At 43.0% G+C, this 57,671-nt stretch carries 45 protein-coding genes and 2 tRNA genes (1 of these 47 running past the window's edge); 28 read left to right on the top strand and 19 right to left on the bottom strand.

The window, feature by feature from the left end:
- From BGP15_RS09765 to BGP15_RS09725, 9 genes are all read left to right on the top strand, one after another.
- On the top strand, positions 1-1,322 hold the final stretch of the coding sequence (locus BGP15_RS09765) for a SusC/RagA family TonB-linked outer membrane protein (protein WP_286769378.1). The gene continues 1,732 nt to the left of window position 1, outside the view; the window shows 1,322 of its 3,054 coding nt (coding positions 1,733-3,054); its start codon lies beyond the left edge, outside the window; its stop codon occupies positions 1,320-1,322.
- A 25-nt stretch (positions 1,323-1,347) separates the two neighbouring features.
- Positions 1,348-2,715: a RagB/SusD family nutrient uptake outer membrane protein gene (locus BGP15_RS09760; RefSeq protein WP_286769377.1), complete on the top strand. Its 1,368-nt coding sequence runs from the start codon at positions 1,348-1,350 to the stop codon at positions 2,713-2,715.
- A 42-nt stretch (positions 2,716-2,757) separates the two neighbouring features.
- A complete protein-coding gene (locus BGP15_RS09755; protein ID WP_286769376.1) occupies positions 2,758-4,107 on the top strand; it encodes a beta-carotene 15,15'-monooxygenase in 1,350 nt (449 codons plus the stop codon).
- 23 nt (positions 4,108-4,130) lie between these two features.
- On the top strand, positions 4,131-5,600 hold the full coding sequence (locus BGP15_RS09750) for a hypothetical protein (protein ID WP_112374640.1): 1,470 nt from the start codon (positions 4,131-4,133) through the stop codon (positions 5,598-5,600).
- A gap of 22 nt (positions 5,601-5,622) precedes the next feature.
- On the top strand, positions 5,623-7,074 hold the full coding sequence (locus BGP15_RS09745; RefSeq protein ID WP_286769375.1) for an MBL fold metallo-hydrolase: 1,452 nt from the start codon (positions 5,623-5,625) through the stop codon (positions 7,072-7,074).
- Between the two features lie 32 nt (positions 7,075-7,106).
- Positions 7,107-7,778 (top strand): hypothetical protein, encoded by a 672-nt coding sequence (locus tag BGP15_RS09740; RefSeq protein WP_286754666.1) that lies wholly within the window; start codon positions 7,107-7,109, stop codon positions 7,776-7,778.
- A 43-nt stretch (positions 7,779-7,821) separates the two neighbouring features.
- A complete protein-coding gene (locus tag BGP15_RS09735) occupies positions 7,822-7,983 on the top strand; it encodes a hypothetical protein (protein ID WP_172462378.1) in 162 nt (53 codons plus the stop codon).
- Between the two features lie 21 nt (positions 7,984-8,004).
- Positions 8,005-9,432, top strand: coding sequence for a phytoene desaturase family protein (locus BGP15_RS09730; protein WP_286769374.1), 1,428 nt, complete (start codon positions 8,005-8,007; stop codon positions 9,430-9,432).
- Between the two features lie 1,103 nt (positions 9,433-10,535).
- Entirely contained in the window at positions 10,536-11,129 is a 594-nt protein-coding gene (locus BGP15_RS09725) for a TlpA family protein disulfide reductase (RefSeq protein WP_286769373.1), read from the top strand.
- Between the two features lie 140 nt (positions 11,130-11,269).
- Here the strand turns inward: BGP15_RS09725 and BGP15_RS09720 are convergent, their stop codons facing one another.
- The 3 genes from BGP15_RS09720 to BGP15_RS09710 all read right to left on the bottom strand — a co-directional run bounded on the left by BGP15_RS09720 (position 11,270) and on the right by BGP15_RS09710 (position 14,161).
- Entirely contained in the window at positions 11,270-11,461 is a 192-nt protein-coding gene (locus BGP15_RS09720; protein ID WP_070566486.1) for a cold-shock protein, read from the bottom strand.
- 354 nt (positions 11,462-11,815) lie between these two features.
- Entirely contained in the window at positions 11,816-12,874 is a 1,059-nt protein-coding gene (locus BGP15_RS09715; RefSeq protein ID WP_286769372.1) for a 3-oxoacyl-ACP synthase III family protein, read from the bottom strand.
- A gap of 144 nt (positions 12,875-13,018) precedes the next feature.
- Positions 13,019-14,161: a DUF4932 domain-containing protein gene (locus BGP15_RS09710; protein WP_286769371.1), complete on the bottom strand. Its 1,143-nt coding sequence runs from the start codon at positions 14,159-14,161 to the stop codon at positions 13,019-13,021.
- 272 nt (positions 14,162-14,433) lie between these two features.
- On the opposite strand from BGP15_RS09710, the gene BGP15_RS09705 reads away from it, so the two are divergent.
- From BGP15_RS09705 to BGP15_RS09685, 5 genes are all read left to right on the top strand, one after another.
- Positions 14,434-14,958: an RNA polymerase sigma factor gene (locus tag BGP15_RS09705; RefSeq protein ID WP_286769370.1), complete on the top strand. Its 525-nt coding sequence runs from the start codon at positions 14,434-14,436 to the stop codon at positions 14,956-14,958.
- Positions 14,959-15,041: 83 nt separating this feature from the next.
- Complete coding sequence (locus tag BGP15_RS09700; RefSeq protein WP_286769369.1) at positions 15,042-16,100, top strand: FecR family protein; 1,059 nt, start codon at positions 15,042-15,044, stop codon at positions 16,098-16,100.
- Between the two features lie 5 nt (positions 16,101-16,105).
- Positions 16,106-19,144, top strand: a complete 3,039-nt coding sequence (locus BGP15_RS09695; protein WP_286769368.1) for a SusC/RagA family TonB-linked outer membrane protein — start codon at positions 16,106-16,108, stop codon at positions 19,142-19,144.
- Between the two features lie 94 nt (positions 19,145-19,238).
- On the top strand, positions 19,239-20,888 hold the full coding sequence (locus tag BGP15_RS09690) for a RagB/SusD family nutrient uptake outer membrane protein (RefSeq protein ID WP_286769367.1): 1,650 nt from the start codon (positions 19,239-19,241) through the stop codon (positions 20,886-20,888).
- A 9-nt stretch (positions 20,889-20,897) separates the two neighbouring features.
- Positions 20,898-21,902 (top strand): metallophosphoesterase, encoded by a 1,005-nt coding sequence (locus BGP15_RS09685; RefSeq protein ID WP_286769366.1) that lies wholly within the window; start codon positions 20,898-20,900, stop codon positions 21,900-21,902.
- A gap of 466 nt (positions 21,903-22,368) precedes the next feature.
- Here BGP15_RS09685 and BGP15_RS09680 read toward each other — a convergent pair whose 3' ends face one another.
- From BGP15_RS09680 to BGP15_RS09635, 10 genes are all read right to left on the bottom strand, one after another.
- Positions 22,369-22,932, bottom strand: coding sequence for a biliverdin-producing heme oxygenase (locus tag BGP15_RS09680; RefSeq protein ID WP_286769365.1), 564 nt, complete (start codon positions 22,930-22,932; stop codon positions 22,369-22,371).
- Between the two features lie 141 nt (positions 22,933-23,073).
- Positions 23,074-24,321: a S41 family peptidase gene (locus BGP15_RS09675; protein WP_286769364.1), complete on the bottom strand. Its 1,248-nt coding sequence runs from the start codon at positions 24,319-24,321 to the stop codon at positions 23,074-23,076.
- A 197-nt stretch (positions 24,322-24,518) separates the two neighbouring features.
- The gene (locus BGP15_RS09670) at positions 24,519-25,661 is read right to left on the bottom strand and encodes a cytochrome-c peroxidase (RefSeq protein WP_286769363.1); all 1,143 of its coding nucleotides are present in this window, start codon (positions 25,659-25,661) and stop codon (positions 24,519-24,521) included.
- An 8-nt stretch (positions 25,662-25,669) separates the two neighbouring features.
- Positions 25,670-26,641, bottom strand: a complete 972-nt coding sequence (locus tag BGP15_RS09665; protein ID WP_286769362.1) for an SGBP N-terminal domain-containing protein — start codon at positions 26,639-26,641, stop codon at positions 25,670-25,672.
- Positions 26,642-26,746: 105 nt separating this feature from the next.
- Entirely contained in the window at positions 26,747-27,316 is a 570-nt protein-coding gene (locus BGP15_RS09660; protein WP_286769361.1) for a hypothetical protein, read from the bottom strand.
- A gap of 54 nt (positions 27,317-27,370) precedes the next feature.
- Positions 27,371-28,357: a hypothetical protein gene (locus BGP15_RS09655; RefSeq protein WP_286769360.1), complete on the bottom strand. Its 987-nt coding sequence runs from the start codon at positions 28,355-28,357 to the stop codon at positions 27,371-27,373.
- A 41-nt stretch (positions 28,358-28,398) separates the two neighbouring features.
- Positions 28,399-29,139, bottom strand: a complete 741-nt coding sequence (locus BGP15_RS09650) for an HmuY family protein (RefSeq protein WP_286769359.1) — start codon at positions 29,137-29,139, stop codon at positions 28,399-28,401.
- Between the two features lie 222 nt (positions 29,140-29,361).
- Positions 29,362-30,045 (bottom strand): hypothetical protein, encoded by a 684-nt coding sequence (locus tag BGP15_RS09645; protein WP_286769358.1) that lies wholly within the window; start codon positions 30,043-30,045, stop codon positions 29,362-29,364.
- A 28-nt stretch (positions 30,046-30,073) separates the two neighbouring features.
- On the bottom strand, positions 30,074-30,829 hold the full coding sequence (locus BGP15_RS09640; protein ID WP_286769357.1) for an HmuY family protein: 756 nt from the start codon (positions 30,827-30,829) through the stop codon (positions 30,074-30,076).
- A gap of 47 nt (positions 30,830-30,876) precedes the next feature.
- Positions 30,877-33,255, bottom strand: a complete 2,379-nt coding sequence (locus BGP15_RS09635; RefSeq protein ID WP_286769356.1) for a TonB-dependent receptor — start codon at positions 33,253-33,255, stop codon at positions 30,877-30,879.
- 311 nt (positions 33,256-33,566) lie between these two features.
- Here BGP15_RS09635 and BGP15_RS09630 point away from each other — a divergent pair, with 311 nt between their 5' ends.
- The 4 genes from BGP15_RS09630 (at position 33,567) to BGP15_RS09615 (ending at position 37,340) form a co-directional block, all read left to right on the top strand.
- Positions 33,567-34,424, top strand: coding sequence for a heme/hemin ABC transporter substrate-binding protein (locus BGP15_RS09630; protein WP_286769355.1), 858 nt, complete (start codon positions 33,567-33,569; stop codon positions 34,422-34,424).
- A gap of 5 nt (positions 34,425-34,429) precedes the next feature.
- Complete coding sequence (locus BGP15_RS09625; RefSeq protein ID WP_286769354.1) at positions 34,430-35,461, top strand: FecCD family ABC transporter permease; 1,032 nt, start codon at positions 34,430-34,432, stop codon at positions 35,459-35,461.
- A gap of 33 nt (positions 35,462-35,494) precedes the next feature.
- A complete protein-coding gene (locus BGP15_RS09620) occupies positions 35,495-36,286 on the top strand; it encodes a heme ABC transporter ATP-binding protein (protein ID WP_115048475.1) in 792 nt (263 codons plus the stop codon).
- 91 nt (positions 36,287-36,377) lie between these two features.
- A complete protein-coding gene (locus BGP15_RS09615; RefSeq protein WP_115048478.1) occupies positions 36,378-37,340 on the top strand; it encodes a helix-turn-helix transcriptional regulator in 963 nt (320 codons plus the stop codon).
- An 18-nt stretch (positions 37,341-37,358) separates the two neighbouring features.
- Here BGP15_RS09615 and pdeM read toward each other — a convergent pair whose 3' ends face one another.
- From pdeM to BGP15_RS09595, 4 genes are read right to left on the bottom strand one after another with little or no spacing between them, the layout of a single operon-like run.
- On the bottom strand, positions 37,359-38,021 hold the full coding sequence (gene pdeM, locus BGP15_RS09610) for a ligase-associated DNA damage response endonuclease PdeM (RefSeq protein ID WP_286769353.1): 663 nt from the start codon (positions 38,019-38,021) through the stop codon (positions 37,359-37,361).
- Positions 38,018-40,480, bottom strand: a complete 2,463-nt coding sequence (locus BGP15_RS09605) for a ligase-associated DNA damage response DEXH box helicase (protein WP_286769352.1) — start codon at positions 40,478-40,480, stop codon at positions 38,018-38,020. The genes pdeM and BGP15_RS09605 overlap by 4 nt, the downstream gene beginning before the upstream one ends.
- 18 nt (positions 40,481-40,498) lie before the next feature.
- Positions 40,499-42,079 carry an ATP-dependent DNA ligase gene (locus BGP15_RS09600; protein WP_286769351.1) on the bottom strand — a complete coding sequence of 527 codons (1,581 nt, stop codon included), beginning with the start codon at positions 42,077-42,079 and terminating at the stop codon, positions 40,499-40,501.
- Between the two features lie 3 nt (positions 42,080-42,082).
- Entirely contained in the window at positions 42,083-43,084 is a 1,002-nt protein-coding gene (locus BGP15_RS09595; RefSeq protein ID WP_286769350.1) for a ligase-associated DNA damage response exonuclease, read from the bottom strand.
- Between the two features lie 144 nt (positions 43,085-43,228).
- Here BGP15_RS09595 and BGP15_RS09590 point away from each other — a divergent pair, with 144 nt between their 5' ends.
- The 5 genes from BGP15_RS09590 (at position 43,229) to BGP15_RS09570 (ending at position 49,966) form a co-directional block, all read left to right on the top strand.
- A complete protein-coding gene (locus BGP15_RS09590) occupies positions 43,229-44,695 on the top strand; it encodes a hybrid sensor histidine kinase/response regulator (RefSeq protein WP_115048486.1) in 1,467 nt (488 codons plus the stop codon).
- Between the two features lie 7 nt (positions 44,696-44,702).
- The gene (locus BGP15_RS09585) at positions 44,703-48,305 is read left to right on the top strand and encodes a response regulator (RefSeq protein ID WP_286769349.1); all 3,603 of its coding nucleotides are present in this window, start codon (positions 44,703-44,705) and stop codon (positions 48,303-48,305) included.
- Positions 48,306-48,318: 13 nt separating this feature from the next.
- On the top strand, positions 48,319-48,699 hold the full coding sequence (locus BGP15_RS09580) for a response regulator (protein WP_286769348.1): 381 nt from the start codon (positions 48,319-48,321) through the stop codon (positions 48,697-48,699).
- Complete coding sequence (locus BGP15_RS09575; protein WP_286769347.1) at positions 48,700-49,530, top strand: CheR family methyltransferase; 831 nt, start codon at positions 48,700-48,702, stop codon at positions 49,528-49,530.
- Between the two features lie 70 nt (positions 49,531-49,600).
- On the top strand, positions 49,601-49,966 hold the full coding sequence (locus tag BGP15_RS09570) for a response regulator (protein ID WP_070566459.1): 366 nt from the start codon (positions 49,601-49,603) through the stop codon (positions 49,964-49,966).
- 141 nt (positions 49,967-50,107) lie between these two features.
- Here the strand turns inward: BGP15_RS09570 and BGP15_RS09565 are convergent, their stop codons facing one another.
- Positions 50,108-50,857 (bottom strand): NUDIX hydrolase, encoded by a 750-nt coding sequence (locus BGP15_RS09565; RefSeq protein WP_112374665.1) that lies wholly within the window; start codon positions 50,855-50,857, stop codon positions 50,108-50,110.
- Between the two features lie 309 nt (positions 50,858-51,166).
- On the opposite strand from BGP15_RS09565, the gene BGP15_RS09560 reads away from it, so the two are divergent.
- The gene (locus BGP15_RS09560) at positions 51,167-53,479 is read left to right on the top strand and encodes a glycoside hydrolase family 3 protein (RefSeq protein WP_286769346.1); all 2,313 of its coding nucleotides are present in this window, start codon (positions 51,167-51,169) and stop codon (positions 53,477-53,479) included.
- 117 nt (positions 53,480-53,596) lie between these two features.
- Here the strand turns inward: BGP15_RS09560 and BGP15_RS09555 are convergent.
- A tRNA-Arg gene (locus tag BGP15_RS09555) sits at positions 53,597-53,670 on the bottom strand.
- A gap of 185 nt (positions 53,671-53,855) precedes the next feature.
- Here BGP15_RS09555 and BGP15_RS09550 point away from each other — a divergent pair.
- The 4 genes from BGP15_RS09550 to BGP15_RS09535 all read left to right on the top strand — a co-directional run bounded on the left by BGP15_RS09550 (position 53,856) and on the right by BGP15_RS09535 (position 57,553).
- A complete protein-coding gene (locus tag BGP15_RS09550; protein ID WP_046676084.1) occupies positions 53,856-54,374 on the top strand; it encodes a YceI family protein in 519 nt (172 codons plus the stop codon).
- 55 nt (positions 54,375-54,429) lie between these two features.
- Positions 54,430-54,517: transfer RNA gene (locus BGP15_RS09545), tRNA-Ser, on the top strand.
- A gap of 231 nt (positions 54,518-54,748) precedes the next feature.
- Positions 54,749-56,059 (top strand): site-specific integrase, encoded by a 1,311-nt coding sequence (locus BGP15_RS09540; RefSeq protein WP_286769345.1) that lies wholly within the window; start codon positions 54,749-54,751, stop codon positions 56,057-56,059.
- 201 nt (positions 56,060-56,260) lie between these two features.
- Entirely contained in the window at positions 56,261-57,553 is a 1,293-nt protein-coding gene (locus tag BGP15_RS09535; protein ID WP_286769344.1) for a GTP pyrophosphokinase, read from the top strand.
- The last annotated feature ends 118 nt before the right edge of the window (positions 57,554-57,671 follow it).

Below are 57,671 nucleotides of genomic sequence, written 5' to 3'. Positions count from 1 at the left end.
ACTGGACTAAATATACCATTGCTTCCTATTTTGGAAGGGTAGGCTATAGCTATGCCGACCGTTATTTTGCAGAGGCAACCCTGCGGGCAGATGGCTCGTCCAAGTTTGGTGCCAACAACCGATGGGGGTATTTTCCCGCTTTTTCGGCGGGCTGGCGGATTAGTCAAGAAGCCTTTCTGACAGATCAAACCTGGTTAAACGACCTGAAAATAAGGGCTTCCTATGGATTGACGGGCAACCAGGCCGGAATCAGCAATTTCGCCGCCAGAGGTCTTTGGTCGGGCAATGAAAAATATGCGGACAGCTATGGCAAGGTGTTGCCAAGTACAGGTCCTTTCCAGTTGGGTAACGAAAATCTGCGCTGGGAGAAAACAGCACAGGCCGATCTTGGACTGGATGTGGCGCTCTTTAAAAATCGCCTGTCCATTACCGTAGATCTTTACCATAAATATACCTCCGATCTCCTGCTCGAGCGGCCTATTGTCGGCAGTTCCGGTTTTTCAAAGTATTGGGCCAATGTGGGCGAAATCAGCAACAAAGGCTATGAAGTGTTGATCAACTCGCTCAACGTGAAAACAAAAGACTTTGCCTGGAATACAAGCTTCAACATCTCGGGCAATAAAAATAAAATTGAGAAACTGCCCACGCAAATCACTCAGTATACCCGCGATTGGGTGATTCTGAAAGAAGGTTATTCGCTCAACTCATTCTGGCTGTATGAACAGTTGTATGTCGATCCGCAGACCGGAAAGGTGGTATTTGACGGGCAGCTGAGCGATGGTTCTTTACCCACTTCGGCGCGGAAGGTGTTTCGCAATGCCTATCCCAAGTTTTACGGAGGTATAGGTAATACCTTTACCTATAAAAACTTCGATCTGGGCGTAGACTTTAGTTTCCAATATGGCAACTACGCGGTGAACCTCAACCGCTATTTCAGGGAGCGTAATCCCAGCAGTGGTGGGGTGTCTCAAAATGTGCTGAACAGGTGGCAGCAGCCCGGGGACATCACCGATGTGCCCCGACTGACATCGGAAGGGCTCAACTATACCATTGATGCCAATAGCCGTTATCTCGAAGATGCCTCGTTTTTGAAACTCAGACAGCTTTCTTTTGGATATAAACTGCCGAAAGAGCTGGTAGAGCGGGCGAAGCTGTCTGCAGCGCGGATCTATTTTGTAGGATCAAACCTCTTTATCTGGAGCAAATATACAGGCGATCCCGAATCGAATGTCACCAGCAACCCAAATGCGCAGGGGATAGGCACATTTGGAACTCCACCGCAGCCCCGTACGTTTCAGCTTGGGCTCAATGTAACCCTTTAAACGTTAACCTTAATCCGTAAAGCTCATGAAAAAAATTATATATTTCCTTTATCCGCTTCTTGTCCTTCAGCTCAGTGGCTGCAGTTCTTTTTTGGATGTGGAGCCCAGGAGTTCAGTATCTGATGAAGTGACTATCGTCGATGCGAGTTCTGCCGCAACAGCAGTACGAGGCATTTACTCTGCACTTCGGTCCAACGATTATTATGGCTATAGCTTTCAGCTGCTGGGATTCTTTTCGGCAGACAACATCGTGTATCGTGGTAGCCAAACTGTTCATCAGACGCTGACCAATCATTCGGTCAAATCCGACCTCGCTGTGTTGGCTACGGCTTGGAACCAGATCTATGCCACCATCAACAGGACCAACCATGTGATCAGCAAAGTACCCAACCTCGCGCTGACGACGACTTTCACCGAAGCCTACCGCAACCAGCTTGTGGGGGAAGCCTATTTTGTGCGCGCACTGGCGTATTTTGATCTGGCCAGAACTTGGGGTGGTGTACAGATCGTGTTGCAGCCGACAACTTCGGCCAGCAGTCTGCCGCAGGTCAAAAGAAGCTCCCTGGCCGACACCTATGCGCAGGTGCTGCAGGACCTGCAAAAAGCAGAACAGCTCTTGCCTAATGACACCAATCGCATCCGCGCTACCAAGAAAACAGCCCGCGCGCTCCTGGCAAGATTTTACCTCTACCAGAAAAACTGGAGCGAAGCCATAAAATATGCATCCTATATTATTGACGACAACGCCAATTATAGCTTGGTCAATCCATACCGCTCGTTTTATGCCAACAATACCTCCAACACCAAAGAGTCTGTCTTCGAATTGGTCTATGATATCAACAATACCAGTGGTCAGACCAGTCAATGGTTGTCGGGCAATAATGGCGGGACTGCCTGGATCAGACCTTCGCAGGGTATCTACGACCTACTAGTGGATCCTACGATCGGAGGGGATCGTGCTGCGCTCGTGTCCAAAACCACCTCATCCACAGACCCAAATATCCTGATCGGCAATCTCTATTACCGAACAGACCGCACTGACCCCGCCTTTTTGATCCGTACGGCCGAGCTCTATCTGATCCGCGCCGAGGCGTTGGCGCAGCGGAATGGCCCGGGCGATCTGACAGCGGCATTGGCCGACTTAAATGCCATACGCTCGCGCGCAAATATTAAGCCCTTGCAAGGGCTCGGAGCTGCGGCACTGCTGCAGGCTGTGGAAGATGAGAACCGCGTGGAATTTGCCTTGGAGAACCATCGCTGGTATGATCTTTTGCGGACGGGACGTGCACAGCAGGTGCTAAATATTTCTTCTGCGAATAGGCTTTTGCTGCCGATACCGTACGCTCAGGTTTCGATAGATCCGGATCTACAGCAAAATCCTGGTTTGGATTGATCCGCATGAATCAGGTGTTTTTTTTCATTTAATCGTATTGAAATGACCATATTAACAGACTCTCATTTTTTTAAGCGCCATCGCTCAGCGATCGTATACATTGGCCTGATTTTCTTTTTGATACTCAGTATCCCTTACGATCCCAATCTTTTTAGGGACCGTTCATTTGGGGATCTGTTTTCCTTGGAGAACTGGTTTGCGTTGGCGACTTACCGCACTTCTTTTATTGCCGAGAGCCCTTACGTCGGTACGGACGTGCGTGGATATTACAACTGGGCTATTGCGCTGCTGCTTGCGTTGTTGTTATTTTGGGCCTTTGGCCGTAAAATCAGGCAATCTTTTCAGGCCAATGATGATAGCGTATTTTATTGGCTGCGCGTGCTGCTACGCTATCGTTTAGCCTTAGCAATGATCTTTATCGGTCTCGTCAAAATCATCCCTATACAACTTCCCGAACCAACCATTAGCGAGCTGCATACCGAATATGGTGATTTTCTGCTCTGGAAGCTCTATTACCTGACCAACGGCATTGCAACCGCGGGTTATCTACCGGTAATTGGTGCGCTAGAAATTGTGAGTGGACTCTTTTTATTGAACCGGCGCACAGCAATCATCGGGTCGGGGCTGCTTATCGCTGTATTGCTCAATGTTGTTATCGTCAACTATGTGTACGAAATCGGTGAACAGGTGTATAGTTCTTTTTTACTCCTGCTTGCGGTCGTGATCTTTTCGTACGACTGGCCCCGTTTTTATCAGCTCCTGATTAAAAAGGGAGCAACTGTCCCCGATGGGTTTTGGCCTGAGTATGGACGCCGCATTGCGCGCATTCGCCCTTATCTGCAGGTCTTATTCCTGCTGCTGATCACTGTCTTTAGCGTGCAGGCTTACCTGAGCTGGAAGAATTCGGATTATCCCTTCCCCGATGAAAAAGGGTTGGAAGGAGCAGCAGGGGTGTACAATGTGAAAGATTTCGTGTGGAAGGGCGATACCATCCCGTATTCGCTGAGCGATACATTGCGGTGGAAGGACGTGGTTTTTGAAAAATGGAACACGCTCAGCATACGTGGAAACCGTTCCGTACGGGTTGATAGCCTTAAACCACATATCGCCTTCAACCGGGAGCGTAACTACGAATATCTGGGCAATGGTGGCCGCGAATTTTTTGCTTATGCGATCAAAAAAGGAGCAAACAAGGCGGAGACAGCGATCAAACTGACGGGAAAGGTCAGTAAAGGCCACACCTTTGCCTTTGTGGTCAATCGCCCGGATAAGCGCACGCTTGTGCTTGATGGTGTAAACCAACTCGGCGATTCCCTGCATGTGCGCCTGGAGAAAATAAACAAGAAATACCTGTTGCAGGAGGGGCGTAGAAAGCCGATCCGTATTTATTAACGATTCAAATTTAGACTAAGCTTATGGCAACGATTCAATATTTGGAAAGCACTCCAACCATCCAGCAGGAGCAGGGCTGGAAGTACTGGGAGAAAGTGGGATTTAGATTTACGTTTATTTTCTTTATCCTGATGGTGGTACCCCTGGATGGGGACTGGTACGAAAAAGTATTTAAACCCGATTCGCTATACGATTGGATGGCAACGATCGCCGGTGGCTCGCGCACAGGTTGGATCGAAATAGACAGCGAAAGTGGCAAATGGGGGTTCGCATCGTATACGTCCTGGTGGCTCAATGGCCTGATAGCCGTGCTGGGTGCTTCCATCTGGACGATATTGGCCCGGAATAGCAAGGTGCAGCGCTACGATGCGCTTTATTATTGGTTGCGCGTATTGGTGCGTTACCGCATTGCTTTGGGACTTATTGCCTTCGGATTTATCAAGTTCTTTCCGATGCAGATGCCCTTTCCATCACTTGCCAATCTGAATACCGACATCGGCGAATATGCTCCCTTTAAGTTGTACTGGCAAATCGTCGGTGTATCCTATAAGTATGAGATCTTCTTAGGCTTTTTGGAGATCGCAGCAGGAAGTTTACTCTTCTTCCGGCCTACTGTTGTGATAGGGGCCATTATCAATGCGGGCGTGCTCTTTAACATTGCTCATGCCAATATCGCCTATGATGGCGCGGTACATGTTTACAGTTCGTATTTTGTTTTGCTTTCCCTTTTTCTATTGCTGCAGTACCTGCCAGCGATCTGGAAGCTTTTTATCCTGCGCGAACCGGTGAGCACCTATTACTATGTGCCCAAATTTCTCAAGCAGTGGAATAAACCCCTGTATTTCGGTCTTAAGTCAGTCATTGTGGTGCTGTTTATATTCGTTTACGGCTTTTATCGCTATGAGCGATTCTATGATGAAGGGCGTTTAAAGGAGCCAGTGCTTCCAGGGCTGGCAAAAGCAGCAGGACATTATGAAGTTTCGGGTTTTCTGCTCAATGGAAAGCCGCAGCCTTATTCACCGGCAGATTCGGTACGTTGGCATGAAGCCTTTTTTGAACGCTATTCGACCTTGGTCTACAAGGTCAACAAAGCCAATTCCATTGATCTTGGTAATGGTACGCCAGCCTTGAATGATGTGCTCAAAACGTATGAATTTACGGGCCGGGCCGGAGGAAAGAATTACCTGTATTATGAAATAGACTCGGCAGAACATGCGCTGTACCTGATCGACAAAAATCAGAAATTTAGTAAGGAGCAACGAAAAAAACTCGATGAAAAACTGGATGTGGGGCTGAAGGCCCTTTACGGAAAAGCACAGGGCGATAGCTTAGGTATCCTGAAATGGGCTTACGAACGACCAACGCCAGAGCAGATTAGACTCAAGGGGCTAGATGCCAGCGGTAATAACCTTGAAATTACGCTCGACCGGGTTAAAGAATCCTATCTTACCGGTAAAGAATGGTATATGAAAAACACCCTCTTTACCTATTAATCACCTTAAAAAATAGCATGTTATGAATAGAAGATCATTTATCCACCGTTCAGCTGTCTTTTTCACGCTTGCTTCGGCAGGCCAGGGCATATCCTGTTTTGGAAATACCGATCACACCGGGGCGGGCTACAGTATCAAACAGTTCGAAGATGAGGGCCTCGCACAGTTTTCCTATGCGATTTTGGCCGATAAGAAAATTGTACTTGTGGACCCTGCCCGTGATCCGCGGCCTTATTACGCTTATGCAAAGGAACAGGGGGCCAAAATTATCGCCGTTGTAGAGACCCATCCGCATGCTGATTTTGTGAGTTCACATCTGGAGATCCATCAAGAGCAGAAAATTCCGATTTATGTGAGCAAGCTTGTCCGTGCAACGTATCCGCATCATACGTTTGACAATGGCGATAGGTTGAAGATTTCGGACCATATCGTGTTGCATGCCATCAATACAGCGGGGCATTCGCCCGACAGCATCTCCGTCTTGCTAAAAGAAAACGGTCGTGATGTGTCCATCTTTTCGGGGGATGCGGTGCTGATTGGCGGGGTTGGAAGGCCCGATTTGCGCGAGTATTCGGGTGAGCAGGCGACACTACGCGAAAAATTGGCTCGGCAGCTCTATCATACCGTTCATGATGTCTATGCCAACTTAGGCGATCAGGTGCTTCTGTATCCGGCCCATGGTGCCGGATCGCTCTGTGGCAATGCCATCAAAGGTGCGAAGCAAAGTACCATCGCTGCGGAAAAGGCTCATAATTTTGCCTTTCAGCAACAATCCGAAGAAGCGTTTGTCAAGCAGATCTTAGCAGACCGTTCGCCGATACCGATCTATTTTCCTTATAATGTGGAGTTGAACCGTCGGGGCGCAAAGCCATTATTGGCTTCTTTGTCGGATATTTCATCGGTTTCAGCAGCTGCGGTGCCTTATGAATCGAGCACTGTCCTTGACACACGCGCTGCTTCAAAATTTAGAGCGTCGCATTTTCCAGACGCCATCAATATCCCCGAACGGAGCAAGTCGGAATCTTGGGTCGGGACTTTTATTGAACCGAAAGACGGTTTTTATCTCGTTGTGGATACCAAAGAGCAGGGGCAGGTGCAGCTTGAAAAACTGGCCAAAATTGGCTATGAGCAGTTTGTAAAAGGGATCGTGCTGTATGGGGATTTCGCAGGGCAGCCTTCGACAGCTTTTGACCAGACTGCTTTCGACCGGGCGCAAGATCACTATTTCATAGTCGACGTACGCACGGCCGAGGAGGCTAAGGCCGGGCCAGTATTCAAGGGGGCGCATAACATTCCGCTGGCGGAACTGAAGCAGCATATTGCTGAACTACCGGTCGATAAACCTATTGTCGTGCACTGCGCTTCGGGTTATCGTTCGGCCATTGCAAGTAGCCTGATCAATGAATCGGTACCAAAAGCGCAGGTATGGGATATCGGAGAACATATTAAAACCTACAAGCAATCGGTGAATTAACACGAGGGATTACACTTAAATGCATACATGATATGAAAGATTTAAAACTATTGGTTAGTATGTTGTTAGCGGTAGCGGTATTGCTCAATATGACGAACTGCCAATCCAGACAGGACACCCAGGAAGCCGTAAAAAATAGTCAGGTTTCGTTTAAAAAGGAAGAAGGAGTGCGCTTTAAGCAGGAGCTCGAAAGCCTGAATAAAACGAATAAAGTGCCGGTACAGATCCCCGACAATCCGCGGATCGTTTATGCGACCGAACAGGATGTGCTGGAGCTGGAAAACGGCATTGTGCTGTTTGGATGGCCCAGTTGTCCATGGTTTCGCAATGCCATAACGCCATTGCTGGAATTTGCCCAGGAGGAAAAGGCGGCCATCTATTACCTCAATATCCACGATATCCGGGATCTCAAAGAGAAGGATAAAGAAGGTAAGGTGATCACAACCAAGGCTGGTAGCCCGGGTTATGAAGCTATCTTGGCCAAATTTCATGATATCCTCAATCCTTATACAGCTGTGGGCGTTGATTCCATCAAACGGATTTCTTCACCAACGGTATTATTTATTGAAAAAGGCAAAGGTGTGCATAAGGTTGTTTCCACGGTCGTATCGCAGACCGATCCGAAGATCAAGCTCGATAGTACACAGCGACAGGAGTTAAAGCAACGGTATCGGGAATATTTTTTGGATGAACATACGATTTAAGACCAGCGTATTTCAACAGCATCGTAAATTAAATGGATAACATATGAAAAAAATAATCAATCTTGGACTTTTAGCATTTGTTTTAACGACATTTACAGTCTCCTGCGGATCTGCGGGCAAGAAAAAGGAAAATGGCAAATCACAGTCGGATTCCACATCATCAAAAGGTTCAAAAAAGGATCAGCCCAATACGGGCTGCGACTAATAGACTGTAACACGATAACACATGCGAAGATTTGACGCAATTATTATTGGCTCGGGACCGAACGGACTGGCGGCAGCCATTACCTTTCAGCAACAGGGGCTCAGCACCCTGCTGATTGAAGGTGCCGATACGGTCGGTGGGGGGATGCGGACCAAGGAACTTACACTTCCGGGCTTCCGACATGATGTTTGTTCGGCGATCCATCCCATGGCCATGGCTTCGCCATTTTTCAGGAAGTTGCCTTTGGAAGCTTTTGGGCTATCGTTTGTGAAGCCGACATATGCGGCGGCACACCCACTGGACAATGGGGAAACGGGAATTCTTTACCATAGTCTTGCCGAAACCATAAAAGGCTTGGGGCCAGATGGCGAAAGCTATCGCAAGCTGGTGGAAAAGGTCGCGACACATTGGGAAGACCTTGCTGCCGATATTATGGGGCCACTATCCTTGCCGAAGCATCCGTTACGGTTGGCTTCCTTTGGTCTGGATGCGCTTCAGCCGGCAAGTTGGACGGCAAAGCGTTTTGCCAGTGCACAGGCTAAGGCATTATGGGCCGGCATGGCGGCCCATGGAATTCAGCCGCTAAGCAACTGGACAACTTCCGCTATTGCTATTGTGCTCGCTGCGGTAGGTAACACATATGGCTGGCAGATCCCAATAGGAGGCTCGCAATCCATTGCCGATGCTTTATTAAGCTATTATAAATCCTTGGGCGGGGAGATCCAAACGGGCTTTTGGGTAGAGGACGTTCGCGATCTGCCCTCCCATAAAGTCCTGCTCTGCGATATCACGCCGCGGCAGTTGCTAGCCTTTAAAGGAATAGAACTGGGTAGCGCTTACCGCAGGCGCCTTGAAGGCTTTCGGCAGGGAATGGGGGTATTTAAAGTTGACTGGGCATTGTCAGAAAAGACGCCCTTTAAAGACCGGCGCTGTCAGCAGGCGGCTACCGTGCACTTGGGCAATACCTATGCAGAAATTGCCGAGAACGAGCGGCTAAGCCATCTTGGAAAGCAAGTGGACAAGCCTTTTGTGTTGTTTGCACAGCAGAGTGCATTTGATTCCAGCCGTGCTCCCGATGGAAAACATACGGGATGGGCATACTGTCATGTCCCCAATGGAAGTAGGGTCGATTATACCGAAGCGATTGAAAATCAGATCGAGCGCTTTGCACCGGGCTTTAAAGAAACTATTCTGGCCAAGCATACCTTTTCTCCTGCAGCACTCGAGTCGTACAATCCCAATTACATCGGTGGTGATATCAATGGTGGGATTATGGATATTTCACAGCTGTACAGTAGACCTATATTGGCCCTAAACCCGTACCGTACCTCGGTCGACTCGATTTATCTCTGTTCATCGTCGACCCCTCCTGGAGGTGGGGTGCATGGCATGTGTGGTTATCATGCCGCACGTACGGCGCTCAAAGAACATTTTGGTTTAGTACTGTAAACGGCGCCGATTTAATCTTTTGCTGTCATTAGATTGAAGCAAAATTGCTATTTTATAGATCACCGTACCATATCATGTCTAGTCTAAAAATAAAATAAGGGGCCGGTTTAAATTTCGGCAGTATTTTTGCTGTATAGGGCTAGAAAACACCCCAAATAATATGTTGCATCAGGCCAAGATACTTTCTTGGCCTTTTGTATGTCCCCTCTTAAATAATAAGCATTCAATGTCCTACTTCAATACTTATGATGGCAATACCCGCTTCGATGTTGCTTTTTTATAGCTAATAAGAAATGGAGAAATAATGTAGTACGTACGGCAGGCATAAATGTAGGAAAAGCATTTTGCCCAGGATAAGTTGGGCTACTGAGTCAATGAAATGCCTAGCGCGCATGATGCAAAAAAGGGAAACTTTAAAACAGGCCAGGGAAGAGTTCATCGTGCATCGCAGGGCGAACCGCTGACGGATGGTACTCAATGGGCGAAGTTGATGTGCTATAAAGAGATTAATTTGTAACTATCTGTTTATATTGAACTATTTAAGTAGCTTATTGATATAGGATTATGTTTATATTATTTTGGCGTTATGTCAGTTTGGCAGATGCCTATTTCAACTCGCTGTTGGCTTTACAGGACTGCTTCGATTTCAGAAAGATGTGTTTCTTTAATAGGGTTGCCCTACATTTTCCAAGGAAAGAATGCAGTGAACTCGTACTTTATCTTGGCAGATAGGCAAAAGGACGGGGCCTGTTGGTTTTTTGTATACTGAACACCTTAATTTAGCTTTTGATAAAGTGGATTAGGGTATTGTTTTCGTGGTTGGATGTCCAGGTCACGTTATTATTTGATAGGGGATATACATATAGTTCCATTACAAAAAATATGAGCCGTACAGCAAATAATTTGCAGTGGTGTTATTTTATGCATATATTCTAATTGCTTATATACAGCGTATTGTGGTTTTTATATTGATTAAAGGTATAGGTGGTGTTTTGGTTAATAAGGACGACTAATGTATCTTTTGGAAATTGTTGCGTAGGATGAAACGATCAAATGATTGTGGAAAAAAATGCATAAATTAGGGGAACTAAATAAGCTGTTTTATGAACATGAACTTTATTCCAAAAGCTTTCTTTCTATTTGCGCTCTGTCTGATCCATGTAATCGGTCATGCGCAAGAAAGCAACAACAATAAGAAATTGTGGGCAAAATCAATTTTGAATCAACAAGCGCCAAAACTGGAGGTGGAACAATGGCTGACTGATGTGCCGGATACAAAGGGTAAATTTATCCTCATTGATTTTTGGGCCACCTGGTGTGGACCCTGCAGGAAAGTTATTCCCGAACTCAACGAGTGGCATAAGAAGTATGGTGATAAACTTGTGATCATTGGCCTTTCGGATGAAAAAGCAGCGGTCATTAAAAAGGCGAAGGAGATTAAAATTGATTATTTTTCAGCGATTGATACGAAAGCGAAGTTGAAGAAACAGCTCGAAGTTCAGGGAATACCACATTGCATTCTAGTGGATCCTGAGGGAATTGTGCGTTGGGAGGGTTTTCCTACGTTGGAGGGGCATGAGCTAACCGATGATGTCGTTTCTGGTCTCATCAAAAAGTATTCGCGGAAGCGTGGGAGATTCAAAGATAGCAGTCCCTATTTTCTGCGGCAGGAAGAAGTGATGTTGGCTGGATTGTAAAAGTCTTCAGCAACCCAGATCGATAAATTCTCCGATTTTTAGTCGGTACTTGGGTAAAAAATGAATAAAAAAAAGTGTAACGGTTGCCCGTTACACTTCGCAAGAAGATAAATAAATTATCTTCTTGTGTGTTTACTTAATTATGCGATACGTACGTTAACTGCATTAACGCCTTTTTTACCATTTTCTACATCAAATGTTACGCTGTCATTTTCGCGTACTTCGTTGATTAAACCAGATACGTGTACGAAAATGTCGTCTCCACCACCCGCAGGCGTGATAAAACCAAAACCTTTTGTTTGGTTGAAGAATTTAATAGTTCCTTCTTGCATTGTTTTATAAATTATATTAAAGTAATCTGTACTACACTATTGTGATAAATGAATATGAACAATAGTTAATCGATTTTTTGCAAGAAATGGGATCTGATTTTAATGATCTTGGATTGACTCAAGTCCAAAAAGGTCTTTACCTCCGTTTTGCTAACAAAAAAGCTTCTGAAAATGCGAAAACTGAGCAGTAAGTAAAACTTGACGATTTCAGATAAGCAAAGGCGGAGCCGATTATAATCCAAATTTAAGTATAAATTATTGATATATACAGTGTTTTATTTTTTTTATATAAAATAAATTCTTATCACGCTTAAAACTTGCGATATACGAGCGGGGTCTATCGCCCCGGCAAAGCTATACGCGATAGACAAAAGCATTGATATTCATGCCCGCACCAACAGATGCAAATAGAATAATATCGCCTTCGTGCAAGGATTGGTTGTCTATCTGACCACGCGAAATAAGATCATAGAGCGTAGGAATGGTAGCCACACTACTATTTCCTAGGGTATGGATGGTCATCGGCATAATGTCGGGGGGCGGAACTGTATCGTATAGGGCATAGAATCTCATGAGAATGGCTTCGTCCATCTTCTCGTTGGCTTGGTGGATCAGTATTTTTTTGATTGCTGTGATATCGAGATCTGCTTTTTGGAGGCAGGCTTGCATGGCTAAGGGAACTTTGCTGAGGGCAAATTCATAGATTTTACGTCCTTTCATTTTGATATACCGGATATCAGGATCCTGCTCTTGATGATACGAGCGTCCGAAATTGAGATATTCAGCTTCCTCAAGCGCATAAGTTGCGCTTTCATAGGATAGGAGCCCTTGTTCTGTGGTGCTGCCTTCGACGACGACAGCGCCGGCGCCATCCGCATAAATCATCGAATCCCGGTCAAAAGGATCTATCACACGGGAAAGCGTTTCTGCGCCAATGACCATACAGCGCTTTGCCATACCCGATTTAATGAAAGCGTTGGCATGCAATACGCCTTCGTTCCAGCCGGGACAGCCAAATAGTAAATCATAAGCCACACATTTGGGATTGCTGATCCCTAACTTTTTCTTCACTCTGCTCGCTAAACTTGGTACAGTATCCGATTGGATTTTGCCGGATGGCACATCGCCATAATTATGCGCAACAATAATATAGTCCAAGGTTTCGGCAGCTATGCCTGCGTTTTCAATGGCAAGTTGACCAGCTCGAAAAGCAAGGTCTGAAGCCACCTGGTCAGCGTCGGCGTAGCGACGTTCCTCAATGCCGGTGATTGCTTTAAATTTTTCTATGACAGAAGCCGGTTGTTTAAATGGCTGGCCATTTTCATCCAAAAAAAGATGATCGGCAAAATCTGCATTGGTTATTTTATGGGGTGGAATATAACTGCCAGAACCGATAATTCTAATATTCATCATTGTTTCTCCGTGCGTATTGTGTTTAAATATATTTCGACGATCATCCCCTTATGCTATGCTGAATCCTTATGGTCGTATACATTCACATTTTTGGCGGCCTATTTCCTTCTCAGCTTTAATTTACTAAATATTATTGGGATAGCGTTAATTTTCTTTCTCGCACCAGTCCAGCAGTGGTTTGTATAAGCCCTGAATATCTTTCGGGTTGTTGTCCTTATAAAGGCGAAACAATTCGGCGTTAAATTCATCTGCTTTGGGAAAACCTTTCTTATTGACCATCATATCGTTGACGTTTTCAACTATCTGTCCAAAAAGATCGTGATCTTCTCCAAACTTGTCGTAACAATATAAAATGAAAAGTCCCCAGGTTAAATATTCATCGAATACTTTTACCGGAGTCGGATAATGAACCGTACTTTTGTTCGCTGAATCTACCCATACTTCCCTGTTATTGAAAATTGCATCAATCTGTTTTTTGTTTTTTTCGCTCAATGGACCTACGTAGTTGTGGTCTATCTCTGTGAAAATGATGCGTGTATTGAAGGCTTTTTTGAATTTGGGGCTCCAGGATTCATCTTCGCGAAGGGTTGGTAAAAAAAGCAAAATTTCTTTGAAACCTTTGTACTTGAAGGTGTGGGTCGCATTCATTCCGGCAATCAGGGGGGAGGTCAATACACGGTAGCTATTGATTGTATAATCGAATTTATGTTCTAACCATTCTTTCTGCTCGGCAATGGAAGCATACTCCTGATATGCTGTACGAAGGCTGTCGTAATAGGCTTGATGCGCTTTGTAGAATGCCCGGTATCCACTCTGTCTGGCAAATTCTTCCAGGTCGTTTTTGTAGCCGGGGATAGGATTTGATTTGACCTGATAATTTCCCACTCCTCTCGCTGGAAAAATATAGATGTTGGTAGGTACTAATTGATCGTTTTTAAATTTAAAGCCATATACATTGGCCGCTAAGAGGAAATAGTTGGTTAGATTCTCTCGCAGCTTCTGATCAAATTTCTTTACGATAGGCAAATTGGAAAATGGGGTAAAATGCGTTTTGACCTCCTCAAAATACGCTGTATTCTGCTTGGTCATGTTTGGGTTTTCCTTACCAAAGTCGGTTATCGCAAAGATAATATAGATGAGTTCCTGCGCCTCATTGATTTCAACAGTTGTCTTGCCATCGTTTTGGGCAATATAGGCTTTGCTAAAATCGACGTCTTTTTCTTGACACATGGCTCGGCTGGCCATTAAGCCAAAGCATATTAGAATAAAAAGGAGTTTTCTTTTCATCGTATCGTTAGTTCATATAATTATTGATAGGACATGTTGGTGATAACGTAACGTTTTTACTGTTAATTGTCATGTCTGAATGGGGATTTCACTACGAAATGAAATATTCCCGACTGCAATTATAGGGAGATTTCTGCTTGTTTTATAATAAAATTTGTACAATAAGGAATGAATTCTGCTATTTGAAGAGGTTATATATTCAATTTGTTTAATTTAATATTGATCTTAACTTAATACTGAGGAAACCTTGTGCTTTTATTTTTGACAGCGCAATGAAACACATTCAGCCTATCAAATCTTCCAGTCAGAAAAGCTTCAATCTCGTATACGAAAAGTACCATCGACAGATTTACGGTTTCGTACTCAAGCGTACGCAATCGGATTATATTGCTGAGGAGGTAACGCAGCTGACCTTTATCAAACTCTGGAACCAAAGAGAGAAGCTCGACGAGCAGCTCAGTATTCTGTTGCAGCTTTTTGGTATGGCGCGGCAAGTCATGATCGATCTGCTGCGCAAGGAGGCGACACGTTTCAAATATGAGGGGCAGACAGCGGCGACACCTTTTACCGATAGTCTGATCAAGGCAATTGAAAATAAAGACCTCTTGCGTATGATGGAAAAAGATATCCAAAATATGCCGACGATGCGTCGGAAGGTCTTTGAACTGAGCCGTAAAGAAGGTCTTTCCCATAAAGAGATTGCTGCTCATTTTTCCATTTCGACAAAAACCGTAGAACAGCATATCAGTAAAGCACTTCTACAGCTCAAACAACATCTTTATTCAATCATGCTATAAGTCCTTTATGTTAAGGATTGACGCCCCTTATTAAATAATTGTTAAGAACTAAGGGATGTCGTGCTGGCCTGCGTAATAGGAGTATGAAGCATGATAAAAAGCAGCATCAGATCAAAAAGAAGATCTGGAAAATGCCCTTCCTCGTGGACGAACTTTTCAAGGACGAAGACTGGGGAAAATTTGATGGTACGGCAATGGAGGAGCCTGTGCCTACGGAAACGATGAAAACGTTTATCCATACTGCCATTCAAAATCAGGAAAAAGCGCAGGATCGCAAGGAATTACGTCGGTATCGGTTGGTAAAATTACTGCGTTACAGTGCCGCAGCTGCAGTTCTCCTTTTCTTTTCCTTTCATTTTATTACCTGGTGGACGAAAGATTCGGTTGTACAGCCGAATGCTCTGCGGTCCGCAGCTAAGCCTGTTATCGAACATAAAGATACCGTCTGGACCTCAATAGAAAATAAAAATCCCCGCAGTATAATCCTGGATCTACCCGATGGATCACATGTACGCTTGTTCGCTCAAAGTCATATTCGCTATGTGAAAAATTTTGTTGACAATGCCCGTGATATAGAACTTACGGGGAAAGCTTACTTTGATGTCGCTTCGGACCCGAAGCGTCCATTTTCAGTGCTTGCCAGCGGAACCAAAACAACAGCGCTTGGTACATCCTTTACGATTAATACCAAATTGAAGCATAAAGCCGTGTCTGTGGCATTACATACCGGTAAGGTGCTTGTATCCTCGCTAACAAACGGTTTCAAACAGGTCTTTTTAGCTGACCCAGGTCAAAAACTGACAGTTGATGCACGAGGGGCAACAACAATTGATGTTGTCAATAAAGAAAAGACCTTGAGCATGCCAGGTCTATCGGCCCCAGCACTGTTAAAGCTGAAAAATACACCAATGCCAGCTGTGCTACAGGCGTTGGAAACAGCATTTAAAAAACAGATCCATTTGGGTGACAAGGGAATTGCTGCTATTCATTATACAGGTGAGATCGATGTGCATCACGATTCATTGAAAGATATCTTGACTACAATCTGCCTGATCAATGAATTGCGCTTTGTCGCCAATGCCGATGGCAGCTATACGCTTTACAAACAGGAAAATACAATTACCGAACATCTAAACAACTAACAGATATGCTCAACAAGAAAAATCCACAAAAAAAGAACCTGCTTATTTTTGCGTTGCTTTCCGCTGGACTTACCAACGTACATGCGCAGCAGCAACAAGTGAAGGGAGCTGTACAAAATGAAAAGGGCGAGTTTCTCCCTGGTGTCAGCGTTAAGGCAATTCAGGTCAATGGAGGTCCAACTGTGACGACCAGTACGAATAGCCAGGGACTATTCCATTTTCAGAGTTTAGTAGAACATGCAGGCTATCAATTTGTGTTTTCGGCTGTAGGATTTCAGTCCGATACCTTATCGGGTTATGTCGTCGAAGCAAGAAAGCCTTTGTCGTTGAGTGTGAAGCTTCAGCAGAGTGCAGTTAAACTGGATGAGGTCGTTATTGGTTATGGCCGTGTATCCAGAAAGGATCTGACGAGTTCCATCAGCACTATTAAAGCCGAAGATGCTAACGTTGGCGTATTTACTTCGCCAGCACAGATGCTGCAGGGGAAAGTTGCCGGCCTGACAATTTCGAGCAATAACAGCAATCCCAATGCTACACCTTCCGTTAGTCTTCGGGGAGCTTCAACTTTGCGTAGTGGTGAAGCGATGGAGCCCTACTATGTGATCGACGGCGTCCCGGGCGCATCCCTGGCCTTGGTGGCGCCAGATGATATTGCCTCGATTGACGTACTGCGTGATGCCTCAGCGACCGCAATTTACGGCTCAAAAGCGGCCAATGGGGTGATTATTGTCACAACTAAGCGTGGGAAATCAGGGCAGACCAACATCAATTACAACGGTTATCTGGCGATCGATAAGGTGGCTAAGCATTATGAGATGATGAATGCAGCGCAATATAGGTCCTATGTTAGTGACAATGGATTTTCGATGGAACCAACTGACGACCTGGGGGCAGATACCGATTGGCAAAGAACGGTGGAGCGGACAGGGGTATCGAACAACCATAATATATCCATTCTTGGCGGTGCAGAAAAAACACAGTATAGCATTAGTCTCAATACCATCAAAAACAATGGGGTTATCAAAGGTACAGATATGGGGCGTCAGATTGCTCGCGCATTTTTGCAGACCAAGGCACTTAATGACCGGTTGACAGCATCTTTCAATATCAACGCAAGTATCACCAAGCAGAATGATGTGCTCGCTTTGGATCAAGGACTCAGCGTATATGATGCAATGTACTATTATCTGCCTGTATCGCCGATCCGAAATGCCGATGGCTCATGGTTTGAAAAACCCGACCGTTCGCAATATGCCAATCCACTTTCCTTAATTGAGGAGAATACAAATTTTTCTAAAACGAAGGTTCTTCAGGCACATGCCAAACTGGGCTATGAGATCTTGCCGGGGCTGACCTATAATATTGACCTTTCGTTGCAAAATAGGCAGTTCAATAACGCGCAATACTACGCGATGTCTTCGATGGCTGCACGTGGCCAAAATGGCAAATCTATCCGTGCCGCAGTAGAAGATGAACGCAAAGTGATGGAAATGAACCTGAGCTATGAAAAGACATTTGCCGGAAAGCACAAAGTAGCTGCACTGGCCGGTTATTCATGGGAGGAGAACAACAATAACGATGGCTTTCAATTGACGACTTCCGATTATTATAACGATGATTTAAGTTACTATAACCCTGGGATGGCGAATGTCGTTGATTTGTTGGGCTTTGGGAACTATTATCTTTCCACCTTGCGTATGATATCTGTTTATGGCCGTGTGAATTATGCCTATAATAGCAAGTATCTCCTACAGGCGACGGTAAGACGTGATGGATCTTCGGCTTTTGGGTCGAACAATCGTTGGGCGACCTTTCCATCGGTTTCTGCAGCTTGGCGCCTGTCGGAGGAATCGTTCATCCGTGAAAGCGGAATTTTTGATGATTTGAAGTTACGTGCAGGTTATGGTGTGAGCGGCAACTCGCTGGGTTTTGATGCTTTTACTGCGCAGTCTGTTCGCGGTGCCTCATCCAAGTTTTTCGATTATGTCAGTGCCGATGGTCAGGTAAGCCCATTGCGCACTTTGATGGTGCTTCGCAATAGTAACCCGAACCTCAAATGGGAAACCACCAGCATGATTAATCTAGGCTTGGATTTCGGATTTTTGAAAAATCGCCTGACAGGATCGTTGGAGGTCTATAAAAAGAAAACAAGCGACCTGATTTATGATTATCAGGTAAGCAAATCGAAATATATTTACCCAACGCTGACGGCCAATGTCGGTGAAATTGAGAACAAGGGGATCGAACTGAGTCTAAATGCAAAGGCCATTGATAAAGAAGATTTCAAATGGAATACCGGACTGGTGCTATCGCACAATACCAATAAGGTGGTGAGCATTGCTAACGAGCAGTTTACGCAGGATTATATCGAATTGTCGGATCTTGGGGGAGCTGGCCAGACCAATATTTTTCAACAACGACTAACACCTGGCGCGCCTATCGGTCAGTTCTATACCTGGGAATGGGCAGGCTACAACGATGAAGGTGTGTCGGTATTCTATACCCGAGATGAGAAAACGGGTGAGCGTACAGGCGAAACAACCACAACGCCACAGAAGAAAGATCAGGCTGTGACGGGAAGTCCACAGCCCAAGTTGACACTGGGTTGGAACAATAGTTTTTCGTATAAGAATTTTTCGTTAAACGGAATGTTTCAAGGTGCTTTTGGACAGAAAATTATGAACGCTACCCGGGCGCGTCATTCCAACGTTGTCGGTAATGCAGGGCAGAAAAACGTGCTTGCCAGCGTCGTGGAAACCGAACGCATGACGGATATCAATGCACATTACCTATCGGATCGTTACCTGGAAAATGGAAGCTACCTGCGCCTGGCTTATGTTACGTTGGCCTATACGATACCGATGAAAAATATACCGATTAAAAACCTAAGGGTATATGCAACGATGAATAACGTGTTTATGCTGACGAAGTATAAAGGCATTGATCCCGAGGTGGGCTTGGGAGGCTTGACACCGGGGATCGATAACCGCCAGACCTACCCACGTACACGTACGTTTATGTTTGGCCTTAATTTTAATTTATAAGACGGCGCTGTGGGATGGAAAACTTCTTATCGAAACAATCCTGTTGACATAAATGGAGTATGCCACATGGCCTATAGAACAAGAAATAATTTATATGAAACCAACACTATTTATTCGCTTATTTACTTTATCGGCATTGAGTTTTTCGCTGGGATCTTGTACCGATCTGGATGTTGATATAAAATCACAACTTACGGAATTTCCGGATTCGGAACGTGCAGCCGAGGCAATTCTTGCTGATGTGTATGCCGCCTATCGTGGCGCAATGGGGCGCGATCATTGGATGGTACAAACACTCTCGGCAGATGAGGCAGTGAGTGTTTCCATGGGGACAGACTGGTTTGATGGCGGTCGATACCGCGAATTTCATCTGCACAATTGGAATGCAGACAATGGCCTCTTACCAAGTATCTGGAACGATGCTTCCACTGGAATCACCTTAGCCAATAATGCCATTGCATTATTTGGGGAAGATAAAGAAAAGCTGACTGCACCTGCCCGCGCAATCCGTGCTTATTACTATTTTATACTGATGGATAATTTTGGCGGTGCCCCGTTGATCACAGGACCTGTTGATGCTGTACCTGCACGTTCAAGCCGTGCTGAAATTTGCCGTTTTATTGAGTCCGAATTGCTTGCGGTGAAGGATTTGCTACCTACTACAGTTTCTATAGCAACCTATGGAAAAGCAACGAAATATATGGCCGAAGCATTGCTGGCTAAGTTGTATCTCAACTGGGCTGTTTATACGGCTACGGACGTAGCCAATTACAATCCAAGTATACAAAATGAAAAATTAAATGATGTGGTTGCGATGTGCGACCAGATTATTTCCTCAGGACAGTTTAATCTTACAAGCCACAAGTTTATGGCCAAGTTTCGCCCCGATAATGGTTATCAGGTAAAGGATTTTATATTTGCCATACCCTATGATCGTGAAAAACAGCAGGGTATGACTTATTCGCGCTTTTGGATACATCGAAGTGCCCAAAATCAGTTTGCCACATTGCCTCAAAGTGTTGGGGGAACTTTTCGTGTATTACCGAGCTATTTGGAGAAATTTAATCTGGCAGGCGACGAAAGGAATGCTTCATACATCGGCGGTAAGCAATATTATTGGTCAAATTATACAGAAGATAAGACTCGACCTTTTCTGATCAGAACTTCCAAACGCGGCATAGATCAGGATTATAATGCTGCGGATGCAGATGCGCAGTTTGATTGGCAACTGGAGACCAGGAAAGAAATTACGTTGCGTTCGGATGGTGCGGCTACGCTGAATGTGGGTAACGACCAAAAGGGGCGCTCGATGGGGTTCAGATCCATTAAGTTTTATATGGACGTAGCCGTTACATCAGCCAATCAGCGTAATCAGAGTAATGATGTACCTGTATTTCGCTATGCCGATATCCTATTGATGAAAGCGGAGGCTATACTCCGTGGTGCTACCGCGACCAATGGTCAGACCGCACAATCTTTGGTTAATCAGATCCGAGCCTATGTTAATGCACCTGTGCTCACGGCTGCCCCAAGTCTGCAGGATGTGTTGGATGAGCGGGCACGTGAGTTTGCTGATGAATCCTGGCGTAGAAATGACCTGATCCGTTACGGAAAATTTGAAGATAACTGGGGATTCCGATCGCTGTATCCTGCCGGCATGAGCGAGAAGTTTCGTCGTATTTTCCCTGTACCAACAACTGTATTAAATGTAAACACCCACTGGCAACAGAATCCGGGTTATTAAAATCTATTGATGAAACGCAGAACTTTTATGAAAAATTCCCTGGGCACGGCGATTACAGCCGGCCTGGGCGGAATTACGCTCAGTAGTTTCGGTCTGACAAAACCTACGCAACTTGAAAGCGAAGATATACAACAGCTTTTGAAACCCAGAGATGCCTATGATCTCCATTTTATGGCTGTAGGCGACTGGGGACGTAATGGTGCCGACCATCAGTTGGCTGTAGCGCGGCAGATGGGCCAATGGGCAGATCACCATCCCAATGACTTTATCATTTCTACCGGTGATAATTTTTATCCTTCCGGAGTGGTCAGTGAACATGATCCCTTGTGGCATTATTCGTTTGAAAATATCTATACCGCATTTTCGCTGCAATGGGACTGGTATCCCATTTTGGGAAACCACGATTATAAATCAGATCCCGATGCACAGGTACGTTATAGTACGATCAGCAGACGTTGGAAGATGCCGGCGCGTTATTACAGTAAGACATTTGCGCTTAAGGATGGAAAAAAAGTACTGATGGCCTTTATCGATACTAATCCGATGATTCCTGAATTTTACAGTAACAGCGAGTATGGGCCAAATGTTGCGGGACAGCAACCCGAGAAACAGCTGGCCTGGCTAGATCAGCTACTGGAAAACTCGGATGCCCATTGGAAAATTGTCGTCGGTCATCATCCCCTGTATACGGCGGGGCCGCGTACGACGAATTACGACACCCTGGCGGTTCGAAAAGTCTTGGAGTCTATCTTTGAAAAACGGCGAGTAGATATCTACCTTTCAGGACATGAACATTCGCTGCAGCACTTAAAAGTAGAGGGTAAGAAGTTTCATCAATTTATCTCTGGGGCAGGATCAGAGGTAACGCCTGTAAAAAACGATGTGCCGTATAGTCGTTTTGCGAAAGATCAATACGGGTTTTTCTCTTTCTCGATCAGTAGCGAAGAAATAGCTTGCCAGGTTATCAGCCATGAGGGGATGGAGCTGTATCGGACAGTGGTTACAAAAGTATAAGGTAAGAGGGCAGGCGGTATGGAGCAGATTCGTACTTGCTTCATACCTTGTTCGGATGCGATACAGATATTGTACAGGTGCTGAACAGATATCGTCCAGACCCTGAACAGGAATTACCTGGTCGGAATTTAGTCAATAATGATCACCAGATTGTTGAGCTCCGAAGGTGGTCCGAACACAATACGAACACAACCCGAAGACATTGGCGCTCGAGGTAAAAAAACACAGGCTAGCCTGGGCTAAAAAAGATGCACTCATCTGATGCACTTTTTGTGCGATAGAGGAATGCTTCTTTTTTTGTGTTAAATAGATATGCTGCAGGACTTCGCTGCGAAAAAGAATACAGCGAGCCATACAAGTCCTTTAACCAGAAAGAAGAGAAATGCTCCAATTCCGGCACGCTTAAGCCATTTAGATTTATTGTCTTTTTGCTCCATTTATGGGATTAAACACGAACACTCCAATTTTAGTTCGCACTGGCAATAGGAGTGAATACTTCGCCAAAGTTATAAAAAGTTTGGTTTGCAATCTCTACTGCGCGATCATAAGTTGCCGGATCTTCGGAATATTTGTTCAATACTGTTGTAAAACCAGCCCACATGTCACGGCTATTTTCGCCATAACCTTCGAAGAAAGAAGTTCCTTTGGTAACGCCATATTTATTGAGCATCTGCACGATATATGGGCCGCCCATGATTGAACCTTCCAAAACATATAATGATGCAAGTGCTTCCTGTACATTGGCTACCGCTGGAGCGTTTGCTTCTGGAAGGTTGTCTACGTTACCACCCAAAGCTTCGATGTCGCTTTTAATGTACGATGAATTACGGCGTTCGGCCAAATCTGGCAATACTTCTGCGGTTACAAAAGGAGCGATGCGATCTTCTACAGCACGGAAATAAGCATAGAAGCCTTTCAATACTTCTGCGTAATCTGCTTCTGAACGAATATTTTTCAATTGGCGCACGATCGTTCCTTCTACGTTTTGGTGAGCTGCGTGCGTTTGCTCTTTGATATGTTGACTTAACATGTTCTTGTTTTTATTTATAACGATTCTATACAAAGATTCGTATTTATTCCTACAAATGTATGCTGTTTTCTGCTTTATCATCTATGAAAAGTGGTTTAAATTTAAATAGGAGTATAACAAAATCCAGCTTCAATAAGTTGCTCACTTTAACCTAAAGTTTGTTTTCAGTAGCAAATTTTCGTCTACCGGCGTCGGAAAATAAGTCGTGGATGAAACTGCTTTGATCCGTAGGTTTCCTACAATATCTTTTAATGCTGCTGCAAGCCAGGCTTCCTTTGGATCTCCGGGATGGCGGGAGCTTTCGACTGGAGCTAAAGGCAGGTCTACAGGTATGCCATCAAAATAATCCGACCATCCATCAGCATTCCGGATGAGGAATGAGGCTAGGTAAATATCGAAAGCTCCTACGCGTATGGAAAAAAAGCCGACGGGTTTACCAAACGTCTGCTGACCAATAAGGCGGATCGGAATATAAGGTTTGAAGCTGCTGATCAGTAATTCACTTGCCGAAGCCGTGCGTTCTGATACAATGCATGACAGCTGCTGTAAAGAATTGAAATTGCCCTTTTTGACAAAGTAATGCGTATTGGCCTTTTCACTATAGTCCACATCGGCAAGGGTAGCAGGCCGTCCTTTGTATTGGACCACGTTGCCATTGGCATCCAGATAGGGTTGGTTGAGGAGTAGTTTTGTTTTGCCTTGCTGTACATTCGGATGAAATTGTTCGGTGAACATTACTTTTTTATCCAGTTTGGCTGGGCTAATGAGGTTGGCTAAATATTCTGCCGTTTCCACATAACCGCCACCGTTATGTCGTAGATCGAGGATTAAGTGAGTAACTTGCTGCTGTGCGAGTTCGGCCGCAAGTTGATCCAATTCGGCCTTCACTGTCTGGAGCTGGGGAAAAGAGGGGATGTAAACATAAGCAATCCGTTTGTTTCCCGCAGACCAGTAGGACAGGTGTGTAGCATACCTGTAGGGTGTTTCTATGCTGGCTATGTGACCACTACTTTTCTTGTCGTTACGACGACGCTCCAAATATGAATATTTGGGTTTATTGGGGATGGTCGACAATTCGTAAGGTCTATCTTTCTTGTGCAAAGCGTATTGGCTGAGGGCAAAAAGTGCTCGCTCATAAGCCGTTTGTTCGGGGTCTATCTGTGCATATTTCGTCCGCGGATCAAAAGTAGTATATGAAGGGAGAGCTTCCTGCCAGCGGTATAGCTGTTTGGCGTATAGGTAGATTGAGTCGAGCGTCAATTCTTTTTTTGTTCCTGTTTTTGGACTAATAAATTCATCGGGCAGCGTTGTTGTTTTACTGCCGTTCTGACAAGCTGTTATAGCAGTTATTGTAACTAATAGACCAACTATTGGGCGGATTCGACTCATGATTTGATGCGCATTTTTTTCCTTATGTCTGTAGTAGCTTCGCTACAAAATGGGTAATTATCTGAAATTTAATACTTTTTTACTTTTTTATTTCATATAAAAGCCTAATTTTGTGCCAATTTATTTAATTTTTGATGCCTCCTCTACTGTGGAGTACTCAAAATGTCCCAAAGGTATCCCCTTTGGGATTTTTTATTTTAGGGTAATACAGGTCGCTCTGTTTTGCTTGGCACACTGGATAAACTCTCCAAAAAAGCCAAGATATTTTCCTGTTCTTTACTGCTCAATCGTACATTTTGAATATGTGGCGATAAAGTCCCATTGATCTGTTGTCCTGTCTTTTGGGGCATGCCCTGACTCAGCAGATTGATCAGTTCACTTAAGCTCGAAATACTACCATTGTGCAGGTAGGGTGCAGTATGGATCACATTGCGCAGACCCGGCGTGCGAAATTTACCTTTGTCTGTTTCCAGTCCTGTTGCCTCAAAGCGACCATTGTCCAAGGCACCTTTGCTGGTAACAGCATAACCCAGGTTATGAAAATCGAGATCTGTAAAGAAGGCACCATTATGGCAGTTGATGCATTTCCCTTTTGTGCGAAACAGATGGAGACCTTCGAGCTGTGCATCGTTTAATGCCTGGTAATCTCCTTTGATAAAACGGTCAAAGACGGTTTCACCACTGCTAATTGATCTTGAATACGCTGCTATGGCATCTAGCAATCCTTCGACGCTCATCGTCTGGCTCGAGTAAGCCGCCTCATATAAACGAAGATAGCCTGGTATAGCTTGCAGCTTAGCGGGTAAAGCAGTCGTATTTCCGCCCATTTCGATGGGGGAGTTGATGGCTTCGGCAATCTGCTCTCGATAAGTCATTGCGCGGCCGTCGTGGAAGAGTTTGCCTTCCAGGTACCAGACATTTTCTAGGGAAGGTGTATTGCGGTGATGCAGTGCGATCCCATCTGCCGTTGTTTTTTGATCGATCCAGTAGGTATCCGGATGATGACATGAAGCGCAAGTCTTCATGCCATTACCGGTGCGGGGGTCGAAAAATAAGGCTTTGCCAAGTGCTATTAGCTCGGCCTTATCTTTCGATGGGTTTTCGGGTAAAGCGGCCAGTTCACGTACCTTGATAGTGTTGTACCAAGTGGCAGCTGGCCATTGCGTTACCGATTTACTATATTGTTGGCGTAAGGTTTCTTCTGGGAAAGTAGGAGCTGTAGGCTCTTCTGGAACAGAAGCGCTCTTGTTGCAACTGCATACTGCCAGTGCCGCGAAACATGCTGTGATTAAAGGTTTTGTACGATAGCGAAAATATGCGGTCAAAAATATCTTAGGCACGGTGTTAATTAATTTAAAGAGATGTTAAAATCACCTTCTGATAATAAGTTCCCGTTTTTATCCATCATCTTCAAGGATTTAATTGCGTTTCCCTGTACAGATACGGGAATGGATAGCTTTATCGTCATCGTTGCAACATCAAAGACTACATTGTTGATAGCATATTCGTTATTGAGGTTATCAATCGCTATAAAATGGTCAAAATCTGCCTTGAAATAAAGTTCATAAGCCTCTTTACTGTTTATGTTCAGCACCAGGTCGCCGCCCTTTTTGCCAGTATAATCCTGCCATTTTATGACATTGTATAATGTTGGTAAGAATACCTCAAAAGCATCGGTGAGTTTCGTGTAACGTCCGGAGATCAGTTTGATGCGGTATTTGCCTGGTTTGAGATCTTCTGGAGTGTTGAATTGTGCAATAAAAGATGTTGGAGGTTGAGAAAAAGAAAGTAAGGTCTCTTTTCCATCTTTATCGACCAGATAGCCCTTGGTTTGCGCCTCGTCTGGCAAAATATTTTCTCCTCGTACTACCAAATCCTCATTTTTTGGGTAACTAAGGTAATATTTGCCTTCGAGCAGATTCATTTCTGCCTGTACCAGCGGCTGGTTGTACTGGAATACCAATGTATAATTTTTGCTGGAACCATCTTGTGCCCGTACGGTATAGGTAATTGGTTTTTCAGATTGCAATTGTATAGCGGTACCAGATGCAGGCGTAATCGAAGCTAATTCCGAAATTTTAATCGTAGGTGTAATGCTTTCGGGTTGCTCCACCAAGGGTGGCCAATATAGGATAATCTGGTCATTCACAATGCTGGCTGACAAGGTTTTGCCATCAGCATCCTGAATGCTAAAGGATTCGATGTCGTTGTAGGGTAGGCTGGGGTATTCGGTTTTACAGGACCAGCATGTTAGTGCTAGCATAGAAATAGCTAGGAATTGAAGGATATGTATTTGTTCTTTCAAAAATGAGTGTTGCATAATTTTTTTGGTTAAAAAAATCGTTATGCGGATGATGATTAGGCTAAAAAGATCCGCAACCCATCCACCAGGTTGCGGAATCTTTTATTCATTAAATAGGAAAGACTATAATGCCTTAACTTCGATATTGGTATCTGCTTTTACTTGTAACTGACCTGCCACTACTTGTTGACCAACATTTGTAAAATTAATTAACTTGACAGCATATAAAACTCCAGTAGAATTTCCCACTAATACAGTCAAAGGTTCGATAGCTTCGTTACCATGACTAACTGGATCGTAGGCATACCATTCACCATTACCTTGAGATGATACTGCTGTCGCAGTCGCCCAATCCGAAGCCGTAACAGAAGAGATGTCTTTTGCTACCGTTCTGATCGAATAAGATCCAATAGCCTTGATGGAACCATTTACATGACTAAAAAATGCAACCTGACCAGAGATACTCAAGCTTTGTCCACCTGTAGCAAGGTCTACATAGACTGCAGGCCAAGTTGCCGCTGCCGAAGGGCTCCACCATTGGCCTACTACAGTGTAGTTGCTGTTTGCTTTTGCTTGGTTTAAAGCTAAGGGAGCTGTTGCTGATTCTGTTGTTGGGGCTGCTGCCCATACTGCTGCCGATAGCACAGTCACGGCCATAGCAGATTTTAAGATAGTTTTGATGTTTAAGTTCATGTTATTTTAATTTATTTAATTTTGATGCCACCTTGGCATGCTGTGGATGCTTCTTTATGATTCCGTTATTGTACTAGGATTTTGCTCTGTCTTTACCACATCGGCCCAGTCTTTAAATTGGAACTTAACCTGTACGTTTTCAAATGTTCCTGTCGGAAGATCTGCAGGTAATGAAACTGTCATTTCAGTTCTCGTGTGCGACTTGATAATCAATGGATAATCTTTGCCATTGAGTGTCATGATAACGGCTGTCGGATCTAAAATCACTTTATCTAAGTTGGCTAAAATGGTCCAGTCTTTATTTTTTGCCAAATTTAGTCCCAATAAGCTAATATATACATCGGGTTGGCGATATGTAATCTTGAGCGGATTTGCCAATGTAACAGTATGATTTAGATTGGTTACCTCAACATCGTAGGTGCCTGCCAAAATATCGGATGGAATGCGGTTTTCCCGCTCGGTTCCCGTGTAGGTTAATTGATAAACACCACTCGATACTTTTAAGCTATTGGGCGTTGACATCTGATAGCGCACTTTAGTTTCTTGGTTAATTAATGCAATACTTACCAATGAGGGATTGGTATGCATAAAGGTTCCATTAATGGCTGGAAAAGCACCTCCAGGTCCTTTTGTAAGTATAAAAGACGAAGTTGTATAAAACTGAGCTTCAAAAGATGGCGTACTTTGTAGCTCAATCTTTAAGCTATAGGTTCTTGTGGTACCTGTAGCGGACTTTACGGTATACGTCTGGTTCTTTTCATCTGTTTTAACAGGCAAAATTTCTTCTGCTAAACTGGCTCCGTTAGCAACTTTAATAGTCGGGTCGATGACGAGCAACCCATAATAATAGGGAAGATATACCGTAACGGTATTTTTTTCATTGTCTATAGCGCCATAGATAACCTCATCATTGGGGAGATTGGTGACCTTGTATTCGAGAATCTTATCTGCAGGAAGTAAGGCTAATTCTTCCGTTTTGGTGCAGCGGGTTAGCAGCAATCCTAAAAAAAGGAAGCTTAAAATGCTGTATAATCTTTTCATGTTAGTTTAGTGTCTAAATCAGAATGCGTAGCTTATCGTATTTAGTTAGCAATCACAAATTTGCTACTACCAGCTTTGGCAAGTACATATTGGAATGTAAAGAATGGTGTTGGTGAATCTTTAAACCAATCTTTTGGGTCCAAGAGGTCTTTGTAGATACTTTGTATCTTGATCTTGGCGTAGTTCCCCTGGGCTGTACGGACGATCAATGTATTACTTTCGATGGGATAGCAAACGTGTTTTTTGTTTTCCGCTCCACCACCTTTGATTACGCCATCAAAATCATATAAATACCAACCTAGGCCTTCACCAAACGCTCCTGAGTCATCTGTACCATAGGCTTTTTCACCTTTGCGAAACTCGGCGTCTGAAGGGATATCGATTACATCTTCAAATTTTTTCTTGACAATTAAGATACCGCCTTTGCCTGGGCCTCCTTTACCAAATCCGTTTGCTGTGTTGTTGCAATTGATAAAACTGCGGTATATTTCTGAGCAAGAGATGTCCCATCGTGCGGTTAGTTTATAATCCGGTGTCACAGCTTTGTTCTGTTCCAAACTATAATATATTGGTGATTGCGCTGTGGTTGGTGCACTACCCGCGGGTAAATCTTCGCCAAAATTCTTAACCGTAATCAAGCGGTTGAACATAGCTTCTGGTGCAACAGGATCTGGTTCAGGCTCTACTACTGTGGGCTCGCTTTTGCTGCAAGACCCCAACACAATTAAAAATGCCAATACCGGTATGAATTTTAATAGTTTACTGCGTTTCTTTATTGTCATTGTTACTCGTTTTTTTTGTTAGTTGATAACTTGTCCCTTTTCTATACATGCAGTAGGGGTATTAGTATGTTATTTTTATTTAAATTGATTCTAAATAATAGTAAAGATAAAATCTTTTGCTGATAAAGTGTGTATGAAAATTGGTATTTAATATATTTTTTTCGGTTTTTGATTTTTGGTTAACAAAAGCAGCTGGAATTTTAACCAGCTGCCATGTAGGTATTATTTAAATTCTTGGTAATCGATGGAGTAGAAAACATAATTATCTGACGCCATTGCTTTATTTGGTGTTTCATTGGAATATACGCTGTTGACTCTAAATTTAAAATATGGCTTTCCATCTTTTGAAAGAATAAACGTACGGTCTTTAATAGCGATGACATGGTGTGTCGTCATATCGTAACCGGCCCATCCGATAGCAGTAGGAGTTAATGCAATACCAGCTTTGTTATCGGTTAATGCTACAAATTGATCAGCTGAATTGACGGTCTCATAAGCCTTATCTATATAGGATAGTGTAAATGATTTTGCAGTGTTTGCAATCACATCCATGACGCGTTGTTGTGCTATAAGGGTCAATGGAGCATCAGCCGTTTGTAGTCCATCATTCTCTTTGAAATCAAAATAATAGGTTTGCGCTGCAGTTGTTGTTGCTTTTCCATCTTCACCGATTGTAAATTGTTTAAAGTTACGAAGTGAATAGGTATTGCCTGTACGCTTGATTGTTCCTTGTGTATTGATCGTTTTGGAAACCTTTGTTAAATCAACAGTTTCACCGTCTTTGACCATAACCTTAGCTTGGTATTCCGGCTCGACTTGCTCCACCTTATCATCATCCTTGCTACAAGAAGTAAAACCTAAACTCAATGCACATAGTAGTGCTGCTGTTGTAAATAATCTATTCATCTTTAATTTAATTGTGTAATTTTCCTTATTATAATGTGTTTGTATTTAAATCTTTGCTGCCATCCTGCTGTACATAATATTTAAATGTATAATACGGGGCAGGCCAATTGAGGTTGGTTACCGCCGCTGGATTTCCCTTATAGGCATTGATCAGTTGCAACTTGGCATATTTGCCATCGGGTAAGCGAATCACATAGGTACGATTGGGAAGCGCCTGCATAATATGGGTGCTTAAGCTATAGCGAAACCATCCATCCGAACCATCGGTTGCTGCCCAGCCAATTTTGTTTACTTCACTTTTATTAAACTCTTCATCCGAAGGGGCTACAGTGACACTCTGATAGGCTTGTCTCAGTAAAACAACAGCGGTATTATTTGCCTGGCCGCCATAACCCGGATTGTATTCATGCTGGGAATTGTTCACATAGATCTCCGAATTGTAAGGACCTGTAAAGGCAATATCCCAATCTTTTGTTTTAAGCCATTGCGCAGAATCGGCTTTGGTTTTAACCCAGATTTGCTTTTGGTCTTTAAAACGAAAAAGAAATATAAAAAATGGTCTTTGCTCTTTTCCTTCAGTACCTTCGCCCATGGCTGCATCGGTATCTCCCGCCAGATCTTTGATCAGGGTACTTTTGCCATCTTCTAATCCGATCGTATAGTCTTTGTCTTTCCCGCAGGATACGACTGTCAATAGCAATAGTGCTGAAAAAATACAACGGCCAATCTTGTGAAAGGAAAGCCAGATGCTACATTCTCCTATAATCATGCGAATCGTTCTCATCTTTTATCTTGTACTTGGTGTGCTAAATTCTTGTTCATTAGTGCTTATTATTCTTTTATCCAACGGTAGCTGACACCACCCATAATAACCCGTCCAGGCTGCCCGAGTAGATAACGGCTTGTAAAATTGAATAAATTGTCACCGATCAGGCGGAGGGTCAATCTCCTGTTCATCAGACTCTTTTCTACTGTCATATTCACGAGTGTGTGATAGGGGATAAAAATGTCATATTTGTCGATAAACTGGTTGCCATTATATTCCTGAAAAGGTGTGGCACTTCTGAAATTGACCCGCGCATTGACATTAACGCCCCAGGGTTTATATTCATATTGGGCTTTTGCATTGAACATGTGTCTCGAACGGTCTTCAATACCCCAATAATCCGATTTTTTACTCTGGCGATATTCTCCTGTAGCGGGATCGTTGATCTGGTTATAGGGATAACTTCCCTTGACAATACTATCCAATACACTCAGGTCCTTGGCAATCAGGTATTGATAGCCCATCGACAATTGCAGATCTTTGGTTGCCTGATAGGTCAATGAAACTTCAAAACCTTTATTCATGGCTTTGGGCAGGTTGCGGTAGCTATAGATCTGTGCGACTTTAGTTCCGTTACCTACACTAACTGTGTTGATCTGATTGTTGATCCGATGGTAGAAGACAGAGAAATCGGCCTGTAATCTCTTGGTCGGGTTCCAGGTCAGTCCAAGATTTTTCGAAATGCTGGTTTCGGCTTTGAGGTTGCCCGCCACCAAATTGAGCATATAGCTGTTTTTATAACTGAGTTCTCCGGCTTGATCCATGGCTGCAATTACATCGGCTACGCGTTCCGAACCGACCACAAGATAATTGGCTGCTGGATTGAAGAAGACCTGATAGCGCATTTTATAGTCGGGGGCTTTGAATCCTGCACCAACACCGCCTTTGATGAGTAGTGTGGGACTGACATGGTATTGTAGACCCAAGCTTGGACTCAAGTGGCCATTGTAGACATTGGTCTGATCGTAGCGTAAGCCTAGCGTCGTTAATAAGCGGTCTACAGGTTTCCATTCGGTCTGCAAATAGGCAAATGCGCTGTTCAAAGAGCGCTTGGCATCCAAATCTTGGTTGTCCATGAGTTCGAGGCTACCGCCTATACCGCCGGTAAGTTTAACCTGTTGTGCAGGGCTATACGCAAACTGCTGTTCAATGCGGTGTACATTCTGACCAAATTGCTCGGCGCTGGCAACAATACCTTGTTGCAACCATTGTGCGGCAATCTGGGAGTGGAAACGCGAGAAATAGTAACGCGTCATACTACGCAGTCCAGAAGCAAAATTATGGTCGTAACTTGCCGAGAGATTGATGTCCTGATCTTTTTGTTTATCCTGTAGCGTGGCCGACTCGGACCAGGCATTGATCATTTCAGATTCCCGGGCTGCATAACGCCCTGTCACGCCCAAAGTGCCATTTTTGCTTGTCCGATAACGCAGTCGGCCCTGGAAACTATAATTGGTATAAGGCGGAAAAGTGCTGCTCTTGGAATCCAGGTATTGCTTGTCGGTATTAAAACCATCTGTGCGGTAGTAATTGCCCGAAAACACTGCGCTGCCGCGCTGATTAGCAAAAGGTGTCTCAGCTTCCAAAGTGGCATCGACGGTATTGAGACTGCCATAGAGGAGGGAAGCCTGTGCCTGCGGTGTGATAGCACCATGGCGTGTAATGATATTGATCGCACCACCTAATGCGTCACTGCCGTATAAGCAGGAGGAAGCTCCCTTGATGATCTCGATACGCTCAATATTGGTCACCGAAATACGGGACAGGTCAAAGTTGCCACTGTTGCGCCCCAGCATAGGTTGCCCATCTACCAGAACCATCACGTAGTTGCTGCTGAATCCCTGGATCTGCACACCGACAGCTCTGGAGCCTCCGGCGATATCGTTAACAATGGCGATACCCGTCTGTTCTTTTAAAACTTCATCCAGACGACGGCTGCCCATAAGCTCGATCTCCCGTTTGGTAATAACTTTAACGGGCATGGCTGCATTTTCAGCCTTAACGAGATTGTCTACAGCCTGGGCTTTCCCCTGCACATCAACAATATCCATCTGACGGTCTTCGGCTTTTAAAACAATGGTCAGTTGCTGATTTTTGTCTTCCAAATCGATAACTTGGCGGTACTGTTGATAACCCATGGCCTGTACCTTTAATTCGTAGCGCCCCGCATAGAGCTGGGTGAATTGAAATCTCCCTGCAGTATCTGTTTTAAAAGCATATTTATCTGGATAAAGATAGATAGTCGCATTGGCGACGCCTTTATTGGATTCGTTTTTCAATACACCGGAGATTTTCCATTTTTCCTGTGCTTGCACAGTGTAGATCTGGCAGGCGCAAAGGGCCATCAGGGTGCTTGTTCGAATAGGTGAGCTGCTTTTAAACACTATTTTTATTTTTAATAATTCTAAATAATGTTACAAAAAAAGGTAATCCTATTGGATTTTTCTCTATGCAAAATGTCATAAATTCTATTTAATCCGTTTTTTATGGACTGAAAAGTAGTTTGGATTTAGTTATATGTTGCTGTTTATTAATGGTTTGTCAGGCTTTTTATGTTGAAGTATGCTGTTCTAAAAGAAATAATATAATTTGTATTTAGACTGATTATTGATTTGTTTTGTACTCAAGTTGAACGGCGAGAGGTAAAACCATTCCTGGTGATCAGCTATCGCCATAGTGGAGATAAAGAATTACAATGAGTAGATTTTATGTTATTATACTGTGTTTTGTGATGCAAATCGGTGGATGGGCGAGGGCACAGCAGAGAATCATTACGTTAAACAGTTCGTTGACCGAAACGATCTATGGACTGGGAATAGGTGAGCGCATGATCGCTACCGATGTGACAAGTATATCGCCCAAAGCAGCGGCGGCCTTGCCGAGGGTAAGTAAGAACCGTTCGGTATCGGCCGAAGGTTTATTATCTTTTAAGCCAAGCATCGTTATTGCGAATGAGGGCGATGTATCCAAATCGGTCATTCAGCAGATTCGTGCGGCTGGTGTGAAATTTGTCTCCATTAAACCAAACTATTCTGTTCCGGGTGCACTTCGTTACATCCAGGAGGTCGCAGACGCCGTCGGTGAATCTGCTGCCGGTAAAAATCTGGTTTCCCGCACGAAAGTAAGCTTGGATCATACCATGGAATTGGTGAAAAAGGAAAATCAGGGTAAAGCGGCACCCAAAGTATTGTTTTTATATGCCCGTGGTACGGGTACCATGAGTGTAGCGGGTAAAGGCAGTAGTCTGGATGCGATGATTAATCTGGCTGGTGGTAAAAACGCGGTTCAGGAATTTTCGGATTTCAAACCCTATACAACGGAAGCGCTGGTGCAGGCCAATCCAGATATTGTGTTGCTATTTGATTTTGGCGCAAGTAGTCTTGGGGGGCAGGATGCTATCCTTAAATTGCCGGGGATGCGTATCACGAATGCAGGTAAAAACGAACGTATCTTGGTGATGAATGCCTCGCTGCTGGTCAATTTCAGTAATCGGCTGCCAGACGCAATCTTAGCATTGCACCGTGGATTTGGAGAAATGATGGATTCAAAATAAAGCCGGTGCAAAAGAAACAGAAATTTATCCTATTGACTTTGGGCCTGGTATTGGTTGTTGTCAGTATTGTTGCCTTGGGGATGGGGGCCTATCATATTCCACCCGCTGATATCTTAAGGATGTTGACGCAAAAATTGCACTTCGGAAGTGCGGGAGGTGTGCATAATATGCACGAAGATGTTCTTTTTGAGATTCGTATGCCGCGTCTTTTGCTCGGACTTTTGGTGGGTGCAGCATTGGGTATATCGGGTGCTGCGATCCAGGGTATATTCCGCAACCCCTTAGCGGAGCCCGGATTGATCGGGATTTCATCTGGAGCTTCTCTTTTTGCGGTACTGATCATTGCCTTTGAGACTTTTCTCTTTACCTCTTTGGCTGCTTGGATTGGCTATTATATATTGGCTTTTGGCGCTTTTGTGGGCGCTGGTTTGACCGCTTTTTTGGTTTACCGTATTGCCAGTAAAAATGGCCGCCCCAATGTGACGACGATGTTGTTGGCAGGTATTGCCATCAATGCCTTTGCGGGTGCGCTGACAGGTTTGATGACCTATATGTCTACAGAGCAACAGTTACGTACCATTACTTTTTGGATGCTGGGTAGTCTTGGTGGGGCTACTTGTGATAACTTAAGGGCTTTGGCGCCATTTATTTTAATCCCGGTGCTGATCTTACCTTTTTTTGGAAAGTCGCTGAATGCCTTTTCCCTCGGGGAGTTGCAGGCGGATCTTTTGGGTATGCGTACCGATCGCGTCAAACGCTGGGTGGTTGTTTTATCCACACTTGCTGTGGGAGCATCCGTTGCGGTATCGGGGATCATTGGTTTTGTGGGATTGATTGTTCCGCATACCGTTCGTCTGATGGGCGGGGCGGATCACCGATTTGTACTTCCTGGTTCATTGTTATTGGGGGCGTTGGTGCTGACGTTGGCAGATGTGATTGCCCGGGTTGCTGTTGCACCCATTGAATTGCCCATCGGCGTCATTACAGCTTTATTGGGTACACCGGTATTTTTGTATATTTTAATCAAAGATAAATAGTCTTTTGGCAGAGGCTTTAAAAATAATTGCATTATGCTACGTGTAGAGAAGATCAACTACGAAGTAAACGGACGAAAGCTCCTGAAGGATATTACCTTTCAGGTACGTAAAGGTGAAATTCTGGCAATCCTCGGAGCCAATGGCGCTGGTAAATCGACGCTGATGGGGGTGCTTTGTGGTGAAAAGAAGCCGGATTCGGGTGCTGTTCATCTCAATGGCAAGGCGCTATCGACATACGAACCTGCGGCTTTGGCGAAATGTAGGGCTTTACTGAGTCAACAGCAGCAGATGACATTGAGCTTTAAGGTAGAAGAGATCGTGCTGATGGGTCGGTATCCGCATTATAGGAATACGCCCAAACAACAGGACTATAAAATCGTGGCCGAAACCATGGAACTTTGTGGAGTATCTGCCTTTGCTGAACGGGATTTTTTGAGCCTTTCCGGCGGTGAACAGCAGCGTGTTCATCTGGCACGTATCCTGGCGCAGATATGGGATAATCCAGATGCACTGTTGTTATTGGACGAACCTATTTCTGCATTGGATCTGCATTATCAGCAGAAAGTACTGGCCATTGCACGGGCACTTGCCCGAAAAGGATTTATGGTGGTGCTGATTGTGCATGACGTCAATTTTGCTGCCATGTATGCCGATCGAATTCTGATGCTCAAAAATGGCCGCAAGCTCTTTCATGGTACCCCAGTGGAAGTGTTGGCCCAAAAGGAGATCTATACGATCTTTTCGGTCGAGTCCAGTGTCATTATGAATCCAAGAACATTGAAACCTTATGTTCAGTTGGAGGAAATGGATATTGACTTGGATTAATCCTGTTATTTAGAAAGATTATAAATAATTTTAGAATACCATCTTATTTCGTTAATTTTAACTGCTTCAGGCTTATTTAGGATTTGTAATCATGTTGGTGAAAAGTAAAATAGTAGAGTTGGCAGATTGGCTTTTTGAAGAAGAAATTCCGGATGGCTATGTTCCCGACAAACCTTTGGTCGAAAATAGGATATCCATATCCAAAGATCCGGTCCATATGGAGAATTTTCAGCTATCGACTTCAGGATTGTTTATCTTGCATTCGAAAATGCAGTTTGATCGGCCAGTGCAGGTTCTTACGGAGATCGAGGGCGAGACCATAACCAGCCAGTTTATTTTCTTTAAGCCGACGGATAGCAAATTGCCTTACGGCATGAGCCGGCATAATATACGCTACATTCCCTCGGTCAAATCCATCCATGAAGTGGAACCCGGTATTGAATACACGTATTTTATAGCTGTTATTTCCAAAGAGTATTACCTCAACCTGATCAAACGCGATTCGTTATTGCATCAGCAATTTGTGCATGAGATCGAAAAAGGCGAATACGTTTCCTTCTCAGAAGAAGATCTGATGGCGACCTATGAGATGCAGCATACCATAACCGAGCTGATTGAATCTAAAAAGAAAGGGGAGATCCGTCGACTACATACCGAGTCGCGTGTTGTTGAGCTGCTGATGTATCAGTTTGAGCAATACAATGAGAAAACGGAAAGCAATGATTCGCTCTTTCATGAGGAGGATGTGCAAAGGTTGGAGATGGCAAGACAGATTCTTGAACAGCGTATTGCCAATCCGCCGACGCAAAAAGAACTGGCCGCGGAGGTGTTGACCAGTGAAAGCAAATTGCGTAAGGACTTTAAGGAATATTTTTCAGTGACCATTCACGACTATCTTACACGGGTGCGGATGGAAAAAGCCAAAAGTTATCTGCTCGAAGATAAAATGACTGTCTATGAGGTGGCCTTGTTGACGGGCTATGGTCACCAGAATAATTTTAGCAGTGCTTTTAAAAAATATTACGGAATCTCTCCCGGGGAGCTCAAGATGTAATATAAACTGCTGCTTGGATTAGTTTCTTGTGATCGGGAAGATATGATCGTCCGAAATAGCATAACTTTGATATAGGGAAGACAGGTCTTTGCTGTCCAATCCCGTAAAAGTACTAAAAGCGGGAAGGATAATCTGATGAGTAGATACCAGAAAACAGGGTAAGCGAACCTTCCGTTTCGGTGGAATAACCAGGCTGATACCCGGATGGATATGTCCACTAATCCGAAATGAAGAGGAATCTGCTGCATCAGCGGGATGGTGTTTAAATTGGATCTGTTGCATTTCGAAAGCTTCTTTGTGATGCACTATACCGAAGCGAATGCCCATTTGTTGCGATAGGCGGTCGTGATTGCCTTTGACAAGATGAAGGTGGAGCTCAGGGTGGCGTTGTCTGAATGATTCCAGTAAAAGTACTTCCTGATTGATGCCGGCATGAATTAGATCGCCGACAACGATGACTTGCTTAGCTTGATAGTACGCTATTAGGGATTCTAATCGAGTAAGGTCCGTTATGGCAGTATCCGTCGGGATAGCAATGCCATGCTTTCTGAAATGTGCTGCTTTGCCCAGATGTAGGTCAGATAAGATTAACGTTTTTTGGTCTTTCCAGTATATAGAGCGTTGTGTGTTAAGGGTTAATTCCTGTTTATTGAATGTAATTGTTTGTTCTCCGATTTTCATTTTCTGCGCTTCTTTTTTTGAGCATTGGTCTTTTCCATGCGTTGAATCCGTTCAATCAAGGCTTCGCTCGACAGGGATTGCCGGAGGCTATCCACTTTTATCGGAAAGCTCAATGGCGTATACTCTTCGACAAAGGTATAACGTATTTTGCTCTGATTGATCCTTTCGAATGCATTTATTAACCGATGTTCTTCCAGTTGCTGGTTAAACACTTCGGTAAAAGCCTGTTTGAGCAAAAGGTTAGTGGGATCGTGTTCCATCAGTACGCGGAAAATAATCCCTGATGAGGCCTGCAGTGATTTGTTGTTTTGCTGGGTGCCCGGATAGTTCTGCACAACCAGTCCCGAGATGACGGCGATATCCCTAAATTTGCGACTGGCCATTTCTGCCGAGTTAATACTACTGATCACATCTTCCATCAAATTGCTGCGGCTCAATACCTGTTCGAGCTGCATTTGACTGAGCTGAATTTCCTTATCGGAATAGAGTTCGAAGCCATAGTCGTTCATGGCCATGGAAAAGCTGATCGGGTACAACTTGCTAATGCGGTAGGCGACAAGCGCTGCCATGACTTCATGGATCAATCGGCCTTCCAAGGGGTAGAAAAATAGATGATGGCCTTCCCTGGTTTTGATATGTTCGACGAGGAATTCCGCTTCACTTGGCACGGCTGAAAGTTCAGCCTGTTTTTCGATCAGTGGCGCCAGGAAATGAAGCTCTTTTTCACTGGAAGGAGCGCTGGCTGCTGCAGCCAATTTTTTTCTCAGGAAATGGCTCAAATTGGACGATAAGGGAAGTCTGCCACCGAGCCAGCTTGGAGTAATGGCTTTACCCGACGAATTTCTTACGAATACGGTCATTTCCTTGACCATCGCTACTTCGAGTATCCGCCCCGCAAGGATAAAGCGTTCACCTTTTTTAAGTTTGCTAATAAAATATTCTTCGATCATGCCGATGTAACCACCGGAGAGAAACTTCACGCGCATCATGGCATCACCGACAATGGCACCTATATTGAGTCTGTGAAGTAGTGCAAGACGACGGTTTTTGATGATCCATTTGCCTTCTTCATCTTGGATAACCTTGTGAAATTCTTCGTAGCGTTTTCCAATTTTTCCACCCGCGGTAATAAAATACATACACCATTGCCATTCTTCCGTTTCCATGTAGTGAAAGGCATGGGTATTGGCGACGATTGCATGCAGTTCTTCCGAACGAAATCCACCGCCCAAGGCGATGGTTACCATGAATTGAACGAGCACATCGAAGGTCTGAACCATGGGATCCCGGTTTTCGATCGTCTGCGTTTTTACGGCCTCCTTCAAGGCGGCGACCTCGATGAGCTCCAGGGAATGTGTGGGGACGAAATAGATCGTGGACGTTTCAAATGGACTATGTCCACTTCTTCCAGCGCGTTGCATAAATCGAGCTACACCTTTACTGGAGCCAACCTGTATGACTGTATCTACAGGTTTGAAATCTACCCCTAAGTCCAAGGAGGAGGTTGACACGACCGCTTTAAGTTTGCCGCTGCTGAGATTGTCTTCGATCCATTCGCGGATATGGGCGTCAATGGAGCTGTGATGCAAGGCGATTTGTCCGGCAAAATCGGGGTGAGCCTGCAGCAGCAATTGGTACCACATCTCACTTTGGCTCCGTGTGTTGGTAAAGAGGATCGTACTTTTACTGGCAAGTATAATCGGGACGACCTGATCTACGAGGTTGCCGCCGAGATGCCCTGCCCAGGGAAGCAGTTCCACTGTGCTGGGGAATATCGGTTTGATGGCAATTTTCTTTTTCTCCTTGGCAACAATCTGGATACGTTTTGCAGCTTGTGGAAGCAAAACTTCCATCGCTTCTTCAAGGTTTCCGATGGTGGCTGTGATACCCCAAACGCGTAGGTTTTTTATATATGCTTTCAGAAAGGAAAGTGCCAGTTCGACCATTACGCCGCGTTTGTTGCCCATGAGCTCGTGCCATTCGTCAACCGTCACACATCGGAGATTTTTAAAATATTTATCGCGTTGTTTTTGAGCAAGCAGTAAGTGCAGGCTTTCTGGAGTAACGAGTAAAACGTCAGGCATGGAGCGGGTTTGCTGCGCTTTGATCTTGGGATCGGTGTCACCATTACGCACCTGTACGATCCAGTCGAGTCCAATTTCGTCTATTGCTGTTTGCATGGCCCGCGCCAGATCTTTGGCCAAAGAGCGTAGGGGTGTAATCCAAAGGAGCTTTAGCCCCTTTTGATAGTGTTCCGGATGATTGAGGAAGTCCATCAGTACGGCCATAAAAAGGGAGAAAGTCTTCCCAAACCCTGTAGGCGCGATGACCAGCCCGCTATATCCTTGCTCATATTTTTCCCAGGCCTTGGTCTGGAAGCTAAAAGGGGCGTTTCCCTGCGATTTAAAATAATCACTGATTATTCGAAAACCGTCACTATATGCTATTTTTTCGTTCAATGTGTATGAAGCTATGCCTTATTGTATCAACTTTTTAATATCTTCAAGACTATCGATCTCTGCGGCGGTCTTGTCTTTTCGCCAGCGTAATATCCTCGGAAAACGTAGCGCGACACCCGATTTATGACGTTTGCTGTATCCAATGCCTTCAAAGGCAATTTCAAAAACTAGTTCAGGTTTAACGGTTCTTACGGGGCCGAATTTCTCTAAAGAATTTTGTTTTACAAAGCGGCTAACTTCTAGAATTTCCTTGTCTGTAAGACCTGAATAGGCTTTTGCGATCGTTACAAGCTGATCGTCATCCTTTACGGCAAAAGTATAATCGGTATAATGGGCACTTCGGCGGCCACTTCCTTTCTGTGCATAAATGAGGACAGCGTCTATACTCATGGGGTTTACCTTCCATTTCCACCAGTCGCCTTTTTTGCGGCCGGCATGATAAGCGGAGTCCTTTTTCTTGAGCATAAGTCCTTCGCTGTTGACCTCGCGCGAGTTTGCCTGAATGTCTTGTAGCGCGGACCAATCTGCTGCATGTATCAAAGGTGACAGCTCTAAAGCACCTGGAGGATTTACAGCATAACACTGTTCTAGCAGTGTACGTCTGTAATTAAGAGGCTTATCGCGCAGATCGATGCCATCCAGTTCGACAATATCATAAAGGTAGACTGAAATAGGTACTTCTTCACGCAGTGACTTTGGAATGGTCTTTCGGTTGATTCGTTTTTGCAGTTCGGAAAAGTTGAGGACACCGCCGTCTCTGACAGCTAGGATTTCGCCATCAAGCACAAAATTTCCTTTCCACTGATGGAGGGCCTCGGTAATTTCAGGGAACTGCGCTGTCACGAGTTCCTCTCCGCGAGACCAGATATGTATTTCATCTTCGCGCTTGATGAGCTGGCCACGTATACCGTCCCATTTGTATTCTGCCTGCCATTCGTTGAGAGAGCCTAGGTCTTCGGGGGCCTTTTCTAAAGGATAAGCAAGGCAGAATGGATAAGGTTTGGAGCGGTTGGTATCGCTGTAAGCGCCATTGACGAGTTTGTCGAATTCTACCGCATGCGGATTCCATTCGCCCATGATACTATGCGCTACAGCGCTTGCTTCAGTGTTGGTATACTGCGCGATTGTATTGATTAATCCCTTATCGGAAACTCCCAGTCTAAAGCTGCCGCCGAGCAGTTTATTGAAAATGAAACGCTCTACGGTATTTAGTGCATTCCAGGAATGAAGGACAAAAGCCTTTTTTTGGGCTATACTGTCATCCCGGATGGCAATGATCTCGTCCATCCATTCACTCAGGCTTTTTTCGATCTGCTGTGATGGTGGTGGGAGCAGCAACGATAAGGTCTCGGCCAGATCGCCTACGGCAGCATACGATTCTATAAACAACCATTCGGGGATTCCGGTGATTTGTAAGGCCCATGTTTTAAGATCCTTGATCGCGATGCTTCGTTTTGGTCTTTTGCCGGTCATCAGGGCAAGAAACCAAAGTTTGTCTTTTTCGGAAGCCTGATTGAAAAAAGTTAAAATAGCTTCTTTTTTCGAATTGGTCTTATTGCTGCTGTCAAGCGCATGGATCAATGTAGCAAATTCTTTCATAGGCTATTCTGTGGTTTGGCTTTGAGGGTCCTCTTCATCTCCGTATTGCGTTTTAACTTCTTCGGCCTCAATACCGATTTCATTCAGATATTTGGCAAATGTTGCTGTCTGTCCGTGTGTGACATATACTTTTTCGGCAGCGCTACCACGTACCGCCTGCAATAAGCCCTGCCAGTCGGCATGATCGCTGATCGCAAAGCCGGCATCAGCGCTGCGCCATCGCCGTGCCCCACGGATTTGCATCCATCCGGAGCAGATCGCATGGGCAACATGCGGTATTTTCTGTAGAAGCTGGCTGTCCAGCAGAGCAGGCGGTAGCAGCACAATTTGATTGTCAAGCTGTTTGAGCTCCGATTTTAAATCGGCGATGCGGTAATTTGGCAATTTTATACCTGCCTGACTATAGGCTTCGTTCAGCTTGGCAATGCTGTAATGAACGTATACGGGACCCATCTCATGAACAGCGTTGAGAATGCGCTGCGATTTTCCAAGGGAATAACCGATAAACACAGAGGTTTTGTTGTTGCTCTGATTGGTTTTAATCCATGTCTGTAGGCTTTCATTTTGCGCTTCTACGGAATCCCAACGGTAAATAGGGAGGCCGAATGTACTTTCTGTAATAAGTTCATGGCACTTTATGGGTTCGAACGGCGTAGATAAACCATCGTCCTGAATCTTGTAATCGCCCGTAAAGACGACAACTTTACCTTTATGTTCCAGGCGTATCTGTGCAGAGCCAATGATATGGCCAGCTGGATGTAAGGAGACCCTGACTCCATTGATGTATACCGCTTCGTTGTAGCTAAGACCTTGAACCTGAATGTCTGGACCTATGCGACTTCGTAGGATATTGACCGTAAAATGGTGGCATAAGTATTTCTTCATTCCCCAATGGGCATGATCTGCGTGACCATGGGAGATGACTGCCAAATCAACTGGTTGCCATGGATCAAGATAAAACTTGCCCGGAACACAGTAAATACCTTTTGATGTAAAACTTATCATTATTCATTAAAACAGGGTTTCGTGGGCTAAAGTTTTACTTATTTGCTGTCTTTTCAATTTACTGTTGTCTTTGCGTATTAATGTTGGGGGTATTCAGTTAATTTTTTTAGATTTGTTAACCTTGATGCTAAGTTTTAATACACTATGATATTAATTGTCGATGATAATCCGGATAATATTTACTCTTTACAAAAATTGCTGGAATCCAAGAACTTTAAAGTTGATACCGCTCATTCTGGGGAAGAAGCTTTAAAAAAGATCCTAAAAAATAATTATGCATTAATCATATTGGATGTTCAAATGCCGGATATGGACGGCTTTGAAGTCGCCGAGAATATCGCCGGTTTTAGTAAGACAAAGGAAACACCGATCATATTTTTGTCTGCGGTCAATACAGATAAAAAATTTATTACGAAAGGCTATGATTCCGGTGGTTTGGATTATGTCACCAAACCTGTTGATCCGGATATTCTAATGCTGAAAGTCAAGACGTTTTATCGCCTTTATGAGCAGACGCAGGCATTGAAAGATGTTCAGCAGACCTTGGAGCTTGAAGTGGAACGACGAAAGCAGGCGCAGCAGGAGCTTCGGTCTAAATTGGACTATTTACATACGCTTTTGGAGTCGCTTCCTCAAATTGCATTTACTTGTGACAAGAGCGGTAATATTGATTTTGTCAATGGCCGCTGGTTTGAATTTTCTGATGATGCCACTATTTTTCCGCAGACTTACCCTGGTGACCGGCCTATCGCTGCCGCGCTTCACGGTAGCCTTCAGTCGGGTGAACCTTTGGAGATGGAAGTCCGTTTGAAAAAGACCCATTGTGGAGAGTATTCATACCAATTGTTGCGGGTGTGGCCAATCTTGCAAAATAGTGAAAGCAACTGGATAGGAACTTTCACCGATATTGACGCACAAAAGCGGGCGGAAAAAGAGAAAGATGAGTTTCTGAGTATTGCCAGTCATGAGTTGAAAACACCGTTGACAAGTATAAAGGCCTATATGCAATTGCTTGACCGCAAGTTGAAACTGGAAGAGGAAAGTGCTGAAGCAAGGTATGTTCATCGGGTGCAAGGACAAATAGATAAACTCAACAGCCTTATATCGGATCTTTTGGATCTATCAAAAATTGACAATGGGAAGTTGCTTATCAATAAAAAAGTATTCTCACTTGAGCATATGGTAAAAAGTGCGGTTGATTCCATTGTTCAGACGCATGACCAAAGCAGCATGAAGCTTATTCGAACCGGTGATATCACAGCGGTACAAATATACGGTGATGAGATCCGTCTGGAGCAGGTATTGGTTAATTTCTTGACGAATGCATACAAATATGCGGCGGGCACGGAAAAAGTCATTGTAGATTGTACGGTTGTCGACGATGCTGTGAAGATCAGTGTAATCGACTTCGGCATCGGGATACCCGTGGAAAAGCAAGCTGATGTTTTTGAGAAATTTTATCGTGTGGAAGAAACATCATTTGACTTTCAAGGGCTCGGGATAGGCCTTTACATCTGCGCCGAAATTATACGAAGCCATCAGGGAACGATTGGTGTAGAGAGTTCGGGCGAGCGTGGTGCAACCTTCTATTTTACCTTACCCTTAAATTAATTTAAGAATGCCAAATAGTAAGACACTCAATAATCTAACGTGGGGGATCGGTTTTTCATTAGTCGTACTGCTTATTAGTTCTACTGCATCATACATTGGTATACAGGAGCAAAATAGGCATCGCCAGGAGCTTGCGGTAACAAGAAAAATAATCAGCACTTCAACTAGTTTACTAGCTTCGTTACAAGGTGCTGAAACTGGAAACCGGGGCTTTCTTCTGACTGGTAAAGAAAGCTATTTAGAGCCTTTTAATAATGCCTTGGAAAGTTTGCCCAAAGAATTGCAGGAGATAGAAGCCCTCACCAAGCAGGATCCGGTGCAGAAGGTTCGAGTAGACAGTCTTGTAATTGCAGCAAAATGGCGGCTCGACATTTTAAAGGAATCAGTTGCAACGAAGAGAAGGGGCGGCGTTTTCGGCTTAGCACAATTGGATGAGAGTAAAATGGCTATGGATAAGTGCCGTGCAATTATCAAGGATATTAATCAGTATGAGGACGATAATATCGATAGGAAATCGGCTAATTTGGATAATTCTTCGTTTATCACAACCTTGTTTATTGTTATCAGTGCCTTGCTTTCTCTTATTATTACTAGCTATTTTTATTTTAGGTTACGTGCGGACTTCTTGAAGCGTGCAGCACTCGAGAAATCATTACGTGAGAAGGATGAAGGTATTTCTAGGCGCTTAAATTTGGTTCAGAAGATTACCAATCGAATCGCATTGGGGGATTATGATGTCAAGGCAGAGGAGGTCGGAGACGATGATCTCGGTGAAATTGCGAAAGCCGTCAATAGGATGTCGAAGGCGTTGAAAAAATCATTTGAACAGCTAACAGATAATGATTGGCTTCATGCGGGCTATGCCAAACTTTACACTGGATTGATGGGAAATAAGAGTGAGCAAACAATTGCTGCAGATTCCATCAAAAGTCTTGTGGATTATACCGGTGCTATCAGTGGCGCGATCTATATTTTTAACGATGACAAGTTGGAACTTTCAGGAGCATATGGTTTGGATATGCAGACACAGCGATATTTTTTGCCGGGAGAAGGCTATATTGGGCAGGTATTTGTTGACCGGGAATCTAAGACACTTCATAATCTGAATGCAACGGATTACGTGGTTAGTTTTGCCAATGGAAAGATCCATATGCAGCATATTATTTTCTTACCGATGCTGGTTGATGATCAAGTCCTGGGCGTATTGGAAGTTGGTCAGATGGATAGTTTCACTGCGGTAGAACAAACATTTTTGACTGAATGTGCCCGACAGATTGGGATTGCACTAGTTTCAGCAAAAGGAAGGGCAAAAATCCAGACATTGCTGGAGGAAACACAGGTACAGTCTGAAGAGCTATTAACACAACATGCCGAGCTTGAAAGTTTAAATACTGAATTGGAGGCGCAAACATTGCGTTTGCAGTCTTCAGAGGAAGAGCTCAAAGTGCAACACGAGGAACTGATGCAGTCCAATCAAGAATTAGAGGAACGCTCGCGATTGCTTGAAGATAAGAATTTGATGATTGCCGAACGAAATCAGGAAATTCAGCAGAAAGCCGAAGAGTTGGCGCTGAGTACTAAATATAAATCTGAGTTTTTGGCTAATATGTCCCATGAACTCCGTACACCGCTCAACTCGATATTACTGCTATCGCGTTTGCTATCGGAGAATGTAGAGGAAAACTTAAATTCAGATCAGATTGAATCAGCTAAAGTCATTCAAAGTTCAGGGACGAGTTTGTTAACCTTGATCGATGAGATTTTGGACCTATCGAAAATTGAGTCCGGTAAAATGACCTTAGATTATGCGTCGTTGGATCTGCATGATATTTTGTCCGATTTGAATAGCCTGTTTTTACCCATTGTAAAGGAGAAGGGGTTGGCTTTTAAGACGACTGTCAGTGCTAAGATCGCACCTCGCTTTGAGGGAGATCGGCTTCGCATCGATCAGGTACTCCGTAATTTGATTTCAAATGCGATTAAATTTACCAAAGAAGGCGAAGTACGTCTGGAAATCTATGAAGATCCAAGTGATCACGATCGATTGGTATTCGCTGTTGTCGATTCGGGTATTGGTATACCACTTGAAAAGCAGAAAATTATTTTTGAAGCCTTCCAACAAGCTGATGGCTCGACGAGGCGGAAGTTTGGCGGTACTGGCCTAGGACTTTCTATTAGCCGGGAGATTGCACGTTTGCTTGGTGGAGAGATCAGATTGGAAAGCGAAGTGGGTAAAGGTAGTACCTTTTTGTTCATTATTCCGAAGTCCAAAGTTGAGGTCAAAGAGATATTGACCAAGGAGCAGCAATTGGTTGAGGAGATATCTTCGGAAGTAGAAGAGGTGATTGAGATTGTTAAAGAAGATACCTATAATCCGGTCACAATTAGGATCCCCGAGGAGATTCCAGATGATCGAGATACGGTTGCAGAGGGAGACAAGGTGATTTTGATTGTGGAGGATGATGTTAATTTTGCCAAGGCACTCTTGAAATATACACATACACAAAACTATAAAGGTGTAGTTGTTGTTCGTGGTGATCATGCACTCCCTGCAGCACAGAAGTATCATCCAGCTGCTATTCTGCTCGATATTCAATTGCCAATCATGGACGGATGGGCTGTCATGGATCAATTGAAGGGCAATAAGGCTACGCGGCACATTCCGGTTCATATCATGTCTTCGCTTGAGGTGAAGAAAGAAAGTTTATTAAAAGGAGCAATCGACTTTATTAATAAGCCTGTTGCGTTGGAGCAAATGACTTCGGTATTCCAAAAAATTGAATCGGCCTTAAGCCGTTCACCGAAGAAGGTACTTATTGTTGAAGAAAATCCAAAGCATGCCAGTGCACTGTCTTATTTCTTAAGTAGTTTTAATATATCACTTGAAGTAAAAGATAATGTAGAGGAAAGTATTACTGCTTTACGCACGGCAGATGTGGACTGTGTGATTCTGGACATGGGGGTTCCTGATGAAATGGGCTACCATACGTTAGAAGCAATCAAACAACATGAGGGATTAGAGAACCTGCCGATCATTATCTTTACAGGCAAGAACCTGTCTAAGGCTGAAGAGTTGAAAATTAAGAAATACGCAGACTCCGTTGTTGTAAAGACGGCCCATTCTTATCAACGGATTCTAGATGAGGTCGGCTTGTTTCTTCATTTGATTGAGGTTAATAATTCAGACGACGCTAGAAGGAAGAACAATGGGCTTGGAGCTTTGACCGATGTATTGAAGGGCAAGAAGGTCCTTGTTGCTGACGATGACGTCAGGAACATCTTTTCAATAACCAAAGCATTGGAGAAATTTCAAGTGAAAGTAATTCCTGCAATGGATGGTAAAGAAGCGTTGGAAGTATTGACGTCAGGAGAACCTATTGATATTGTATTGATGGATATGATGATGCCAGAGATGGATGGCTATGAGACTATTAAGAATATCAGGCAACATGTTGATTATGCAAGATTACCAATCATCGCTGTTACGGCGAAGTCGATGATCGGCGACCGAGAAAAATGTATTCAGGCAGGAGCTTCGGATTATATCTCGAAGCCGGTAGATATCGATCAGCTCTTGTCTTTATTGCGTGTGTGGTTATATGAAAATTGAGGACAACTGATATATGGATCAGAATAAGGTAATAAAGGTAATATTAATTGTGGACGACGATCAACGCAATATTTTTGCATTGCGTTTGACGTTGAAAGCGAAGGGATATCAAGTATTGAGCAGCACGAGTGCGAGCGAGGCTATCGAGATCTTGGAGACGAATAAAGGTGTAGCGCTGATATTGATGGATATGATGATGCCTGAAATCGATGGCTATGAGGCGATTCAGCTGATCCGCAATTCGAGTTTGCTGGGCAAAATTCCAGTTATTGCCGTGACAGCGCAAGCGATGAGTGGAGACCGGGAGAAATGCTTGGAAGCTGGAGCCCAGTCGTATGTCTCGAAGCCGATTGATGTCGATAAATTGATAGGTGAAATTGAACGGTTAATCTAAATGTTGGGCTATAGTATCATAAAAGACCATGAAATAGATATTTTGCTTGAAGATATCTATCGCGACTACGGGTATGATTTTTTGCAGTATAGCCGTGCATCGATGAAGCGGAGGATTAATCGGCTTATGACGAGTGACCGTTTGGCAAGTTTTGCTGAACTTCGTTTTGTATTAAAAGACAACCCGGCATTTTTGCAGCATTTTGTTGAAGAGATTACTGTTAACTTGACCGAGATGTTTCGAGATCCCTTATTCTTTCGTCAACTGCGGGAGGAAATTCTCCCTCAATTGGGGACATATCCATTGATCCGTGTATGGATTGCAGGATGCTCCACAGGAGAGGAAGCTTATTCGATGTCCATTTTGCTAAAAGAGGCTAATCTGTATCACAAGTCATTGATCTATGCAACGGATATTAATCCTCGGGTACTCGATATTGCCCGAAATGGTGTATATCCATTGAGCCAGATAAAATCTTTTTCCGAAAATTATATAGAATCTGGAGGAAAACAGGACTTTTCGAAATATTACACAGCAAATTATGAATGGGCAAAATTCGATGCCGATCTTAAGCAAAAAATGATTTTATCTACCCATAATCTGGTGTCAGACACATCATTTAATAGCTTTCAATTAATCCTTTGTCGGAATGTTTTGATCTATTTTAATAAAGATTTGCAGGAGCGTGTTTTTAAATTATTTGACGCGAGTCTAGAAAATTTAGGATATTTGGCATTAGGTAGTAAAGAAACCATACGATTTTCAGGTATTCAGCATAACTTTACAGCTGTAGGGGATCAAAAAATTTGGAAAAAACTTTATACCTTATAGGGGATTGCAGGCAGGCATGAATCTTTTGTGCCTCATGTAAAACAATGACGGTATATATAAACTATTTTATATGAGTAAAACAAAAACGGTGTTGATATTTGAGGACGATACCATTATTTTGGAGGTTATAACGGTTGTTTTGACAGATTTGGGGTTTCACGTTGAAGTTTCGGAAACTTCACATGATATTATCCAAAAGGTGGAATCTGCAGAGCCCGATCTTGTTTTAATGGATAACTGGATTCCAAACATCGGTGGGGTTGAAGCAACCAGATTGCTTAAATCAGATCAGCGTTTTAGCCATATTCCCGTAATTTACGTGTCGGCAAATAACGATATTCAATCCCTGGCAGATCGTGCCGGAGCGGATGATTTTCTATCTAAACCTTTTGATTTGGAAGATTTGGAAAATATTGTTAATAAATATATTGTATAGATCAATTTAAGGTTAGACTTAAAGGCTGCAAATCTCCGGTTCTCGCAGGTTAGTTTAGTCACTGAAAGTATGCTGGTCTAGGCCAGCAGCAATTGGCTTTTGATCTATTATGTATTTGGTAAAAATGTATCGGTGATCTGACTACCAGGTATTTAGACCTTCCTGTAAAATAGTGTTATAGGTCTCCACGTTGAATTTATAGAGATCAGGAGCTTTATGGGCTCCGCCTTTCCGCTGTTCGTCAAGTTTTTGGAGGATACCCATATTTTTCATTTTACGATAAAAATTGCCACGATTAAGTTTCTTACCAAGCACTGTTTCATAGAGTCCTTGCAGGTCGGTCAGCGTAAACTTGTCTGGTAGCAAATTGTATCCTATTGGTTTATAAGAAAGCCGCTCGCGAAGAGTCCGGAGAGCCTTGTTGATGATTTTGCGATGATCCATGGTGATATTGAGCTCAGTGATGTCCCTAAAGTCGATCCACTGACAAGTCTCACTTAAGGAATCAGGTTGAGGAATTACGTGTTTGTAGTTTACCAGCGCGTAATAACCAATTGAAATAAATCGCTGTTTGTTCCACAATGTGTCTGGGTAATCTGCAAAGGATTGCTGGCTGCGCTGTGGGCATCCAAATACCGCAAATTCTTCCAAGAATATATCCTTCACACCTGAGCGTTCGTAAAGTACGCGTTTGACCGCCTCGTCCGTATCTTCCTCTTTCCCTACATAGCCACCAGGCAGAAACCATTCTTTATTATAATTCATTTTTAGCAAAAGGATTCTCAAGGAACCTTGGTCGAAGCCAAAGACGACGGTATCCACAGAAATGTGAGGTAGAAATTTTTCATAGCTCTCTGCTGATGCGTTAATTAGCTGTGTTCTGAAATCCATATAACTGCTGTCTTTGGGTTAATATTACAAAAAAATATCGCAATGGGAGGTATGTTGCCGGATAAAACTCGAACAATTCCTTATGCAAAAATTACATAAGGTGCTTTTTTGATAAATCAATTTGCTGGTAATTAGTTGTTTGTGTTATTTTGTTGATTTTATTTTGTAATTGAACAAAAAGATTGTACACTTGTATTGCTTCATTATGAAGCAATGTAAATAACTGATTATAACGTGTTAAGCCAAATGTTTTATTAGCCTTCAGGCGAATGTTTGACTACGAACTCATGTATTAAACGAACAGATTTTATGAATGTAAGAAACCTACTATTCGCTTCATCTTTCAGTCTATTTTTAACTTTTTCAGCACAAGGCCAAGTTTATCAAAAGATTGAGAATCAGTATGGCCCTGTTTTGGGGTATTCAACAACTTCGGGCGTGAAGATCCTAAGTATTGCTGGAAATAAATTTAAGGATCTCAATCGAAATGGAAAATTAGACCGTTATGAAGACTGGCGTTTGACAGCAGAGGAGCGAGCCAAGGATCTCGCCTCAAAATTGTCTGTTGATCAGATTGCTGGGCTTATGTTGTATAGCAGGCATCAAGCTTTACCGGCACCGGCCTTTGGATTTATGGGAGGCACTTATCAAGGAAAAAACTATCAGGAAGGTCTAGTTTCACCTTGGGCTCTGACCGATCAGCAGCGTGAGTTTCTGGAGAAAGATGGGCTGAGGCATGTCCTGTTGACAGCAGTAAAAGATCCGGAGACCGCTGCCCGCTGGAATAATGAGTTGCAAGGTTTTGTGGAAGGCTTGGGATGGGGGATTCCGGCGAATAATAGTTCCGACCCACGTCATAATGCTGTTGTCAGCGCAGAGTTCAACGCTGGGGCAGGGGGGCAAATTTCAATGTGGCCGGATGGGCTTGCGATGGCGGCGACATTCGATCCAGCTATCGTCAAACGTTTTGGGCAAGTAGCGGCTTCGGAATATCGATCCTTGGGCATCACGACGGCATTATCACCACAGATAGATTTGGGTACCGAACCGCGTTGGTATCGTATCGGTATGACTTTTGGAGAGAGTCCCGAGTTGACAACAGCGATGGCTAGAGCTTATATCGATGGTTTTCAGACATCAAGTGGAAAAGACGAAATTGCCTTAGGCTGGGGCTATAAGAGTGTCAACGCTATGGTGAAACATTGGCCCAGTGGTGGGCCAGAGGAAGGTGGTCGGGACGGCCATTGGGCTATTGGAAAATTTGCGGTATATCCAGGGGATAACCTGAAGCAACATATTATGCCATTTGTCAATGGAGCTTTCCAATTGGCTGGAAAGACGAGCAAGGCAGCCGCAGTTATGCCTTATTATACGATTTCTTTTGGTCAGGATAAGAAAAATGGTGAAAATGTGGGAAATGGTTATAGCAAATATTTGCTTACAGACTTGCTGCGTGGTACTTACGGTTACGATGGTGTGATCTGTTCGGACTGGTTGATTACGGGGGATGAAGCACCTAAGCCTGATGGATTTGCAGGCAAACCCTGGGGGGTAGAACAGTTGTCGGTGGCAGAGCGCCATTATAAGGCATTAATGGCAGGCATAGATCAATTTGGTGGCAATAACGATAAGGCTCCTGTATTGGCCGCTTATGAATTGGGCGTGAAAGAGCACGGACAGAAATTTATGCGGCAACGGTTCGAGGCTTCTGCCAGAAGGCTTCTGTTGAATATTTTCCGAGTAGGACTATTTGAAAATCCCTATTTGGATGTCAAGCAGAGCCAAGCTACCGTTGGAAATCCGCTCTATATGAAGGAGGGCTACGAGGCACAGGTAAAGTCAGTTGTTTTACTAAAGAATAGTGATCAGCAATTGCCTATTCGTGGACGGAAGAAAGTTTATGTTCCGAAGATGTATAGGGCAGCAATGAAAGATTGGTGGGGAAACTATACACCGGCACGATTGGAATACCCTGTCAATATTGATCTCTTGCGGAAATATGCAGATTTAACCGATAACCCTAGTGAAGCTGACCTTGCAGTTGTGTTTGTACAGAGCCCGATCAGTGCCGAAGGTGGATATAGCGAAAGAGATCGCAAGAATGGTGGAAATGGCTATGTTCCGATTTCCTTGCAGTATGGCACTTATACAGCCTCAGATGCACGAGCGGAGAGTATTGCCGCAGGTGATCCTATAATCGATCCATCGATTAAGAATAGGTCTTATAAGAATAAAATGGTGACTGCTGCGAATGTGATGGATCTTCAAACGATATTGGATACGAAGGATATGATGAAGGGGAAACCTATTTTGGTGTCTGTGACAGCAAACAAGCCCATGGTATTTGCCGAGTTTGAAAAGGAGGTATCAGGTATTATCCTAAATTTTGGTGTATCAACACAGGCTGTATTGGATGTTATGTTTGGAAAGTACGAACCTTCCGGTCTATTGCCTGTTCAAATGCCCGCAAACATGGCTACAGTTGAGAAACAAGCTGAGGACGTGCCTTTTGACATGGAAGTCTATGTTGATCAAGCAGGACACGCCTACGATTTTGGTTATGGTTTAAACTGGTCGGGTGTCATTAAAGATAAACGCGTAGGAGAGTTTGTGAGGAAATAATAAGGGCAATTTAAAAATGAGAAGGGGAGATAGGTTCAAGCTTACGTATGTATCGTGGATATTTTGAGATTGATGTATAAAAAAAGCCCCTTTGTGTCATACAGAGGAGCTTTTAAGTACGCCAATCAGGATTCGAACCTGAGACCGTCGGTTTAGAAAACCGATGCTCTATCCAGCTGAGCTATTGGCGCGTCGTTTTCGGTAATGCAAAAGTAGACATTTGTGTTATATTTCCAAAATATCACTGACTTTTTTTTGTGGTTTTTCAATAACTGATTGCTTTTCAATAAGATTATTTTATTGATCTAGGTCAAACAAATTGAATAAAACTGCTGTTAACTTTGTGTTGTTAAACAAATAGAAAAAACATAAAATTATGGCACAAGGAAAATGGGAACTAGACGCTGCACATAGCGAGATAGAATTCAAAGTAAAACACATGATGATTACAAACGTTAAAGGAAACTTTGACAGTTTTAAAATTGATGTTGACGCCGAGGGCGAAGATTTTAAAAATGCCCTTGCGAAAGTTGTTATTGACACGGCATCGATTAATACACGTAATGAGCAACGTGATGGTCATTTAAAAAGTGCAGATTTCTTTGATGTAGAGAAATATCCAGCAATTACATTTGAAGCAACGAGCTTGGAGAATAATGAAATTAAGGGAAATTTGACAATTCGTGACGTTTCTAGACCGGTGTCTTTCGACTTGGAATTTGCGGGTATCCAAAAAGATCCTTGGGGAAATACGAAAGCTGGATTTATTGTAGAAGGCAAAATCAAACGTTCAGAATTTGGCCTTAATTGGAATGCGGCGTTGGAAACAGGAGGGGTAATGGTAAGTGACGAAGTAAAATTTAGTGCTGATATTCAGTTTATAAAAGCTCAATAAGCGCAATATATAAAATAAAATTTGGTGGGAGTGTGAAAATTCGTACTTTTGTCGCGGAGAGTTGGCAGAGTGGTCGAATGCGGCGGTCTTGAAAACCGTTAACTGTCACAGGTTCGGGGGTTCGAATCCCTCACTCTCCGCCAGGTGCAAATTTAAAGTTTTTAAAAAGCACTAAAAAATAGATAAATCCTGCAAAATCAATGATTTGTAGGATTTTTTTGTTTATGGGAATTGCTGAAATTTTCAAAAACACTCATAATTTTTGTGGCAAATTCGTGGCACATTGAGTTTCTGCAAAAATGTGCCACAAAATGCCACATTGAAAACTGAAAAAATCTTTGGTTCGACATTTATAACCCTTAAAAAGTTTGATTATGTTAGAACAAAGTTATGGGCTATCCTTCTTTCTGAAGAGCCCAAGAGAAAAAAGCCGAACTATCCGCCTAGTCTATGTTCGAATTACGGTGGATGGAATTTCAAAAGAATGTTCCACTAAAAGACAGTGGGATGTTACAAGATGGAACCAAAAGGAAGAAAAAGCCATTGGTACCAAAGAAGACGCTAAGGAACTAAATTTCTTTTTAGATTCATTTAGAACAAAGATTAATAGCCATCGGACAGAACTGCTGAATAATGATAAGCTAATTACTGCCGCCGATCTTATCGATTTTGTGAATGGGAAGTACAAACGTCATAACTCCGTATTAGAAGAATTTCAGGAACATAATGAGGAGATTGCTGCATTAGTGAAAACTGGAGAGTATTCTGATGGAACACGTGAAAGATATGTTACTGCCCGTTCACATGTAGCAGAGTTTATTAAATTTAAATACGGGCGAGAAGATCTTTCGTTTCCTGCATTAAACTATGAATTCGTAAAAAATTACGAATTATACCTAAAAACTATCAGAAAGTGTTCGAACAATACCTCTTTGAAATATATTAGTAATTTTAAGAAGATTGTACTCCGGGCCGTTGCAAAAGAGATTATCCCTAAAGATCCATTTAAACTTTTCTCAGGTAAAAAAAATAAAGTGAAAAAGAAACCTTTGACAAAGCAAGAATTACAACGGATAGAAGAGAAGGTATTCTCTTCAAACAGATTAACAGTAGTTCGGGATATATTCGTTTTTCAATGCTATACTGGATTATCTTATATTGATGCATTTCAATTAAAATGGACGGAAATTAAAGAGGCTGATGATGGCAGCATGTGGATTATGTCAAGTAGACAAAAGTCTAAATCTGGTACTGATATTCCCTTGCTTCCAAAAGCCCTTGAAATAATGGCAAAATATAACAATGATCCAGACTGTATAAAAAGGGGAAGAGTTCTTCCTGGCCGTTCGAATCAAAAGATGAACGAATATTTAAAAGAAATAGCTGACCTATGTGAAATCTCAGAAACACTAAATACACACAAAGCGCGAAGAACATTTGCAAGTACTATCACTTTAAATAATGGGGTTTCTATACATGTTGTTAAAGAAATGCTTGGTCATTATTCTGTTCAGCAGACAGAAGAATATGCAATAACTGAACAAGAAGCTATTGCACGGGAAATGAAAAAGTTAGAATCAACACTTCAGAACAGGAGTGATGGCTCAGCGAATTTAAGAACACTTCTTTTGGCACTTGAAAAAGAAATAAATCATTTGAAAAATTTAGATCAGTTAATTAAGTAAATCAGAAGGATAACTTTTAGATCTTGACACTTTTATCAAATTTAGTTTTGATAATTTGAATTTATCATGTTAATATTTAAAATTTAGCAAGAATTAGAAAGTTTTTAATAGATTAGCATTTTATGAAAAAGTGTTTAAGTACCTGTAATAAATTAATACATTTATTATCTCTCGCTTTAACTGTATAATTTTCTGAAATTTATGGAATTAATAACCGAATTTATAAGACAATACAATAAAGAATACGACTATTATCAAAAGTTAGCACAAATCATTTGTAATAAAATAGAAGATCAACTATTCAAAAGAGGTATCAAAGCTATAGTTTCTTTTAGGGCTAAAAAACCGGAGCGGCTCCAAGACAAACTTATAAAAAGAAATGAGGAAAAGAATTATGAAAATATTTCTGAAATTTATGAGGATATTGTAGACTTAGCAGGTATCAGAGTATCATTGTATTTTCCTTCTGAAAGAGATCTTTTAGATGAAATAATTAACGAAATTTTCGAGGTTAAAATAACAAAAGTTTTTCCGAATAATACCCATACTCCTAAATATACAAAGAGATTTTCAGGTTATTGGGCCACACATTACAGGGTTCAATTAAAAGAAGAGGCTTTGATCAATAGATATCAGAATACATTAGCAGAAATTCAAGTAGCATCGGTATTAATGCATGCTTGGTCTGAAGTTGAACATGATCTAGTATATAAACCATATTCCGGGGAGCTTTCAAAAGAAGAATTAGCAATACTTGATGAAATTAATGGATTGGTGTTATCAGGTGAAATTGCATTGGAAAGATTACAATCTGCAATGGCTGCAAGAACTGAAAAAGCTTCTATAATCGAGGATAGATATGAATTAACAAATTATATTTTTAATAAGTTTAAAAATAATGAAAATGTAAAATATGGGAATACGTATTTAATCAATAATTTCTTAAAAAATGATGTAAATTTTGATAAGAAAATTTTAGACGAATATTTAAATCTAGTAAATCTTGATGACAAAGAAACTATCTCTAATCAATTGTTGGATATTGTTATAAATGATCAGAGCTTTACTGAAAATAACATGTGGAAAAATTTTATTTCTAATTTAAATTTGTCTAAGACTTCTTCAAATAATTTTGAAAAATTTATAAAATATTGGACTTTGCTTGATGAAAGTTCTTCGTACTTAACAACAGATGTTCTTAATAAAGAAAGCGATCCGACTAAGGAAACAAAAACAACTTTAAGTAATCGAAAATTTAAGTATTTGGGAAAAAAATTTGAGATTCTTTTAGATCGTAAAATAATATCTCCGAGGCAACTTGAGCAAATTATTCATTTAAGGAATTTAAGAAATGATATTGTTCATAACTTTAATGCCCCTAACTTGACGCATAGAGATTATGAAAATATAAAAAATATAACATCTTATTTAATAGAAAAAGTAGAAGATAAAGAAGAAAGGGAAAAGCTTGAAAGAGAATTGAAATCTTTATAAGTATAAGCAAGCCTAAATTCGAAGTTATCGTTTTTAGGCTTTTTTTAACTAGGGGGGAGTGTAACACCAACTGTGTCATAGGGTTAAAACTTAAAAACCTCTTTCGAGCTTGAGCCTA

The sequence above is a fragment of the Sphingobacterium sp. 40-24 genome (genome assembly GCF_001899705.1).
Taxonomy (GTDB): Bacteria; Bacteroidota; Bacteroidia; order Sphingobacteriales; family Sphingobacteriaceae; genus Sphingobacterium; species Sphingobacterium multivorum.
The sequence above is the reverse complement of the archived record's forward strand: the minus strand, read 5'-3'. Positions and strand labels throughout refer to the sequence as shown.

Bases quoted from the DNA above. Each gene is read 5' to 3' on its own strand.
- BGP15_RS09760 (WP_286769377.1), top strand. From the start codon at position 1,348: ATGAAAAAAATTATATATTTCCTTTATCCGCTTCTTGTCCTTCAGCTC.
- BGP15_RS09755 (WP_286769376.1), top strand. From the start codon at position 2,758: ATGACCATATTAACAGACTCTCATTTTTTTAAGCGCCATCGCTCAGCG.
- BGP15_RS09750 (WP_112374640.1), top strand. From the start codon at position 4,131: ATGGCAACGATTCAATATTTGGAAAGCACTCCAACCATCCAGCAGGAG.
- BGP15_RS09745 (WP_286769375.1), top strand. From the start codon at position 5,623: ATGAATAGAAGATCATTTATCCACCGTTCAGCTGTCTTTTTCACGCTT.
- BGP15_RS09740 (WP_286754666.1), top strand. From the start codon at position 7,107: ATGAAAGATTTAAAACTATTGGTTAGTATGTTGTTAGCGGTAGCGGTA.
- BGP15_RS09735 (WP_172462378.1), top strand. From the start codon at position 7,822: ATGAAAAAAATAATCAATCTTGGACTTTTAGCATTTGTTTTAACGACA.
- BGP15_RS09730 (WP_286769374.1), top strand. From the start codon at position 8,005: ATGCGAAGATTTGACGCAATTATTATTGGCTCGGGACCGAACGGACTG.
- BGP15_RS09725 (WP_286769373.1), top strand. From the start codon at position 10,536: ATGAACATGAACTTTATTCCAAAAGCTTTCTTTCTATTTGCGCTCTGT.
- BGP15_RS09720 (WP_070566486.1), bottom strand. From the start codon at position 11,461: ATGCAAGAAGGAACTATTAAATTCTTCAACCAAACAAAAGGTTTTGGT.
- BGP15_RS09715 (WP_286769372.1), bottom strand. From the start codon at position 12,874: ATGATGAATATTAGAATTATCGGTTCTGGCAGTTATATTCCACCCCAT.
- BGP15_RS09710 (WP_286769371.1), bottom strand. From the start codon at position 14,161: ATGAAAAGAAAACTCCTTTTTATTCTAATATGCTTTGGCTTAATGGCC.
- BGP15_RS09705 (WP_286769370.1), top strand. From the start codon at position 14,434: ATGAAACACATTCAGCCTATCAAATCTTCCAGTCAGAAAAGCTTCAAT.
- BGP15_RS09700 (WP_286769369.1), top strand. From the start codon at position 15,042: ATGAAGCATGATAAAAAGCAGCATCAGATCAAAAAGAAGATCTGGAAA.
- BGP15_RS09695 (WP_286769368.1), top strand. From the start codon at position 16,106: ATGCTCAACAAGAAAAATCCACAAAAAAAGAACCTGCTTATTTTTGCG.
- BGP15_RS09690 (WP_286769367.1), top strand. From the start codon at position 19,239: ATGAAACCAACACTATTTATTCGCTTATTTACTTTATCGGCATTGAGT.
- BGP15_RS09685 (WP_286769366.1), top strand. From the start codon at position 20,898: ATGAAACGCAGAACTTTTATGAAAAATTCCCTGGGCACGGCGATTACA.
- BGP15_RS09680 (WP_286769365.1), bottom strand. From the start codon at position 22,932: ATGTTAAGTCAACATATCAAAGAGCAAACGCACGCAGCTCACCAAAAC.
- BGP15_RS09675 (WP_286769364.1), bottom strand. From the start codon at position 24,321: ATGAGTCGAATCCGCCCAATAGTTGGTCTATTAGTTACAATAACTGCT.
- BGP15_RS09665 (WP_286769362.1), bottom strand. From the start codon at position 26,641: ATGCAACACTCATTTTTGAAAGAACAAATACATATCCTTCAATTCCTA.
- BGP15_RS09660 (WP_286769361.1), bottom strand. From the start codon at position 27,316: ATGAACTTAAACATCAAAACTATCTTAAAATCTGCTATGGCCGTGACT.
- BGP15_RS09655 (WP_286769360.1), bottom strand. From the start codon at position 28,357: ATGAAAAGATTATACAGCATTTTAAGCTTCCTTTTTTTAGGATTGCTG.
- BGP15_RS09650 (WP_286769359.1), bottom strand. From the start codon at position 29,139: ATGACAATAAAGAAACGCAGTAAACTATTAAAATTCATACCGGTATTG.
- BGP15_RS09645 (WP_286769358.1), bottom strand. From the start codon at position 30,045: ATGAATAGATTATTTACAACAGCAGCACTACTATGTGCATTGAGTTTA.
- BGP15_RS09640 (WP_286769357.1), bottom strand. From the start codon at position 30,829: ATGAGAACGATTCGCATGATTATAGGAGAATGTAGCATCTGGCTTTCC.
- BGP15_RS09630 (WP_286769355.1), top strand. From the start codon at position 33,567: ATGAGTAGATTTTATGTTATTATACTGTGTTTTGTGATGCAAATCGGT.
- BGP15_RS09620 (WP_115048475.1), top strand. From the start codon at position 35,495: ATGCTACGTGTAGAGAAGATCAACTACGAAGTAAACGGACGAAAGCTC.
- BGP15_RS09615 (WP_115048478.1), top strand. From the start codon at position 36,378: ATGTTGGTGAAAAGTAAAATAGTAGAGTTGGCAGATTGGCTTTTTGAA.
- pdeM (WP_286769353.1), bottom strand. From the start codon at position 38,021: ATGAAAATCGGAGAACAAACAATTACATTCAATAAACAGGAATTAACC.
- BGP15_RS09600 (WP_286769351.1), bottom strand. From the start codon at position 42,079: ATGAAAGAATTTGCTACATTGATCCATGCGCTTGACAGCAGCAATAAG.
- BGP15_RS09595 (WP_286769350.1), bottom strand. From the start codon at position 43,084: ATGATAAGTTTTACATCAAAAGGTATTTACTGTGTTCCGGGCAAGTTT.
- BGP15_RS09590 (WP_115048486.1), top strand. From the start codon at position 43,229: ATGATATTAATTGTCGATGATAATCCGGATAATATTTACTCTTTACAA.
- BGP15_RS09585 (WP_286769349.1), top strand. From the start codon at position 44,703: ATGCCAAATAGTAAGACACTCAATAATCTAACGTGGGGGATCGGTTTT.
- BGP15_RS09580 (WP_286769348.1), top strand. From the start codon at position 48,319: ATGGATCAGAATAAGGTAATAAAGGTAATATTAATTGTGGACGACGAT.
- BGP15_RS09575 (WP_286769347.1), top strand. From the start codon at position 48,700: ATGTTGGGCTATAGTATCATAAAAGACCATGAAATAGATATTTTGCTT.
- BGP15_RS09570 (WP_070566459.1), top strand. From the start codon at position 49,601: ATGAGTAAAACAAAAACGGTGTTGATATTTGAGGACGATACCATTATT.
- BGP15_RS09565 (WP_112374665.1), bottom strand. From the start codon at position 50,857: ATGGATTTCAGAACACAGCTAATTAACGCATCAGCAGAGAGCTATGAA.
- BGP15_RS09560 (WP_286769346.1), top strand. From the start codon at position 51,167: ATGAATGTAAGAAACCTACTATTCGCTTCATCTTTCAGTCTATTTTTA.
- BGP15_RS09550 (WP_046676084.1), top strand. From the start codon at position 53,856: ATGGCACAAGGAAAATGGGAACTAGACGCTGCACATAGCGAGATAGAA.
- BGP15_RS09540 (WP_286769345.1), top strand. From the start codon at position 54,749: ATGTTAGAACAAAGTTATGGGCTATCCTTCTTTCTGAAGAGCCCAAGA.
- BGP15_RS09535 (WP_286769344.1), top strand. From the start codon at position 56,261: ATGGAATTAATAACCGAATTTATAAGACAATACAATAAAGAATACGAC.